49 protein-coding genes and 2 pseudogenes (2 of these 51 cut by a window edge) are annotated in these 56,789 nt (G+C 70.0%); 30 read left to right on the top strand and 21 right to left on the bottom strand.

Annotated features, from left to right (window positions below):
• The 3 genes in view from ACWFR4_RS31345 to ACWFR4_RS31355 are tightly spaced (at most 38 nt apart) and all read right to left on the bottom strand, a layout consistent with a single transcriptional unit that may run on beyond the window.
• Nucleotides 1-123, bottom strand: partial view of a YybH family protein gene (locus ACWFR4_RS31345; protein ID WP_453655562.1) — the start only. The gene continues 267 nt to the left of window position 1, outside the view; the window shows 123 of its 390 coding nt (coding positions 1-123); it begins with the start codon at nt 121-123; its stop codon lies off the left edge, out of view.
• A gap of 38 nt (nt 124-161) precedes the next feature.
• Nucleotides 162-806, bottom strand: coding sequence for a cyclase family protein (locus tag ACWFR4_RS31350; RefSeq protein WP_453655563.1), 645 nt, complete (start codon nt 804-806; stop codon nt 162-164).
• A gap of 5 nt (nt 807-811) precedes the next feature.
• Nucleotides 812-2,347 (bottom strand): purine-cytosine permease family protein, encoded by a 1,536-nt coding sequence (locus ACWFR4_RS31355; protein ID WP_453655564.1) that lies wholly within the window; start codon nt 2,345-2,347, stop codon nt 812-814.
• A 158-nt stretch (nt 2,348-2,505) separates the two neighbouring features.
• On the opposite strand from ACWFR4_RS31355, the gene ACWFR4_RS31360 reads away from it, so the two are divergent.
• From ACWFR4_RS31360 to ACWFR4_RS31390, 7 genes are all read left to right on the top strand, one after another.
• On the top strand, nt 2,506-3,990 hold the full coding sequence (locus tag ACWFR4_RS31360) for a PucR family transcriptional regulator (RefSeq protein WP_453655565.1): 1,485 nt from the start codon (nt 2,506-2,508) through the stop codon (nt 3,988-3,990).
• 459 nt (nt 3,991-4,449) lie between these two features.
• A complete protein-coding gene (locus ACWFR4_RS31365; protein ID WP_453655566.1) occupies nt 4,450-5,613 on the top strand; it encodes a substrate-binding domain-containing protein in 1,164 nt (387 codons plus the stop codon).
• 106 nt (nt 5,614-5,719) lie between these two features.
• Nucleotides 5,720-7,063 (top strand): ABC transporter substrate-binding protein, encoded by a 1,344-nt coding sequence (locus ACWFR4_RS31370; RefSeq protein ID WP_453655567.1) that lies wholly within the window; start codon nt 5,720-5,722, stop codon nt 7,061-7,063.
• Between the two features lie 31 nt (nt 7,064-7,094).
• The gene (locus tag ACWFR4_RS31375) at nt 7,095-8,078 is read left to right on the top strand and encodes a carbohydrate ABC transporter permease (protein ID WP_453655568.1); all 984 of its coding nucleotides are present in this window, start codon (nt 7,095-7,097) and stop codon (nt 8,076-8,078) included.
• The gene (locus ACWFR4_RS31380; protein ID WP_399976700.1) at nt 8,075-8,947 is read left to right on the top strand and encodes a carbohydrate ABC transporter permease; all 873 of its coding nucleotides are present in this window, start codon (nt 8,075-8,077) and stop codon (nt 8,945-8,947) included. Before ACWFR4_RS31375 ends, ACWFR4_RS31380 begins: the two co-directional genes overlap by 4 nt.
• 23 nt (nt 8,948-8,970) lie before the next feature.
• Nucleotides 8,971-9,951 (top strand): hydroxyacid dehydrogenase, encoded by a 981-nt coding sequence (locus ACWFR4_RS31385; protein ID WP_453655599.1) that lies wholly within the window; start codon nt 8,971-8,973, stop codon nt 9,949-9,951.
• Entirely contained in the window at nt 9,948-11,822 is a 1,875-nt protein-coding gene (locus ACWFR4_RS31390) for a DUF2264 domain-containing protein (protein ID WP_453469079.1), read from the top strand. The genes ACWFR4_RS31385 and ACWFR4_RS31390 overlap by 4 nt, the downstream gene beginning before the upstream one ends.
• A gap of 89 nt (nt 11,823-11,911) precedes the next feature.
• Here ACWFR4_RS31390 and ACWFR4_RS31395 read toward each other — a convergent pair whose 3' ends face one another.
• Entirely contained in the window at nt 11,912-12,958 is a 1,047-nt protein-coding gene (locus tag ACWFR4_RS31395; RefSeq protein ID WP_453655569.1) for a LacI family DNA-binding transcriptional regulator, read from the bottom strand.
• 181 nt (nt 12,959-13,139) lie between these two features.
• Between ACWFR4_RS31395 and ACWFR4_RS31400 the strand changes: the two genes are divergently transcribed.
• The 7 genes and pseudogenes from ACWFR4_RS31400 (at nt 13,140) to ACWFR4_RS31430 (ending at nt 19,406) form a co-directional block, all read left to right on the top strand.
• Nucleotides 13,140-14,288, top strand: a complete 1,149-nt coding sequence (locus ACWFR4_RS31400; protein ID WP_453469649.1) for a Gfo/Idh/MocA family protein — start codon at nt 13,140-13,142, stop codon at nt 14,286-14,288.
• Nucleotides 14,285-15,208: a DUF6807 domain-containing protein gene (locus tag ACWFR4_RS31405; protein ID WP_453655570.1), complete on the top strand. Its 924-nt coding sequence runs from the start codon at nt 14,285-14,287 to the stop codon at nt 15,206-15,208. The genes ACWFR4_RS31400 and ACWFR4_RS31405 overlap by 4 nt, the downstream gene beginning before the upstream one ends.
• A complete protein-coding gene (locus ACWFR4_RS31410) occupies nt 15,202-15,930 on the top strand; it encodes a cupin domain-containing protein (protein WP_453655571.1) in 729 nt (242 codons plus the stop codon). The genes ACWFR4_RS31405 and ACWFR4_RS31410 overlap by 7 nt, the downstream gene beginning before the upstream one ends.
• A 215-nt stretch (nt 15,931-16,145) precedes the next feature.
• Entirely contained in the window at nt 16,146-16,493 is a 348-nt protein-coding gene (locus ACWFR4_RS31415) for a hypothetical protein (RefSeq protein ID WP_453655572.1), read from the top strand.
• A pseudogene (locus ACWFR4_RS31420) lies at nt 16,490-17,041 on the top strand (carbohydrate ABC transporter permease); the annotation flags it as partial. The gene ACWFR4_RS31415 and the pseudogene ACWFR4_RS31420, both read left to right, overlap by 4 nt.
• 130 nt (nt 17,042-17,171) lie before the next feature.
• Nucleotides 17,172-17,525, top strand: a complete 354-nt coding sequence (locus ACWFR4_RS31425; RefSeq protein WP_453655603.1) for a hypothetical protein — start codon at nt 17,172-17,174, stop codon at nt 17,523-17,525.
• Nucleotides 17,526-17,579: 54 nt separating this feature from the next.
• Entirely contained in the window at nt 17,580-19,406 is a 1,827-nt protein-coding gene (locus ACWFR4_RS31430) for a sugar-binding domain-containing protein (RefSeq protein ID WP_453655573.1), read from the top strand.
• A gap of 93 nt (nt 19,407-19,499) precedes the next feature.
• Here ACWFR4_RS31430 and ACWFR4_RS31435 read toward each other — a convergent pair whose 3' ends face one another.
• A complete protein-coding gene (locus ACWFR4_RS31435) occupies nt 19,500-20,084 on the bottom strand; it encodes a helix-turn-helix domain-containing protein (protein WP_453468926.1) in 585 nt (194 codons plus the stop codon).
• 117 nt (nt 20,085-20,201) lie between these two features.
• On the opposite strand from ACWFR4_RS31435, the gene ACWFR4_RS31440 reads away from it, so the two are divergent.
• Together ACWFR4_RS31440 and ACWFR4_RS31445 are read left to right on the top strand one after the other, a co-directional pair.
• The gene (locus tag ACWFR4_RS31440; protein ID WP_453468927.1) at nt 20,202-21,038 is read left to right on the top strand and encodes an EamA family transporter; all 837 of its coding nucleotides are present in this window, start codon (nt 20,202-20,204) and stop codon (nt 21,036-21,038) included.
• 30 nt (nt 21,039-21,068) lie between these two features.
• Nucleotides 21,069-21,716, top strand: a complete 648-nt coding sequence (locus ACWFR4_RS31445; RefSeq protein WP_453655574.1) for an FMN-binding negative transcriptional regulator — start codon at nt 21,069-21,071, stop codon at nt 21,714-21,716.
• Nucleotides 21,717-21,944: 228 nt separating this feature from the next.
• Here the strand turns inward: ACWFR4_RS31445 and ACWFR4_RS31450 are convergent.
• Nucleotides 21,945-22,115, bottom strand: a pseudogene (locus ACWFR4_RS31450) (transposase); the annotation flags it as partial.
• Here ACWFR4_RS31450 and ACWFR4_RS31455 point away from each other — a divergent pair.
• Nucleotides 22,114-23,415, top strand: coding sequence for an RNA-guided endonuclease InsQ/TnpB family protein (locus tag ACWFR4_RS31455; RefSeq protein WP_453469197.1), 1,302 nt, complete (start codon nt 22,114-22,116; stop codon nt 23,413-23,415). The pseudogene ACWFR4_RS31450 and the gene ACWFR4_RS31455 sit on opposite strands and share 2 nt — an antisense overlap.
• Nucleotides 23,372-24,625 (top strand): amidohydrolase, encoded by a 1,254-nt coding sequence (locus ACWFR4_RS31460; RefSeq protein ID WP_453655575.1) that lies wholly within the window; start codon nt 23,372-23,374, stop codon nt 24,623-24,625. Before ACWFR4_RS31455 ends, ACWFR4_RS31460 begins: the two co-directional genes overlap by 44 nt.
• A 21-nt stretch (nt 24,626-24,646) precedes the next feature.
• Here the strand turns inward: ACWFR4_RS31460 and ACWFR4_RS31465 are convergent, their stop codons facing one another.
• From ACWFR4_RS31465 to ACWFR4_RS31480, 4 genes are all read right to left on the bottom strand, one after another.
• A complete protein-coding gene (locus ACWFR4_RS31465; RefSeq protein ID WP_453469195.1) occupies nt 24,647-25,222 on the bottom strand; it encodes a TetR/AcrR family transcriptional regulator in 576 nt (191 codons plus the stop codon).
• Nucleotides 25,219-26,649: an MFS transporter gene (locus ACWFR4_RS31470; protein ID WP_453655576.1), complete on the bottom strand. Its 1,431-nt coding sequence runs from the start codon at nt 26,647-26,649 to the stop codon at nt 25,219-25,221. Before ACWFR4_RS31470 ends, ACWFR4_RS31465 begins: the two co-directional genes overlap by 4 nt.
• Before the next feature lie 176 nt (nt 26,650-26,825).
• On the bottom strand, nt 26,826-27,812 hold the full coding sequence (locus ACWFR4_RS31475) for an alpha/beta hydrolase (RefSeq protein WP_453655577.1): 987 nt from the start codon (nt 27,810-27,812) through the stop codon (nt 26,826-26,828).
• Nucleotides 27,813-27,832: 20 nt separating this feature from the next.
• Nucleotides 27,833-29,449 carry a phosphodiester glycosidase family protein gene (locus tag ACWFR4_RS31480; RefSeq protein WP_453655578.1) on the bottom strand — a complete coding sequence of 539 codons (1,617 nt, stop codon included), beginning with the start codon at nt 29,447-29,449 and terminating at the stop codon, nt 27,833-27,835.
• Between the two features lie 358 nt (nt 29,450-29,807).
• Here ACWFR4_RS31480 and ACWFR4_RS31485 point away from each other — a divergent pair, with 358 nt between their 5' ends.
• The 3 genes from ACWFR4_RS31485 to ACWFR4_RS31495 all read left to right on the top strand — a co-directional run bounded on the left by ACWFR4_RS31485 (nt 29,808) and on the right by ACWFR4_RS31495 (nt 32,353).
• Nucleotides 29,808-30,656, top strand: coding sequence for an ABC transporter substrate-binding protein (locus ACWFR4_RS31485; protein ID WP_453655579.1), 849 nt, complete (start codon nt 29,808-29,810; stop codon nt 30,654-30,656).
• Between the two features lie 83 nt (nt 30,657-30,739).
• Complete coding sequence (locus ACWFR4_RS31490; RefSeq protein ID WP_453469654.1) at nt 30,740-31,504, top strand: amino acid ABC transporter permease; 765 nt, start codon at nt 30,740-30,742, stop codon at nt 31,502-31,504.
• 57 nt (nt 31,505-31,561) lie between these two features.
• Nucleotides 31,562-32,353, top strand: a complete 792-nt coding sequence (locus ACWFR4_RS31495) for an amino acid ABC transporter ATP-binding protein (RefSeq protein WP_453655580.1) — start codon at nt 31,562-31,564, stop codon at nt 32,351-32,353.
• A 178-nt stretch (nt 32,354-32,531) separates the two neighbouring features.
• Here ACWFR4_RS31495 and ACWFR4_RS31500 read toward each other — a convergent pair whose 3' ends face one another.
• Nucleotides 32,532-33,119, bottom strand: coding sequence for a TetR/AcrR family transcriptional regulator (locus ACWFR4_RS31500; protein ID WP_453469776.1), 588 nt, complete (start codon nt 33,117-33,119; stop codon nt 32,532-32,534).
• A 142-nt stretch (nt 33,120-33,261) separates the two neighbouring features.
• Between ACWFR4_RS31500 and ACWFR4_RS31505 the strand changes: the two genes are divergently transcribed.
• Together ACWFR4_RS31505 and ACWFR4_RS31510 are read left to right on the top strand one after the other, a co-directional pair.
• Complete coding sequence (locus tag ACWFR4_RS31505; protein WP_453655581.1) at nt 33,262-34,044, top strand: SDR family NAD(P)-dependent oxidoreductase; 783 nt, start codon at nt 33,262-33,264, stop codon at nt 34,042-34,044.
• A 346-nt stretch (nt 34,045-34,390) separates the two neighbouring features.
• Nucleotides 34,391-35,254, top strand: coding sequence for an LLM class flavin-dependent oxidoreductase (locus tag ACWFR4_RS31510; protein WP_453655582.1), 864 nt, complete (start codon nt 34,391-34,393; stop codon nt 35,252-35,254).
• 95 nt (nt 35,255-35,349) lie between these two features.
• Here ACWFR4_RS31510 and ACWFR4_RS31515 read toward each other — a convergent pair whose 3' ends face one another.
• Both ACWFR4_RS31515 and ACWFR4_RS31520 read right to left on the bottom strand, forming a co-directional pair.
• Nucleotides 35,350-35,709 (bottom strand): DoxX family protein, encoded by a 360-nt coding sequence (locus tag ACWFR4_RS31515; RefSeq protein ID WP_453469439.1) that lies wholly within the window; start codon nt 35,707-35,709, stop codon nt 35,350-35,352.
• Entirely contained in the window at nt 35,706-36,332 is a 627-nt protein-coding gene (locus ACWFR4_RS31520; RefSeq protein ID WP_453655583.1) for a TetR/AcrR family transcriptional regulator, read from the bottom strand. The genes ACWFR4_RS31515 and ACWFR4_RS31520 overlap by 4 nt, the downstream gene beginning before the upstream one ends.
• Before the next feature lie 269 nt (nt 36,333-36,601).
• Here ACWFR4_RS31520 and ACWFR4_RS31525 point away from each other — a divergent pair, with 269 nt between their 5' ends.
• The 4 genes from ACWFR4_RS31525 to ACWFR4_RS31540 all read left to right on the top strand — a co-directional run bounded on the left by ACWFR4_RS31525 (nt 36,602) and on the right by ACWFR4_RS31540 (nt 42,605).
• Nucleotides 36,602-39,754, top strand: a complete 3,153-nt coding sequence (locus ACWFR4_RS31525; protein WP_453655584.1) for a discoidin domain-containing protein — start codon at nt 36,602-36,604, stop codon at nt 39,752-39,754.
• 614 nt (nt 39,755-40,368) lie between these two features.
• Nucleotides 40,369-40,950: a TMEM165/GDT1 family protein gene (locus ACWFR4_RS31530; protein ID WP_453469047.1), complete on the top strand. Its 582-nt coding sequence runs from the start codon at nt 40,369-40,371 to the stop codon at nt 40,948-40,950.
• 133 nt (nt 40,951-41,083) lie between these two features.
• The gene (locus ACWFR4_RS31535; RefSeq protein WP_453469048.1) at nt 41,084-41,542 is read left to right on the top strand and encodes a MerR family transcriptional regulator; all 459 of its coding nucleotides are present in this window, start codon (nt 41,084-41,086) and stop codon (nt 41,540-41,542) included.
• Nucleotides 41,543-41,567: 25 nt separating this feature from the next.
• Complete coding sequence (locus ACWFR4_RS31540) at nt 41,568-42,605, top strand: SDR family oxidoreductase (RefSeq protein WP_453469049.1); 1,038 nt, start codon at nt 41,568-41,570, stop codon at nt 42,603-42,605.
• On the opposite strand, the gene ACWFR4_RS31545 is transcribed toward ACWFR4_RS31540, so the two are convergent.
• From ACWFR4_RS31545 to ACWFR4_RS31570, 6 genes are all read right to left on the bottom strand, one after another.
• Nucleotides 42,599-42,985 (bottom strand): hypothetical protein, encoded by a 387-nt coding sequence (locus ACWFR4_RS31545; RefSeq protein ID WP_453469050.1) that lies wholly within the window; start codon nt 42,983-42,985, stop codon nt 42,599-42,601. The two genes, ACWFR4_RS31540 and ACWFR4_RS31545, sit on opposite strands and share 7 nt — an antisense overlap.
• A gap of 15 nt (nt 42,986-43,000) precedes the next feature.
• Nucleotides 43,001-43,201, bottom strand: a complete 201-nt coding sequence (locus tag ACWFR4_RS31550; RefSeq protein ID WP_453469051.1) for a helix-turn-helix domain-containing protein — start codon at nt 43,199-43,201, stop codon at nt 43,001-43,003.
• Nucleotides 43,202-43,274: 73 nt separating this feature from the next.
• Nucleotides 43,275-43,688: a DUF3592 domain-containing protein gene (locus ACWFR4_RS31555; protein WP_453655585.1), complete on the bottom strand. Its 414-nt coding sequence runs from the start codon at nt 43,686-43,688 to the stop codon at nt 43,275-43,277.
• 859 nt (nt 43,689-44,547) lie between these two features.
• The gene (locus tag ACWFR4_RS31560; RefSeq protein WP_453655586.1) at nt 44,548-45,240 is read right to left on the bottom strand and encodes a DUF899 family protein; all 693 of its coding nucleotides are present in this window, start codon (nt 45,238-45,240) and stop codon (nt 44,548-44,550) included.
• 220 nt (nt 45,241-45,460) lie between these two features.
• A complete protein-coding gene (locus ACWFR4_RS31565; RefSeq protein ID WP_453655587.1) occupies nt 45,461-46,612 on the bottom strand; it encodes a hypothetical protein in 1,152 nt (383 codons plus the stop codon).
• Nucleotides 46,613-46,729: 117 nt separating this feature from the next.
• Nucleotides 46,730-48,613, bottom strand: a complete 1,884-nt coding sequence (locus ACWFR4_RS31570; RefSeq protein ID WP_453655588.1) for a SpoIIE family protein phosphatase — start codon at nt 48,611-48,613, stop codon at nt 46,730-46,732.
• Nucleotides 48,614-48,738: 125 nt separating this feature from the next.
• Here ACWFR4_RS31570 and ACWFR4_RS31575 point away from each other — a divergent pair, with 125 nt between their 5' ends.
• The 3 genes from ACWFR4_RS31575 (at nt 48,739) to ACWFR4_RS31585 (ending at nt 54,396) form a co-directional block, all read left to right on the top strand.
• The gene (locus ACWFR4_RS31575; protein WP_453655600.1) at nt 48,739-52,965 is read left to right on the top strand and encodes a HAMP domain-containing protein; all 4,227 of its coding nucleotides are present in this window, start codon (nt 48,739-48,741) and stop codon (nt 52,963-52,965) included.
• Nucleotides 52,962-53,600: a response regulator gene (locus tag ACWFR4_RS31580; RefSeq protein WP_453655589.1), complete on the top strand. Its 639-nt coding sequence runs from the start codon at nt 52,962-52,964 to the stop codon at nt 53,598-53,600. The genes ACWFR4_RS31575 and ACWFR4_RS31580 overlap by 4 nt, the downstream gene beginning before the upstream one ends.
• A gap of 355 nt (nt 53,601-53,955) precedes the next feature.
• On the top strand, nt 53,956-54,396 hold the full coding sequence (locus ACWFR4_RS31585) for a GNAT family N-acetyltransferase (protein WP_453469612.1): 441 nt from the start codon (nt 53,956-53,958) through the stop codon (nt 54,394-54,396).
• A 155-nt stretch (nt 54,397-54,551) separates the two neighbouring features.
• On the opposite strand, the gene ACWFR4_RS31590 is transcribed toward ACWFR4_RS31585, so the two are convergent.
• Entirely contained in the window at nt 54,552-55,211 is a 660-nt protein-coding gene (locus ACWFR4_RS31590; RefSeq protein ID WP_453469614.1) for a fasciclin domain-containing protein, read from the bottom strand.
• 77 nt (nt 55,212-55,288) lie between these two features.
• A protein-coding gene (locus ACWFR4_RS31595) for a molybdopterin-dependent oxidoreductase (RefSeq protein ID WP_453655590.1) crosses the window boundary here: on the bottom strand, nt 55,289-56,789 show its 3' portion. It continues 146 nt past the right edge of the window; 1,501 of the gene's 1,647 nt are visible here — the last part of the coding sequence; its start codon lies off the right edge, out of view — the gene reads right to left on this strand; its stop codon occupies nt 55,289-55,291.

A 56,789-nucleotide genomic window follows, 5' to 3' on the forward strand; every position in this document is an offset into this window, starting at 1 on the left:
TTCGGAAGTGGTGTGGAAGACGAACGTCGCGTCCGGCGTGAAAGCGTCGAAGTAGTCGTCGAGACGGCCTTCGCCGAACGCGGACACCAGGGCGTCGGCGGCCTTCAGGACCTCGTCGGTCATGGGTCGTGATCCTTTCTTCCGGCAGGAATGCGGGCGGTTCAGCCGATGCGGGCGACGGCGCGTACGGGTGCGCCGTCGGCGGCGGGCAGTTTCAGCGGCAGCAGCGAGACCTCGATGGGCTCGCCGGCCGACTGTGCGTCGACCAGGGGGCCGAGTCCGGTCAGGTTCTCGGCGATCACGGCGTGTGCCCCGCACAGGATCTGGTGGGCGGGGAACTCGTCTGCGGGCGTGGGATCCACACTCAGCGCGTCGATGCCGACCGTACGCACTCCCGCGGCGACCAGGAGTTCGGCCGCCTCACGGGTCAGGTAGGGGTGGGTGAGGTAGTCGTCGGTGCCCCAGTGTGCCGACCAGCCGGTGGCGACGAGGACGATCGCCCCGGCCCGGATCCGCCCCTCGAAGAGGTCCGGCCCGAGCGGTGAACGTGGCTGCGCGCCGCGGGCGTCGACGACGACGGCCTCTCCCACGAAACGGTCCAGCGGGAGCTGGTCGAGGGTGGGCAGCGAGTCGTCGATGTGGAACGGCGCGTCGACGTGCGTACCGGACTGGGACCCCATGTCCAGGTGCAGGACGTTCACGCCGTCCGCCGCGACGCTCAGGGCGGGGGTGAGGGTGACGCGCGGGTCGCCGGGGTAGACCGGCATTCCGGTCGCGAGCTCGACGGAGAGGTCCACGAGGCGCATGGCCGTCACGCCTTTCCCGCGGCGACGGGCGCGGGGACGTCGTCGGTGATCGGCGGGACGGGCGTGTTCGAGGCGCGGACCAGGCGCGGCCCCTGGGGCCCGTAGACCTCGCGCGGCTCGGGGAAGAACCACAGCAGGGCCAGGTAGAGGAAGGCGGCGACGCCGAGGCCCACCAGGAGCGAGAGGTCCACGCCGCCGGCCAGGTCGCCGAGCGGGCCGACGAACTGGCCGGGCAGGTTCACGAACATCAGGGCGAGGACCGCGGAGGTCAGCCACGCGCCCATGCCGCGCCAGTTCCAGCCGTGCGTGAACCAGTAACGGCCGCCCTTTTGGCGCCGGTTGAAGACCTGGAGCGAGTCGGGGTCGTACCAGCCGCGGCGGGTCAGCCAGCCGAGCATCATGATCACCATCCAGGGGGCGGTGCACGTGATGATCAGCGTCGCGAACGTCGAGATGGACTGGGACAGGTTGGCCGCGAAGCGCCCGGCGAAGATGAATCCGATCGACAGCACACCGACGAACAGCGTCGCCTGCACACGGCTGAACCGCGTGAACACACTGGAGAAGTCGAGACCGGTGCCGTAGAGCGAGGTGGTGCCGGTGGACATGCCGCCGATCAGCGCGAGCAGACACACGGGCAGGAAGTACCAGCCGGGCGCGATCGCGAGGAGCCCGCCGACGTAGTTCGACGCGCTCGGGTCCATGTACTTGGCCGCCTTCTCCGCGATGATCGAGGCGGTGGCGAGCCCGAAGAAGAAGGGCAGGATGGTCGCGATCTGCGAGGCGAACGCGGCCGTGACGACCCGGCGGCTCGAGGCCTGTGCCGGGATGTAGCGGGCCCAGTCCCCGAGGAAGGCGCCGAACGAGACCGGGTTGGACAGCACGATCAGGGCGGAGCCGATGAAGGCGGGCCAGAACCCGGCGGACGAGGCGGACGAGAACGCCCCCTGGTAGCCCGGGTCGAAGTCCCCGGCGAAGGCGAAGAAGCCGAGGACGAACAGCGTCGAAGCCGCCACGACGGCGATCTTGTTCACGAACAGCATGAACCGGAAGCCGTACACGCACACCGTCAGCACGAGCAGTGCGAACACCCCGTACGCCAGCGCGAACACGCCGTCGTTCTGCGGCACGCCCATCAGCCGGTGCGCGCCGCCGACCAGGGCGTCGCCGGAGGACCACACGGAGATCGAGAAGAACGCGACGGCGGTGAGCAACGAGAGGAACGAGCCGACGATCCGACCGTGCACACCCAGGTGGGCCGAGGACGACACGGCGTTGTTGGTGCCGTTGCGCGGGCCGAACACCGCGAGCGGCGCCAGGATCAGCGCGCCGGCCACGAGGCCGAGCACGGTCGCCGCGAGGCCCTGCCAGAACGAGAGGCCGAACAGGATGGGGAAGGCGCCCAGCACGCAGGTGGCGAAGGTGTTGGCACCACCGAACGCGACCCGGAACAGGTCCAGGGGCTTGGCGGAGCGGTCCGAGTCAGGGATGCGTTCGACGCCGTACTGCTCCACCTCCGTCAGAGCCGGGGAATCACTCATTCGTCCTCCTTGAGAGCGAGCAGGTCGATCAGGTCGTCGGCGGACGCGGCGGGCAGTTTCTCGCGCGACAGCGAAACATGTGCAGGTGGTCGGGTGAGTGTGCACGGCAAGGGATTGCCACGGCAATCGGTGCAGGCACGAAGAGATAGCCTCACTTTGTGGCTGAGCACAAAGAACACCGCACCGACGGGGTGGACCGCCAGCGGGTGACCGTCGCGGATCTGCTGTCCTACCCCGCGTTGCAGTTGCGCCTGGTCGCGGGCGCGGCGGGCCTGACCCGCTCGGTGTCGTGGGCCCATGTCAGCGAGCTGGACGACCCCACGCCCTGGCTCCTGGGCGCCGAAATGATCATGACGACGGGTCTCGCGATGCCCCGCTCGGCCGCCGGCCAGCGGGCCTACCTGGAACGGCTCGACGACGCCGGGGTGGCCGCCCTGGCCGTCTCCGCCCAGCTGCACATGCCTCCGCTGCGCCAGGCGTTCCGCGCCGCGGCCGAGGAGCGCGGCATGCCGGTCCTGGAAGTACCGCTCGCCGTCCCCTTCATCGCGGTCGCGCAGGAAGTCGCGGCCGCAGTCCAGGACGACGCCCGCCACCGGCTCGGCGCCCAGCTCCAGGTCTTCGGCGCCTTGCGCTGGCTCACCTCGGAGAACCTGGACACGGCCGAGCTCTTCAGCCGCCTGGAGAACCTCTCCGGATACGCCATCTACCTGTGCACCCGGCAGGGCCGGCCCCTGCTGCCCGGCGTGCCCGCACCGGACCCGTCCCTGCTGCCCCGCTCGGCGGACGCCCCGCCGACGATCCCCGGCGGATTCGCGCTTCCCGTACCCTCACCCGGCGGACCCGCCGGGTTCCTCATCGCCATGGCCCACGACGGCGCGCGCCCGGCGGGCCTCGCCGTCGTGCAGCACATCGCCACCGTGGCCGCGCTTCAACTCGCCATGGTCCGCACCGAACGCGAGACGTTGCGCCGCGAAGGGACCGAGATCCTGGCAGAGCTGTTGCAGGACGCGCTCGATCCGGCCGTCGCGAAGCGTCATCTGCTGCGTCACTCCATCAAGGGCGAGGCCGCCCTTGCGGTGGTCAGGGGCGTGACGCAGCAGGCCGTGCTGGAAGCCCTCCATGACGAGCCCTGCCTGCTCCTCAACCGGGGCGACGACCGCTACCTCTTCGGCTCACCCCGCCTCGGCGACACGATCGCCGCCCTCCCGGGGGTGACGGCCGGCATGAGCCGCCCCGTCCGGCCCGGCGCCTCGCTGCGGGTCGCCCAGCGTGAAGCCCTGTGGGCCGCATCCCACGCCGCGGCGTCCGGTCGCCCCCTCGTCCGCTACGCCGACGACGCCACCGGCCGCTGGCTGCCCGACGACCCCGCCGCGCTCACCGCACTCGTCGACCACGTGCTGGGCGACGCGCTGCGCTACGACAGCAGCCACGGCTCCCGGCTGCTCCCGTCGGTGCGTACGTGGATGGAACGCGACCGGCGCACTGACGAGGCCGCGACCGCGCTCCACATCCACCCCAACACGCTCTCCTACCGTCTCCGCCGCTTCAGCGAGCTGACGGGCCGGGATCTGTCCGCCACGGCGTCCTTCGCGGAGGTGTGGCTGGCGATCCGGGCGGCCGGACAGCTGGGGCTTCTGGACTGATCCACGCGCCAGTCGTGGACCTGCTGCGACTTGGCCACGCACTCGCTCCACACGCGCAGGCGGAACGTCCACACCCGCCACACCCTCACCCCATCCCCGGCCCTCGGACCGAAAGTTCGCAGCTTGCCGATGCCTTGCGACAAGGCCGTACGTACGACAGCCGCACGCCCGTACCCCGATCGTGCGATCACCACTCCAACCAGCCACTACCGCTACGCGCGTTCGTATCCCCCCGGCTCCGCCGGCAGTCATGCGGGCGCTCCGCGACCACGGACCAAAGGAGGCAGCACTCCGCGCCGCGACTCCTCCCCGGCGTGAACGCGGGGGCATCCTCGCAAGAAGGAGGTGACGTCTCAGCCGTCCAAGGGCTGACCTTCCCGGCCACCTGCTGGTTATGCTGCGGCCGAAGCGTTCATGGAAGCGCTCAAACGAACAGTGGGTGTCGAGGGGGCCATCAGCATGCGTGAGCCGGTCGATCTCAGGCGGCAGCGGATTCTCGCCGTGGTGCAGTCGCGCGGGGCGACGCGGGTGAGCGATCTCGCCGCGGAGCTCGCCGTGTCGGTGGTGACCCTGCGCCGCGATGTCGAAGAACTGGCCAGGGAGGGCAAGCTGCGCCGTGGTCACGGCGTCGCCCGCCCGGTGCTGCCCGAGACGGGACGGGCCGCCGCCCCCGTCGAACCGACGGCCGACGGCGGTCCGGTCGCGGTCGTCGTTCCCGAGCGTCACTCGTATCTGTACGAGGCGCTGCACGGCGCCCGGACCGCCTTCGAGGAAGCGGGAATCCGCATCGCACTGCACATCGCTCCGGCCGTCGCAGGAGCCGAACAGCCCATCGTGGAACAGGCGTTGGCGGCCGGCGCCCGCGGACTGCTCATCGCCCCGCGCTGGCGCAGCCGGGCCACGGAGGAGGCCGACTACGCCTGGCTCGCGCGCCTGCCGGTGCCCGCGGTCGTGATGGAGCGCAGGCCCCGGCGCGGCAGCGCGCTGCACGCCGTCGACACGGTCTGTACCGATCACTGGTACGGCATCCACCTCGCCGTCGAACACCTCACCGGGCTTGGCCACCGGCGCATCGTGCTCGCCGCGAGGGACGACAGCCCCACCGCCCGTGCCCTGCGGGCGGCGTTCGTCGAGATCGCCGCGGACCATCCGGACGTGGACAAGTGGGCGGTGGCGCTCAGCTCGCCCGGGGCGGCCCCCGACCCGGCGGCGGAGACGACGGAGAAGCCCATTGAACTCCCGTCGCTGTTGACCGAGTTGGGGGCTACGGCGGCCGTGCTGCACGGTGATGTGGACGCGCTCATGCTGGTGCAGTCGCTGCGCGACGGCGGGGTGCGGGTCCCGGAGGACTGCTCCGTGATCGCGTACGACGACGTGGTGGCGGGTCTCGGCAGCACCCCACTCTCGGCCGTCTCGCCACCGAAGGCCGAGGTGGGCCGGGCGGCGGCGGAGTTGCTCCTTCGGCGGCTCGGCGGACAGTCACCGGCCTCCGGGGGTGGGCCGGCGCGGCGCCTGGAGCTGTTGCCCACGTTGAAGGTGCGCGGTTCGACTCAGGCCCCGAACGCCACGGATTCACAGGCATTCGGCGCCACAGGAACCTCCGGCACAACTTCCGCTTCATAATGAGCGTTTGACCGTTTCATTTTCTTCTGATCGATCTATTGACCACGTCCGGTCAGCCGATCAGGATTCCCGTGACTCGAACACGCAGGAGCCGCGGGAGGCGCCCATGCCTGGTCGACAGAGCCGTCGATCGGTGCTCGCCGCGATCACCGCGCTGCCCCTGACAGGCGCCTTGAGCGCCTGCAGCGGGAACGACAGCGCGTCATCCGGGAGCAGCAGCAAGTCCGGTACCAAAGGCACGACCACCATCACGTTCTGGTCCGCGCTGCGCGGCAGCCAGGAAGTGGTGGACGCGTTCAACAAGACGCACGACACCATCCAGGTCGCTTTCGAACAGATACCGTCCGGTACCTCCGGCGGATATCTCAAGCTCAGCAACGCGGCTCGCGCGGGCAACGCGCCCGACGTCGCCACCATCGAGTACCCGCAGGTCCCGGGCTACGCGATCGACGGTGTGGCCCGCGACATCACGGACGTGATCAGCGACAAGCTCAAGGCCAAGCTGCTGCCGCAGGCGCTCGGCCTGACGACGTTCGAGGGGCGCACGTACAGCGTGCCCCTGGACGTCGAGCCGATGGTGCTGCACTACCGCAAGGACCTTTTCGACAAGTACGGCTTCGAGGTTCCCACCACGTGGGACGAGTACACCGATCTGGCACGCGCCGTCCGCCGCACCGGCGGCAAGCGCAGGGTGACCTTCTTCTCCACGGACATGGGCCAGTTCTCGGCCTGGTGCTGGGGAGCCGGGGCGCACTGGTTCGACACCTCGAAGGGCGCCTGGAACGTGTCGCTCGCCGACGCCCCCACGCGCCGCGTCTCCACGTACTGGCAGCGGCTCATCGACGAGGACCTCGTCTACGTCAATCCCCCCAACAGCCGCGAGGCCGACGCCCAGGTCGGCAACAGCCTCGTCCTGACCCGGCACAGCGGCGCCTGGGACGCGGGGGCGCAGATGAACGCCCGCCCCCAGCAGAAGGGACTGTGGCGGATCGCCCCGCAGCCCCAGTGGGACCCCTCGAAGCCGGCGCTCGGCACCCAGGGCGGCTCGACGTTCGCGATCACCAAGGACAGCAAGCACCCCGAGGCCGCCATGGAGTTCATCGAGTGGCAGGTCTCGCACCCCGACGCCCTCAAGGCCCGGCTCTCCAGCGGCGCGAGCAGCCAGTACCCGGCCGCGACCGAGCTGATCAAGGTGGGACGCGCGGCCTTCGACCGCTCGTACTACGGCGGGCAGGACATCTACGCGCTGTTCGAGCAGGAGGCCCAGAAGGTCAGCGACGGCTGGGTCTGGGGCCCCCGGATGACCGCGACCGGGCAGGTCATGTCGGATGCCTTCGCCCGGGCGGCGGCGGGCTCCGGGACGATCGAGTCCTCCATGCGCGCCGCACAGGACGGCACGATGCCCGACCTCAAGGCGCTCGGCCTCAAGACCACCCAGCACTCCACGTGAACGCCCGCATCCCGAAAGGCAGGTGAGTCCCATGACCGCGACAACCCAGGTCCCCGCTACGGCGGCGGCTCCCCCGCGGGAGGCGGACAGCTCCCGGCGCAAGGCGCAGCGTGCGGCCAAGCGCCGCCGGGGCGGCGCCGCGGGCGTCCTGATGGCCCCGTTCTTCGTGCTGCTCACGCTCGTCTTCCTGATCCCGGTCTGCACGGCCGTCTGGCTGAGCTTCTTCAGCGACGACCAGCCGGGCCTCGGCTTCGGCCCGGAGCGCACGGTCTTCGTCGGCCTGCGCTCGTACGCCGCCGTGCTCACGGACCCGTCGTTCCTGTCCGGCCTCGGCACTGTCGCGCTGTACTGCCTGATCTACATCCCGGTGATGACGATCGGCTCGCTGGCGCTGGCGCTGCTGCTCGACTCAGGTCTCGTACGGCTGCGTTCCTGGGCCCAGTTGGGCCTGTTCCTGCCGCACGCGGTGCCCGGCATCATTGCCGCGCTGATCTGGCTGTACCTCTACACCCCCGGCATCAGCCCGATCATCGACGTGCTCGGCAAGGCCGACATCACCGTCAACTTCCTGGGCCTGCACACCGCGATTCCGTCGATCGTGAACATCGCGGTGTGGAGCAACCTCGGCTACAACATGGTCGTCTTCTACGCGGCCCTGCAAGCGGTCCCCCGGGAGGTCCTGGAGGCGTCGGTGGTCGACGGGGCGGGTCCGGTGCGCACCGCGCTCCAGGTGAAGGCACCGCTGGTGCGCTCCTCGATCGTCATGGTCGCGATGTTCACACTGATCTGGGCGCTGCAGCTGTTCACAGAACCCATGCTGCTGCGCGCGGGCTCGCAGGTCGTCGATGCCCGGTTCTCGCCGAGCATGTACATCTACGACGCGGCGTTCAGCCGCAACAACTATTCGCTCGCGGCCGCCGCGTCGGTGATCCTCCTCATCATCACGATCGCCGTCTCCTACGGTGTCACCCGCTGGACCAACCGTGTCAACTCGGCCGAGGAGAGCGCCCGATGACCACTGCCGAGCTGAGCAGGTCCACCCTGCTGCGTCCCCGTCTGCTGGGCCGGACGACCGTCAACGTGGTCGTCGCGATCTCCGTCCTCTACACCATGCTGCCGGCGCTGTGGCTGGTGCTCGCCGCCGGCAAGTCCCGCGACGCGCTGTTCAGCAGCAACATCCTTTCCTTCAAGGACTTCTCGTTCGTCCAGAACGTCAAGGACCTGTTCGCGATGGACGGCGGCCTCTACAGCCGCTGGTACGGCAACAGCCTGCTGTACGCGGTGCTCGGCGCCGCGATCGGCGCGATGATCAGCGTCGCCTGTGGCTACGCCTTCGACAAGTACCACTTCCGGCACAAGGAGAAGCTGTTCGGCCTGGTGCTCGCGGCGGTCATGGTGCCGCAGACGGTGCTCGCGCTGCCGCTGTACCTGCTCGCGTCCGCGACCGGCGTCGTGAACACCTTCTGGTCGGTCTTCATACCGGTCCTGTTCAACCCCTTCGGTGTGTACCTGGGCCGCATCTTCGCCCAGGGCTACGTGCCGAACGAAGTCCTGGAGGCGGCCCGCGTCGACGGCGCCGGTGAGCTGACGACGTACGTCCGCGTCTCGCTGCGGATGCTCGGTCCCGGCCTGATCACGGTCTTCCTCTTCCAGCTCACCGCGATCTGGAACAACTTCTTCCTGCCGATGGTGATGCTGTCCAACCAGAAGCTCTATCCCGTCAGCCTGGGCCTGTTCCAGTGGAACAGCCAGGCGACCGTCTCGCCCGAGTACTACCCGGTGGTGATCATGGGTTCGCTCCTGGCGGTCCTTCCTCTCGTCCTCGCGTTCATCTTCCTCCAGCGGTTCTGGCGGTCCGGTCTGACGGCGGGGGCGGTCAAGTGAGCAAGCCCCGGGTGGCGTTGGCCATGTCCCCCCAGGCCGCGGCGGCCGTCTTCACGCCGCGGTCCGTGGCCGCGCTCGCGGAGGTGTGCGACCTGGCGCCGCTGCCTGTCCTGGACGACCTGACGACCGTACGGGCCATGCACGTCCTCGCCGACACCGAGGTCCTGGTCACCGGCTGGGGCTGTCCGCGGCTCGACGCGGACGTACTGGCAGCGGCGCCGCGCCTCAAGGCCGTGGTGCACGCGGCCGGTTCGGTGCGCGGACATGTCTCCGACGCCTGCTGGGACCGGGGCGTCGAGGTGTCGTCGGCGGCCGCGGCCAACGCGCTGCCCGTCGCGGAGTACACCCTCGCCATGATCCTGCTGCACGGAAAGAACGTCCTGGAACGGGCCCGCGACTTCCGGCGGACCCGAGAGCGCGACAACTGGCTGCTGACCACGCAGGAGGTGGGCAACTACCGTCGCACGGTGGGCCTGCTGTCCGCGTCGCTGATCGGCCGCCGGGTGATCGAGCTGCTGCGGCCCTTCGACTTCGAGGTGCTGCTGCACGACCCGTACATCACCGAGGCGGAGGCCGCCGAACTGGGCGTCGAGTGGGTGGAGCTGTCCGAACTCTTCGCGCGCAGCGACCTGTTGAGCGTGCACACGCCGCTGCTGCCGGCCACGCGTGGCCTCGTCAGTCGGGAGCTGCTCGGCTCCATGCGGCCGGGGGCCACCCTCATCAACACCTCGCGCGGCGCCGTCGTCGACCAGGACGCGCTCACCGACGTGGTGCGCGCGGGCCGCATCGGCGCGGTCCTCGACGTGACGGACCCCGAGGTCCTGCCCCCGACCCACCCGTTGTGGGACTGCCCGAACGCACTCATCACCCCCCACCTCGCGGGTTCCCAGGGCAACGAGTGGGAACGCCTCGCCGACACTGCCGTCGGCGAGGTGGCGCGGTGGGCCGCGGGCGACGGCTTCGCCCATCCCGTACGACGCGAAAGGCTGGCGTTCCTCGCATGACCATCCCGTTCGAACTGCCCGAAGAGAACCGTGAGTTGAGCCCGACCACCGGGTACACGCGCGCGCACTGGGAGGCCGTCGCCGACGGGCTGCTCGGCGCCGCGTGGCGCTGGGCGACCCCCGGGGGCGCCCTGCTCGACCTGCCGGGCCGCCCCTCCGGGTCCGGCGTCCGCTCGGACGGCCTCGAAGGCTTCGCCCGTACGTTCCTGGCGGCGGGCTTCCGGGTCGCGGGCGCCGGCGGAAAGGACCCGCACGGCTGGCTGGAGCGGTACGCGCAGGGCCTGACGGCGGGCACGCGGACGCCCGGCCGGGACGACGCCGAGTCATGGCCGCTGATCCTCGACCACCATGTGCAGGGCCAGCCGATGGTCGAGTCGGCGTCCGTGGCGCTCGGCCTGTCGCTGACCCGGCCATGGCTGTGGGACCGGCTCGACGGCGACGTGCAGGACCGGGCGGAGACCTGGCTGCGCGGCGCGATCGACCATACGCCCGCGCCCAACAACTGGTATCTGTTCCCGTTCACGGTGGCGTCGTTCCTGGAGTCGGTCGGCCGTGGCGACGAGGCCACAACGCGCGCCATGGAACGGGCTCTTGGGCTGATGGAGACGTGGTACCGGGGCGACGGCTGGTACGCGGACGGTGACGGGCGGGCCTTCGACCACTACAACGGGTGGGCGCTGCACCTGTATCCGCTGCTGCACGCGCACCTGTCCGGGGACACCGCGCTGGCTGCGCGATTCGGGCCGCGGCTGCGCGAACACCTCGAAGGGTTCTCGCTGCTCTTCGGCGCCGACGGGGCGCCGATCCACTTCGGGCGTTCGCTGACGTACCGGTTCGCGGCGTCGGCGGCGGTCGGCATCGGCGCCGTCACCGGCCACACCCCGCTGACGCCCGGCACGTCGCGCCGCCTCATCAGCGGGAGTCTGCGTTACTTCCTCGACCGGGGCGGGGTGACGGACGACGGGCTGCTGAGCCTGGGCTGGCACGGCCCGCACGACGCGACGCTGCAGACCTACTCGGGGCCGGCGTCCCCGTACTGGGCGTCGAAGGGGTTCGTGTCGCTGCTCGCGCCGGAGGACGACCCGCTGTGGACGGCGACGGAGGAGCCGGCGCCGAGCGAGGGCCCGGACCGGGTGCTCGCGCTGCCCGCGCCGGGGCTGCTCGTCCAGTCGACCCGGGCCGATGGGATCGTACGGCTCCACAACCACGGCAGCGACCATGTCCGCCCGCAGGAAGCGGAGTCGGCCGCGCAGGAAGACCCGCTCTACGGCCGTCAGGCGTACTCGACGCACACAGGCCCGACGTCCCGGACGAACGTCGCCGACAACCATCTGTCGGTCGTGATCGCCGGCGTCGCGAGCGTGCGGCGCCGGATCCGTCCGCTGGGCGCGGGGCAGGGTGACGGGTGGGGCTGGGCCGCTTCCTCGCACCTTCCGGTGTTCGCGTCGGGCGCGCCGATGGTGCCGGGGCTGCGGGTGGAGAGCCTGACCGTGGCCCGGGGCCGGTACGAGCTGCGGGTGCACCGGGTCGTGGCGGCGCCGCCCGGAGCGGGGGTCAGGCTCACCGGATGGGCCTCGGATGCGCTGAGCTCGCAGCTGCACGGCCTGTACGGATGGGGCGAGCGGGACGAGGTGCGGGCACCGCAGGGGACGGCGTACGAGCCGTGGGTGCGGGTGCCTCGGCTCTCGGGCACGGCCGAGGGAACGGCGGTGTTCGTGGCGCTGGCGTCGTTGAGCGCCGACGAGCCGAGTGCGTCACTCGCCGACGCGGTCTCCGAAGTGATCGTCGACGAGAGGGAGTTGCGGGTGCGGTGGGCCGACGGCCCGCAGACCGTCGTGGCCTTTGAGCCGGTGCGCGTCACCCATGGGTGACGCCCGTTCCTGAACCGGCGGTTTGTGCACCGTCTCCCATCCTGGCCTGGCCGCCTGCGGCCCGCACGTGCGGGCCGCAGGCGGTCCCTTCAGGGGGTGGTCGGCTGCTGTCGCTCACCGCTCGTGGACTCCCGCACCTCCAGCCAGTAGGGGGCCATGTGCACCTCGAAAGGCGGGGCCGCATCCGCGCGGATGCGGGTCGCCAGACACTTCACGGCCAGGGAGGCGATCGCGGTCTTGTCGGGAACCACCGATGTGAGGGAGGGCGTGCCGTAGCGGGCTTCCTCGGATCCGTCGACGCCCGCCAGGGCGATGTCCTCGGGGATGCTCAAGCCCGCTTCGAACGCGGCCCGTCGGGCTCCGATCGCCAGCAGGTCGCTGAAGCAGAAGACCGCGTCGGGCCGCACATCCGCCGGCAGGCCGATAAGGGTGCGCATCGCCAGGAGTCCGTTGCGACGGCCGAACTCCGTCACCTGCGGCGAGAGTCTCGGGTCGTATGTCAACCCCGCCTCATGCAGGGCTAGTTGGAAGCCTTCAAGGCGCTGGCGGCTGGTCGCGGACGCCGGTCGGTCGACGCCGATCGCGGCGATCCTGGTGCGGCCGAGACCGGCCAGGTGCGCGGTGGCCTCGCGCGCCGCGGCGACGTTGTCGATCAGGACGTGGTCGGCGACGACGCGATCGCGTTCGTAACTGCGCTCGCCGAGCAGCACCAGCGGGAACTCGCCGGCGACGGCCGCGAGTTCGTCGGGCGAGACGTGCAGCGGCGAAAGGATCACGCCGTCCAGCAACGACGCGCCGACACCGGTCGCCAGGCGCAGCTCCTCCTTGGCGTCCCCCAGCGTCTCCTCGATCAGGACGGTGAATCCCAGCGCCGCGGCCTCAGTCCTCACGTGGTGCGCGAGCTCCGCGAAGTAGGGCGTCGCGAGGTCCGGTACGGCCAGCGCGATCAGACCGCTGCGCCCGGTCCTAAGTCTTCGCGCCGACTGATTGGGCCGGTAGCCGAGTTCCGCCACTGCGCGCATCACCCGTGTCCGCGTCGTCTCCGACACCTTCGGGGCGCCACGTACAACGTTGGACACGGTCTTGATCGACACCCCCGCGCGCTCCGCCACGTCTTTGAGTGTCACTGCCCCCACTGATCAGCCCCCCGTACTCGAAGTCCCTCCAGATTATGCACCTGCGAGCACGACGCACCAGCGTTCCGACTGCCCGGAACTCTTTCCCGGCGAGGGGGTTGACCCTGCGGACACACGGCGGTTACAACGTTGGAACTACCTCACGGCAAGCGCTTGCCGTCCGCCTCTCGAGAGGGTCCCCATGTCTCCAGATCGTCCCCACCGTCCGCTGCGCGCGGCCGTCGTCGGCGCAGGGGGTATCGCGAGCTCCAGCCATCTCCCCGCCCTGCGGACGCTGGCCGCGGAAGGGGAGACGGACGTCGTGGCCGTGGTCGACGTGGACGACACCGCGGTCCGCGCGTTCGCCGACACGTTCCGGATCCCCTACGCGTCCACTGATCTCGACGCGATGCTCGCCGAAGTACGCCCGGACCTCGTGGTGTTGTGCACCCCGCCCGCCGTGCACCGCGAACAGTCCGTCGCTGCGCTGCGAGCCGGTGCCTGGGTGTGGTGCGAGAAGCCGCCGTGCCCATCGCTGGCCGACTACGACGCCGTGGAGGCGGAGGAGAAGGGCGGTGACGGGGACCCGTACGCGTCGATCGTCTTCCAGCACCGCTTCGGTTCCGGCGCCCGGCACGTGCGCCGCCTGCTGCGCAAGGGCGCGTTCGGGCGCCCGCTGGTCGCGCACTGCCAGACCACCTGGTATCGGGACACCGCCTACTACTCCGTGCCCTGGCGCGGCCGTTGGGCGACCGAGGGCGGCGGCCCGGCCATGGGGCACGGCATCCATCAGACGGATCTGCTGCTGGATCTGATGGGGCCGTGGACCGAGGTGCGCGGCATGGCGGCCCGCCTCGTGCACGACGTGGAGACCGAGGACGTGTCCACTGCCCAGATCCGGTTCGCCGACGGCGCCGTCGGAACGGTCGTCAACAGCGTCCTGAGCCCCGACGAGGTCAGCCGCATCCGTATCGACTGCGAGCTCGCGACCATCGAGCTGACGCACCTGTACGGCTACCGCAACGCCGACTGGCGCATCACGCCCGCTCCCGGCGTCCCCGAGGAGACCGTGGCCGGCTGGCACGACTTCGGCGAGGACGAGCCCAGTTCGCACCTCGCCCAACTGCGGGCGCTCGTCGCCGACATCAAGGCCGGACGGCGCCACGCCACCAGCGGCGCCGGCGGACGCCGGACGCTCGAGTTCATCACCGCTCTGTACAAGTCCGCGTTCACCGACACGCCCGTCCGCGCCGGTGACATCGGCCCCGGCGACCCCTACTACACCGCCCTGCACGGCGACGCCCCGGGCTGGGCACCGGCCGCGCCCCATCAGGAAGAGGACCCCGTATGACGCTCGCACTGACCCATGCCCACGGCGACCGCATCACCGTCGCCCACGCGGCCACCGGCACCGAGCTCTTCGCCTACGTGTACCGGCCCGAAGCCGCCTGGGAGGCCCCCAAGCCGTATCTGCACCCGATCCGCACCCTGTCCGGCGCGGTCGTCACCGACTACCGACCCAACGACCACCGGTGGCACAAGGGACTGCAGTTGACGGCCTCCCACCTGTCGGGCCAGAACCTCTGGGGCGGCAACACCTACGTGCACGGCGACGGCTACCTCGCCCTGCCCGAGAAGGTCGGCTCGATGGCCCACGTCTCCTTCGAGGAGGTCTCCGCCGCGGACGGCCGCGCCGTCATCGCCGAGCGTCTGACCTGGCACCCGCACAACAGGGAGCTGTGGGCAGACGAGGAACGCCGCATCGAGGTGCGCGACGTGGACGCGGACACCGGCAGCTGGTCGCTGACCTGGACCTCGGCCGTCACCAACCGGCGCGACGAGCCGCTGCGCTTCGGCAGCCCCACCACCCATGGCCGCCCGGCCGCCGGATACACCGGCCTGTTCTGGCGCGGACCGCGGGCCTTCCGCGACGGCCGGGTCTTCACCGCCGAGGCGGACGGCGGCGACCTGATGGGCAGTCAAGCCCCGTGGCTGGCGTACGTAGGCGAGCACGACGGGCGCGACGGCCACGCCACGGTCGTCTTCGAGCACGCCCCCGCCAACGACCACGCGGGCGACAAAGGGACCCACCCGGCGCACTGGTTCGTGCGCAGCGATCCGTTCGCCGCGGTCGCGCCGTCCTGGGCCTTCCACGAGGAGCTCGTCCTCGCCCCCGGCGACACCCTCACCCGTAGCTACCGCGTGACCGTCGCCGACGGCGCCTGGGACCGCGGGCAGGTCGCCGCGCACCTGCGGGGACACGCGTGGTGAGCGCGACGTACGACGGATTCCCGGCGGCGGTGGGTGTGTCCCGGCTGACCGTCTACGACTGGCCCACGGTCGACGGCCGGCCCGGCGGCGGCACCCCTCACCTGCACCTCACGTGCAGCGAGGGCTACGTCGTGACGGCCGGCCGGGGAACGGTGCGGCCGCTGACCACCTCCGGCTATGAGGAGACCCCTCTGGAGCCGGGCACGGTGGCCTGGTTCACGCCCGGCACGATCCATCGCCTCACCAATGGCGGCGGCCTGCAGATCACCGTCGTGATGCAGAACAGCGGCCTGCCCGAGGCGGGCGACGCGGTGCTCACCCTCCCCCAGGACCTCCTCGCCGACGCCGAGACCTACGCGACCGCGATCCGCATCCCCACCGACGCCCTCGAGGCCGAGCAGGTGCAGGTCGCCCGCGCCCGGCGCGATCTGGCGACCCGCCGTTTCCTGGAACTGCGCGAAGCCACCGAGGGCGGCGATCCGGAACCGCTGGCCGCGTTCCAGCGGGCCGCCGCCGAGCTGATCCGCCCGCGCCTTGACGCATGGGAGCGGCGCTGGAAGGACGGCGCCCACGCCGCGGCGGCGGCGACCGGGTCCCAACTCGCCTCCCTGCGCGCGAACGGCGCCGGACACCTTGACCGAGCCAGGGTGACAGCGACCGGGCCCACCGCCCGCGGACGCTTCGGCATGTGCGGCCGGCTGGACGTCTACCCCGGCATCTGACATCCGGCACCGGGGCCGCCCCTGTCCCTCCCTCGCCCCCCATCCACGCACCGTCCCCTGGAAGGCCTCCATGCCCGAGCCCCGAAGCGGCCGGCGCCCACTCCCCCGCCGGGCCGTCCTGGCCGCGGCCGCCGTCGGCCTCAGTACCGCGCCTGCGGAGCCGGTCGCAGAACCCCACGACGGACGGCCACCAGGGCGCGTACTTCAAGCCGAGCATGCTCATCGGCATCGGATCACACAGCGAACACCCCAAGGAGGCAGCCCAGTTGGTCGACTTCCTCCTCAACGACCAAAGGGTCGGCGACATCCTCGCCTTCTCCCGCTCCACCCCGCCGAACCGGAAGATCGCCGCCCGCATCGCCAAGACACTCAAGGGCCCCGAGCGGGAGATCTACGAGTACGCACAGACCATGGAGCAGTACGGCCTGGACGCCCCGCCCACCGCACCGCCACGCGGCGATGTCGCCGTCCAGACCGCGTTCATCCGCGAATTCCAGCGCGTGATGTACGGCCTGGCCACACGCGAACTCATCGACGAGGCCACCCGGGAGCTGAGGTCATGAGCACTGTGTCGACCAGGGCGCCCGCGCGCCCCACCCCCACCATGGACCGGAAGCCGCCGGCCCGTCAGCGCCGCCAGGTGTGTGAACGGCAGTGGCCCGCCTACGTGTTCCTCACGCCGTGGATGATCGGCGCGCTCCTCCTGACCCTCGTGCCGATGGCCGTCTCCCTGTACCTGTCCTTCACGGACTACACCCTGTTCGACCCGCCGCACTGGGTGGGCCTGCGCAACTACACCGAGATGCTCACCGACGACCCCCGCTACTGGCGGTCGGTCGGCACCACGATGCTGTACGTCGTCGTCGCCGTCCCGCTGAAGCTGGGCCTCGCCCTCGCTGTGGCGATACTGCTCAAGAACCTCAACCGCGGCCGGGCCTTCTACCGCTCCGCCTTCTACGCGCCCTCCCTGCTCGGGGCGAGCATGTCCATCGCCCTGGTATGGCGCGCACTGTTCAACGACGGCGGCACGGTGTCCGGGATTCTGGACTCGGTAGGCATTCACGCCGGCGGCTGGGTGGGCAATCCGGACCTCTCGGTGTTCGTGGTCCTGCCTCCCCGTCGTCACCGCACCCGCCGCGTTCGCCGCCGCCTCTGCCACCCTCCGTCAGTCCGCCGACCATGGCCTCCCGGTCAGGGCCGGCGCGTACGTCGGGCACCTGCGCGCACACCTGACCGCGCGGGTGCTGGCCGCCGGGTGCGTTCCTCCGCTGCTCGCGCTGGTTCTCCTGATCGACGCCGCGCTGCTGCGCAGTTCGCTGCCCGGAGCGGCCATCATGTCGCCCGTGCTGGCGCTGCTCACGCTGGGCGCCATGGTCGTGGGGCTGCGCGCGACGGCACTGGAGGCCCCGTACCGGCTGTCCGCGCGAGAGGGACTTCTCCGCAGCGTCGCCGATCCGCGCGGCACCCTCCTGCTCGCCGGCGCCGTGCTCCTGAGCGTGGTCCTGGCCTGGTCGATCCCCCTGCTGACGCCGCTGCTGCCCGGGCCGTTGGCGTTCGCCGCCACGGTCGTGGCGCTGCGATCCCCTGCGGGCTGATCCGCGGCAACGCTCTACCCCTGCACTCACGTACGACACCACCGGAGTTCTCGCATGCCGTACCCGCACCTGGACGCCGCCGGCCACCCGCGGCCGCAGCTCGTCCGCGACCCCGACTGGCGTGACCTGAGCGGTCCGTGGCAGTTCGCCTACGACGACGCGGACCGCGGTCGCTCCGGACGCTGGATGGACCCGGACACCACCGAGCCGTTCACCGCCACCATCATCGTGCCCTACCCGCCCGAGTCCGAGGCCTCGGGCATCGCAGACGCCTCCTTCCATCCCGTGCTCTGGTACCGGCGCACGATCGAGGTCACCCGTCCGGCTGCGGGTCGGCGCCTCCTGTTGCACTTCGGTGCGGTCGACCACCGGGCCGAGGTGTGGGTGAACGGACAGCTCGTTGGGCGTCACGAAGGCGGTCACACGGGTTTCTCGTGCGATCTCACCGACGCCGTGCTCCGGGACGGGGAGCAGAGCGTCGTCGTCCGGGCCGAGGACCAGCCCCTCGACGCCGCGCAGCCTCGCGGCAAGCAGGACTGGCGACGCGATCCGCACGTCATCTGGTACCACCGCACCTCAGGGATATGGCAGCCGGTGTGGCTGGAGGACGTCCCGGACGAGCACATCACGGTCCTGCACTGGACCCCCGACGTCGCCCGCGCCCGCGTCCGCTGCCGGATCCGGCTCAGCCAGTGGCCGCAACGTCCGACGGCCGTCACGGTGCGCCTCACTCAGGGCGATCGGGTGCTCGCCGAGCAGCGCACGCTGACCGGCGAACAGGAGACGGAGTTCGATGTCGCGGTACCGGCCCTTCGGCACGCTCAGGACCTCGACGACCTGCTCTGGAGCCCCGACCGGCCGCATCTCGTGGACGCGACGGTGACGCTGGACGACGCGGCCGACGGCACCCCCGTCGACCGCGTCACGTCCTACCTCGGCCTGCGCGACATCGGCTGGGACGACGGCGTCTTCCTGCTCAACCACAAGCCGTGTTTCCTGCGATTCGCACTCCAGCAGGGCTACTGGCCCGCATCCCATCTTGCGGCCCCGTCCGACGCGTTGCGCCGCGACGCCGAACTGGCCAAGTCCATCGGCCTCAACGGGCTGCGCATCCACCAGAAGATCGAGGATCCCCGCTTCCTCTACTGGGCCGACCGACTGGGGCTGATGCTCTGGGAGGAGATGCCGTCGGCGTACACGTTCGGCGCGCAGACCGTCGAGCGGGTGGTCGGCGAATGGACCGAGGCGATCTCCCGCGACCTCAGCCACCCGTCGATCGTCGCGTGGGTTCCGGTCAACGAGTCCTGGTCCGTCCCGAACCCGGCGCTCGTCCCCGCCCAGCGGCACTTCATGGACAGCCTCTACCACCTGACCAAAGCCCTCGACCCGTCACGCCCGTCCGTGTCCAACGACGGCTGGGAGATCTCCGCCGCCGACATCTGGGGTGTGCACGACTACACACAGAACGCGCAGGTACTGCGCGAGCGTTACGGGCACTCCTCGTTGCGGCAGGGTGAGATCGTCGAGCAGTGGCCGGGTGCCAAGCGGCTCCTTCTGGACGGCGTACGCCACCAGGGGCAGCCTGTCGTACTGAGTGAGTTCGGCGGGGCCACCTTCGAACCGGCCGAGGGCGCCGAGTGGTTCGGCTACGACACCGTGAGCACGAAGGAGGACTTCGCCGAGCGGCTGGCCGGGTTGGTGGAGGCCACAGTGAACTCCGGGCTCGCCGGGTTCTGCTTCACCCAGTTCACCGACACGGAGCAGGAGATCAACGGCCTGTTCTCGGCGGACCGTCAACCGAAGCTCTCCATCGGGGAGTTGCGCGAGATTCTCACCCGGACCCGCACCCTGGGCCGAGGCGCGTCGCAAGTCGGCCCTTGACATGCACCCTGCGGCGATTCACGAACTGACGCTGGTCGGACCGGCCGAGACCCGGGTCACCGTGACCACCGCCCATGGAGACCTCACCGGTCGTCAGACGGTGCCCGCGGGGCCGGGCGGCAGGTGGACAGTCATGATGAGGTGGCAGGTCTCCGTACCTGAACCGCGGTAGGTGTGGGGGGCGTTGCCGTCGAAGGTGGCCGTCTGTCCGGCCTCGACAGGGTGCTCGGTGCCATCGACCTCGAGGATCATCTCTCCGACGGTGACGCTGACCGTTTCGACGACTCCGGCCTGGTGGGGGTGGCTGGGGTATGCGTCACCGGGTGCCAGCTGCCAGCGCCAGACCTCGACGGGGGCGGGGCCCGAGGTCGTCAGCATGAGCCGGGCCGCGCTGCCCCGCTCCCCCGTCCACAGCGGCATCACGGCGCCGGCGGTCACGACGCGGACGCGCCCTTCGGCCGGTCCCTCCATCAGGGCGGACACCGAGACGCCGAGGGTGTCGGCGAGCCGGACCAGCGTGGCGAAGTTCGGGTTGCCCTGAGCCTTCTCCAGTCCGACCAAGGCCCCCTTGCTGACCTTGGCGCGTCGGCCGAGCTCGTCCAGGGACAGGCCCGCTCGGGTACGGGCCGCCCTGACGTTGTGCGCGAGCGTACGCAGGGCTTCCTCTGTCTCGGCCATCCGATCCTCATCCTCGCCGGTGGACCACTGCAATGCACCGTCCGGTCGGTTGGTTGACACGCGCGGTCGGTCCAATGTACGGTTCAGTCGTTCCACTGAAGACTAAGGGATGTACCCGTGATCGCTCTGCTGCTGGCTCTGGGCAGCTCACTCGCCTATGGCTGCGCCGACTTCCTCGGCGGCCTCGGTGCCCGAAAGGCGCACGTGCTGCGCACCGTGATGGTCGCCGCCCCGGCCAGCCTCGCGGTCGAGCTGCTGCTGTGGCCCGTGCTCGGCGCGTCGTTCAGCCCGGGCGCCGTGGGCTGGGGTGCCGCCTCCGGTGTCGCCTCGGCGGTGGCGTTCGCGCTGCTCTACAAGACCCTGGCCATCGGCCCGATGAACGTGCTGTCCCCGGTCACCGCGCTGATGTCCGCCGCGCTGCCTGTCGGCGTGGGTCTGATGCAGGGCGAGCGGCTGGGCGCGGCCGGGCTGCTGGGCCTGCCGCTCGCGCTCATCGCCGTCGTTCTGGTCAGTGCCGGGCACGGCGCGGGCTCGTCGCGTCCGTCGCGCACAGCGCTGCAACTGGCGTTCGGCGCGGGCGCCGCGATCGCCCTCCAGCTGGTCTTCCTGCACCAGGCACCGGCGGACAGCGGCGTGGCCCCGCTCATCGTCGGCAGGGCGGTCTCGACAGGGGTCACCCTGACCGCGGCCGGGGTCATGCGCCGCAGGCTCGGCCGCGAGAAGCCCGCCTACGCCATGTCGGCCGCGGCAGGCGTGCTGGACTCGGTGGCGAACCTGCTGTTCCTCATCGCCGTCCGCAGCGGAGACCTCACCGTCGTCGCCGTGATCACGGCCCTCTACCCGGTCGGCACGGTTCTGCTCGCCCGGAGTGTGCTCGCCGAACGCATCCATCGCGGCCAGCTCGTCGGCCTGGGCACCGCGGCCGTCGCCGTCAGCCTCCTCGCCCTCACCTGAACCGGCCCACCACCCCGCAAGGAGAAGAGCGTGTTCATCCAACCCTGGGACGCCGCACTGGACGAGGGCGAATGGCAGGCGTGGATCGCCGACGGCCACGACTTCGGCCAGCTCGGCGTCAACGGCCTTCCCGGCCGGGCCCCCGTGGTCGTCCCCACCCACTTCACCGGCGACGACAACCAGCTCCTGATCCACTTCGCCCGCCCCAACCCGGTCTGGAAGGCGATCGAGCACGACCCGAACGTCACGTTCACCGTCATCGGGGACTACGCCTTCATCCCCGGCCCCTGGCGCGCCAAGCCGGACACGACACCCACCGACGGCGTCCCCACCAGCTACTACGCGGCCGTCCAGTTCACCTGCCACGCCCACATCGTCGACGCCCCCGAGGCCAAGGCCGAGCTCCTTCGCCGCCAGCTCGCCCACTTCCAGCCGGACGGCGACCACGCCCCCGTCCTGGTGGACCAGCCTCCGTACGGCCGCATGCTGCCCGGCATCCGCGGCCTGCGCCTGGACGTCATCGATGTGGTCGCCAAGTTCAAGTACGACGACCACAAGCCCACCGAGCACCGCACCACGGTCGCGGACCGCCTCACCGCACGGGGCGAGGCACTCGACGTACCCACCGCCCGCCAGCAGCTCCGCCGTCTGGACCGCATGGGCGACTGGAAGCCCTGACAGGGCGGACTCGTTCCTCGGATCAGGGACTTGCGATGAGTTCGGTGAGCCGCAGGGGCCGCCACAGTCTGCGGCCGCCGACCCGCATCGCGTTCGACGTCGCGATCCAGGGGGCCGCTGCTGGCGGTCGTGTCGATGAGGGGACGGCGACCGTGACCCGCGACGCCTCGCCGCGCGCGTACGACTGCCGGATCACGGCAGCGCCGGATGCGTACCTCCTGGTCGTCGTTCGCTGTTGAACTCGTTCAGTTCGGACCCGAAGTCCTCGCACACCTTCCGCATGATCTCTTCGGTGCGGGTCAGCATTTCGTCGTTGAACACACCGCGCCGGTACTTCGTCACAAAGACCATGTGCACGTTAAGACTTGAAACGGACCAACGTACTACGATCATGGTCATGCAGCTTCGCTACGCCTACCGGGTGTACCCGAACGCCACCCAGCGCCGTGCGCTGGCCCAGGCGTTCGGCTGCGCCCGCGTGGTGTGGAACGACTGCCTACGCGACCGGAAGGAAGCACACGCCGCCGGTCTGCCGTATGTGACGTCGGCCGATCTGTCGCGGCTGCGGATCACGCAGGCCAAGCGCACCGAAGAACGGGCATGGCTGGCAGACGTATCGGCGGTCGTCCTGCAACAGTCCCTGCGCGACCTGGACACCGCTTACAAGAACTTCTTCGCCTCGCTCAGGGGAGAACGCAAAGGCCGCAAGGTCTCGCCGCCCCGCTTCAAGTCGAAGAAGGACACCCGCCAGGCGATCCGGCTGAACAACAACGCTTTCTCCCTCCAGGGTAACGGCACTGTGTATGTGGCCAAGATCGGCAACATCAAGGTGAAGTGGTCCCGGGCGCTGCCGACCGCACCGACCTCCCTGACGGTGGCCAAGGACTCTTCGGGCCGGTACTTCATGAGCTTCGTCGTGGACACCGAACCCGAGATCCTGCCCGAGCTGGACACCGAGACAGGTATCGACCTCGGCCTGTCCGCGTTCGCCGTCCTTTCCGACGGCCAAAAGATCAGCTCTCCGAAGTTCCTGCGGCGCGCCGAGAAGAAGCTCAAGCGGTTACAGAAGGAGGTATGCCGCAAGGCCAAAGCCCGTATCAAGGTCGCACGTCAGCACGCCAAGGTGGCGGACCGGCGCCGAGACTGGCACCACAAGGAATCCACACGCATCATCCGCGACAACCAAGCGGTGTACGTGGAAGACCTCGCGGTGTCGGGCCTCGCCCGTACCCGGCTCGCCAAGTCCGTGCACGATGCCGGATGGTCGGCGTTCGTCGACATGCTGGAGTACAAGGCCATCAAGCACGGCCGGTACTTCGCCAAGATCGCGCGCTTCGAGCCGACTTCTCAGGTCTGCTCTGCCTGCGGCGTCAAGGACGGCCCCAAGCCCTTGCATGTCCGTATGTGGATCTGCGGAAACTGCGGGACCGTCCACGACCGGGACATCAACGCCGCACGAAACATCCTGGCCGCTGGACGAGCGGACAGGCTAAACGCCTCGTGGAGCGCTGGTAAGACCAGGGCGAAAGTCCCGGCACAGCGCGTTGAAGCAGGAAGCCTCCGGAAGGGTCAGCCGACCCAGGCCGAAATCCCCGTCCTTAAGACGGGGAGTACGTCAAGGTACGCACATCGGTACTCAGAGAGGTCAGGTAGCCATGTCGAAGACGGTGACCGCACAACTGCCGGAGATCCGCGATGAACTCGCCGCCTTCTACAAGGATCTGCACCGAAATCCCGAGCTCTCGCTCCAGGAGACACACACCGCCGGTCTACTGGCTAAGCGCCTGCGCGAGGCGGGCTTCGACGAGGTGGCCGAAGGGATCGGCGTCACCGGCGTGGTCGGGGTACTGCGCAACGGCGAGGGGCCGGTGGTCATGCTCCGCGCGGACTTCGACGCGCTGCCGGTGGAGGAGAAGACCGGCCTTCCCTACGCCAGTCAGACGCGAGGCGTGGACCACGAGGGCCGTGACGTACCGGTGATGCATGCCTGCGGTCACGACATGCACGCGGCCTGCCTGACCGGCGCGGCCATGTTGCTCGCGCAGTCGCGTGACCAGTGGCGCGGCACACTGCTGGTGGTGTTCCAGCCTGCTGAGGAACTCGCGGTCGGCGCACGCGGGATGGTCGACGACGGGCTCTTCGAACGGTTCCCCAAGCCCGAGGTAGTGCTGGGCCAGCACGTCGGGCCGTTGCCCGCAGGGGTCATCGGCTACGGCACAGGACCGGTGATGGCTGCCGCGGACTCCCTCGACCTCACCCTGCACGGTCGCGGCGCCCACGGATCCCGGCCCGAGGCCTCCATCGACCCGGTGCTCATGGCGGCCAACGTGGTCACGCGGTTGCAGGGCATCGTCGCGCGGGAGGTGCCTCCGGCGGAGACCGCCGTGGTGACCGTGGGTCGCCTGCAGGCGGGCACGAAGGACAACATCATCCCCGACAAGGCCGAGTTGGGGATCAACGTCCGCACCTTCACCCCGGCGATCCGCGACAAGGTCCGCAACGCCATCGAGCGCATCGCCACTGCGGAGTCGCAGGCGAGTGGCGCGGCGGAGCCGCCGGAGTTCGCCTGGACCGGCGCCGCGCCGGCGCTGGTGAGCGATCCGGAGGCGACGCAGGCCACGGTCGCCGCGTTCGCGGAGCACTTCGGGCAGCAGCGGATCATGCCGATGCCTCAGGTGAACGCGAGCGAGGACGTGGGTGTGTTCGGTGAGGTGCTCGGGGTGCCGACCGTCTTCTGGTTCTGGGGCGGCCTGGACACCGAAACGGTTCTCGGCGCGCTCCAGGAAGGCCGGCTGGACGAGCTGCCGAGCAACCACTCCCCCCACTTCGCCCCGGTCGTCGAGCCCACCCTGAGCACGGGCGTGGAAGCACTCGTCGTAGCCGCAATGACCTGGCTCGCGGACGCGTGAACGCGGTGGTCCTGCCGGCGTTCACCGATCGCCGGCGGGCCCGTCTCCACCGAGCGTCTCCAGCAATACGTCGACGACCTCGTCCACCTCCGCGTCGGCCAGGTCCTCGAACGCCCCGGAATGGCGGGCGAGCAACACCCCGGCGACCGCCGCCACCAGCACGTCGGCCCGCAGCCCCGGCCGGTCCCTGCCCTCCCGGGCGAAGCGTGCGCGCAACGGATCCACGAGCCGGGACCGCAGTGCCGCGCGGGTGGCGTCCTGCGCGGCCCCATCGCTCAACGGCTGGACGGCGACCCTCAGCAGAGGGACAGGACCGCGGCGCTCCGCACGTTCGGCGACCTCGCGCAGGCGGGGCTCGGTGAGCAGGTCGTCCGGCACGGCGTCACCGTGTTCGGCGCGCAGCACCTCCACGTACAGCAGGGGCTTGCTGCCGAAGTAGCGTGCGATCAGGGCCGGGTCCACCCCGGCCCGCTCACCGATCTCGCGGATGGTGGTGCGGTCGTAGCCGCGCTCGGAGAAGAGTTCGGTCGCCGCCCGCAGCAGCGCCTCGCGGGTGCGGGCGGAGTTCCGGCGCGGGCCGGCGGCCGCGTCGCTCACCGGCGGCTCGGTTCGGGGCGCGCCCGCTCACCCGTGGCGACCGGAGCGACGTGCCCCGCCGCGATCACGGACGGCCGCAGCCGGGTGCCCGTGCGGGTGAGTACCACGGCGAGAATGCCGGTGATCACGAAGGCGGCGCAGCCGGCGAGGCCCGCGGTGCGATATCCGTCGTTGCTCGGCAGCGCCGCGCCGGGGTCGGTGGCGGCCTGCAGGATGACCGCGCTGAGCGCGCTGCCGGTCGAGTACCCGATGTACTTCATGACCTGATTGAAACTCATCGCGCTGCCCGTCTCCTGTGCGGGCACCCCGCCGACGATCAGGCCGGGTGTGACCGCGAAGGTGACGCCCACCCCGAGTCCGGCGAGCGCCATCATCGTGCCGATGCCCCACAGGCTGGAGCGGGCGAGCAGGAAGCAGACCAGACCCGCGAGGGAGAGCAGACAGCCCAGCGGCAGCATGCGGGCGGGCGTCGCCGCCGCGCCGAGCATCCGCACCAGGCGGCCGGTGACGAGGCTGGCCGCGGAGAACGGCACGAGCAGCAGACCGGTGACGACGATGGACGAGCCGAAGCCGTATCCGGCGGACTCGGGCGTCTGGACGTAGCGGGTGACCAGGGCGATCAACAGGTAGGTGCCGACACCGCCGACCATCGTGGTCAGGTTGGCGACGAGTACGCCGCGATCCTTGATGAGCCGTACCCGCACCAGCGGATGCGTGGAGTGCATCGAGTGCAGGACCCACCCGGCGAGCAGGACGACGGCCGCGACGGCGAGCGCGAGCAGCGGGGCGGATCCCCAGCCCCACCGCTCCCCCTCGGCCAGCGTCACCAGCAGGGCCGCCATGCCACCGGCGAGCAGCAGCGCGCCGGGGAAGTCCATCGGGATGGCGGGGCGCTTCGGCGCCGCGGGCACGACGATCACGGTGGCGGTGAGAGCGGCGGCTGCCGTGGCGACCGCGAACCAGAATCCGGCGTACATGCCGAGGTACTGGGCGAACAGGCCGGTGATCGGATAGCCGAGACCGATGCCCGCAGCGGTGGTCAGGGAGAGGGTCGCCACCGCCGACCGTGCCCGCTCCGGAGGCAGCGCGTCGCGGGCGGTGGCGATGGCGAGCGGGACGAGGCCCATGCCGACGCCCTGCAGCGCCCGGCCCACGAGGAGGCTGGTGAGCCCGAGGGGCAGGGCCGCTAGGAGACTGCCCGCCAGGACCACGGCGAGGCCGGTGAGGATCACGTTCTTGCGGTGCGGGCCGTCGCCGAGGCGCCCCATGACCGGTGTGGCGATGGCTCCCACCAGCATCGTCACCGTCAGCGCCCACTGTGCGGTGGAGACGGCGACGTGGTCCTCGGCCGCGATGGTCGGGATGAGCGGTGCGCCGAGGCTGCTGACCACGGCGACGAGCATGCCGAGCGAGACGAGGACGGGCACGAGAGCCCGTGGGTGGCGGAGTGCGGGTGCCGATATGGCAGAGGTACGCGCGGACGCCGGTATGGAGGGCTGCAAGGGAGGGGTACCGTTCTTGTCATCAGGCGATGTCATTGAATGATGACATAGTTCGGCACCCGCTCCGGCCGCCCCCACCTGAGGGGCGGCCGCGCGTCAGGTCAGTTCGTGACCCGCAACGCCCCCAACAGCATCGGCAGTGAGGCATGCAGCTCTCGTTGCCAGTACGGCCAGCTGTGGGTCCCCGGCCCGTAGAAGTTGGTCGTCACGTGCCGGGCACCCGCCTTTTCGAGCGCGTCCGCCAGGGCGTGGTTCTGCCGGTTGAAGTCCGCTTCGAGGGCGTTCGTGGCACCCGGCGGGTCCAGGGGGCCGGCCGTGCCGTCGCCGCACGACAGGTACACGGGGATCGGCTTGAGTCGCTCGGCCAGGTAGTACGGGTCATGGGCCGCCCACACATCCCGCTGCGCCACGGGGTCGCCCCAGACCCGGCGCGGGTCGTCGCCCTGGCCCGCGAAGAACCCCATGATGCGGTTCACCGACTCGTCGTTCAGCAAGGGGTGCACGGATCCGGAGTACGCCGCTGCCGCCTTGAACATGCCCGGGTGCCGGGCCGCGTACATCAGCGCGCCCTGCCCTCCCATGGACAGTCCGGCGACCACGCGACGCGGGCCCGCTCCCCAGTCGCGTTCGAGGAGTCGGCGCAGCTCCTTGGTGTGAAACGTCTCCCAGGCGGGGTCACCACCGTTCCCGTTGTTCCACCAGTCGCTGTACCAGCCGTTCCAGCCGGCCTCCGGCATGACCACGAGGACATCGCGCAGGCTGTCGATGCGGGCGACGTCGGTCTGGCTCGTCCACGACGTGTAGTCGCCGCAGCAGCCGTGCAGCAGCCAGAGGGTCGGCCAGTGCCGGCGGCGGTCGTCCGGGTTCCAGCCGTCGGGCGTGAGCAGTCGGACGTTGACGGTCCGGCCGCCGAGAGCCGGGGAGCGTACGGACAGATCCACCTGACGGTCGGCGACCTGGGTGACGGCGACGACCTCGGCACCGCGGGCATCGGCAGCCACTGACGGTGCGTTCGGTGTCAGGGTGAGCAGCAGGACGGCCAGGACGAGCAGGAGGCATCTGGCACGGCGGATCGTGGCGGCGGGCATGGCTGCTCCTGTCAGTGGGGTCATTTTCGGCCGGGGAGGATCAACAGGGCGTCTCCGACCGGGCGTTCGCCGGTCGCGTCGGACGGGGCGTTGATCACGCCTCCGCCGGCGACCATGGTGGTGGACCCGCCGCCGTCGAGGTTGATCGCGTCGCGCAGGCCCAGCGCCTTGGCGACCGCGGCGCTCTCCGGGATGCTGAGTCCGAGCGCGCCGGTGCTGCGTCCGTCGGCCGTGACGAGGACGGTTCGTCCCGCGGCGTCGACTCCGGCCAGCGTGCGCGGATTGCGTTTGTGCACCCAGCCGTAATAGAAGCTGGGGTTGCCGGGCTGGACCATGCCGTCGGCGGCCACGGTGACGTATGTACGCCTGTCCCGGACGAGCTCGGGGCCGCCGTTGAGGATGCTGGTGCTCGGGGACGGGGAGACGGTGCGGCCGTGAGAGTCCTTCAACGCGGCCTGCATCCGCAACTGGCGTCCACGCTGCGCCAGTTCGGCCAGCTGGGGGACGTAGCGTCCGGTTGCCTGCACGGAGCTGCCGCCTTCCGGCAGCGATCCGCCACGCGGCGAGCGCACCTCAAGTACCTCTCCGTGGCCGTCGAGCACGGCCTCGAGTCCTTCGCCGCTCGGAGTACGCCCGCCGAACTCGCGTGTGAAGGCGACGAGTTCGTCGTCGTCCGTGCAGGTCGCATCGTGCAGGGGCAGCGAGGTGGGCGTGTCGTCGGCCGTGCCACCGCAGTTCCTGATCAGGCCGGGGACGCGGTTGATCCCGTCCAGCGGGAGCGAGGTGCCCCGGCCGGACAGCTTGCCGTGCCAGGCGAGCCGGGCGATGCCGGTCCGCCTCCCGGAATGGTGAATCACGAGGGAGGGCCGCCCGCTCACGGGTTCACTCAGCAGCCGGCCGTCGTACACACCGACGCCGGCCGGATCCCCTGGAGCGCCGGCGTTCGGGTCGAGGACGAAGAACCCGGCGTTGACCCCTGCGGTCGCCCCGGCCGCGGCCACGAGTTGGCTGGTCGTCTCCCGGTTCTCGAGATCCGGCCCGTACGAGGCTCTCAGCGCGCCGCGGAAGCGGTGCGGGTCGATGGTGAGAACGTCGATCCGCCACGGCCCCCGGTCCGCGGGCTCCCCGTCCCACCCTTGGTACACGGCGGCCCCGGCGTATCCGGCCGTCCGCAGCCGGGTGCGCTCGGCCGTGGCCGCGGACTGCGAGCCGAACTCACCGACGCGGACGCGCCATCCGAGCGTGCCGCCCGCGAAGTCCGCCGCTGCCTGTGTGGTTACCTCCTCGGTCCGCGCCTCGAAGCCGTGTTCGCGCAGGTGGGCGACCAGGTCGTCGGCGCTCGCCCGGTCGTTGAGCGCCGACGGTGGCGCATCGGGGTCCGGTGAGCCGGCGCCGCCGGGGATGGAAACCTCGACCGTCCAGGCAAGCGCCGGGGCATCGGCGCCGCGCACGATTCGGGTGAGGGTGACACCGGGCTGGAGCTGCTGCGTCGTCCGCGTCTCGGTCAGGTCGGCGGGGCCGAGAGGCAATGCGCCGGCCGGCCTCGGGGTCGGCGCCGACGAGGCCGGAACCGCCAGGCCTCCCACGACGGCGAGGACGGACAACACCGCGCCCACGCCGAACAGTCTGCTGTTCACGTGCCCCCCACAGGACGAAGAACGGCTCTCCCGTAACGGTGCTTGTGGTCGAGACCACTCGTCAAGACATGTGCACGTCATCCCTGCATACGACCCGGCCGGAGACCGTGCACCCGGCCGATGACAGCCTCCTGGGCACGACCCGCGCCACTCAAGATCGAAAATGTGAAGGCTTCCGGAGTGGCTGGTGACAGCCCTGGACTTTCGTGTTCGCGCTGATGCAGGGTGTGCCCACCGCAGTCGGAGCTCCGTTCGGCCCGTCCCCCAATGGCCCGTGGTCACGGCTGCGCGGGCACCCGTCGGTGCCCGTCCCATTCCAGGTCAACTTCCCCCTGCCCGGGGAAAGTTGCATTTCACCATGCCCAAGGGAAGTCCAGTGAGCACTCACGGAAGACTCGTCCGCCGCTCCACCCCGCTCGTGCTCGCCGCCGCGCTCACCCTGTCGGCCACCGCCTGCAGCAAGGAACAGGCCACCACGACGGCCGGCGGCGTGAAGCTGGTCAAATCCGGCCAGTTGACGACGTGTACGCATCTCCCGTACGCCCCGTTCCAGTCGGAGAAGGGCAAGAAGATCGTCGGCTTCGACGTCGACCTGATCGATCTGGTCGCCGACGACCTCGGCCTGAAGCAGCAGATCGTGGACAAGCCCTTCGAGACGATCAAGACGGGTGCGGACCTCAACGCGGGGGTCTGCGACGTGGCTGCCGCGGGCATGACGATCACTCCCGAGCGCAAGCAGCACCTCGCCTTCTCGACCCCCTACTTCGACGCCAACCAGGCCCTGTTGGCCCGCAAGGGCGTTAAGGCGAAGTCGCTGGGCGACATCAAGAGCGGCAAGATCAAGCTGGGATCGCAGTCGGCCACCACCGGCGAGGACACCGCGCACGCCGCCGGCATCGACTCCAAGTCGTTCGAGAGCTCGGACGCCGAGCTGAACGGGCTGCGCACCGGCCAGGTGGACGTCGTCATTCAGGACTACCCGGTGGTCCAGACCTGGCTCAAGGACCCTGCCAACGCAGCGAAGTTCACCGTCAGCGGCACAGTCCAGACGGGTGAGCAGTACGGCTTCGCCGTGCGCAAGGGGGGCAACCCCAAGCTCCTCGCCGCCATCGACAAGGCCATCAAGAAGGCCAAGCAGGACGGCACGTACAAGAAGCTGTACGAGAAGTGGATCGGCCCGATGCCCGCGAAGGCCGTGTCCCAGTGACCTCCTCGCCCACTCCCGTCGTCGGGAAGGCCCCGACCCAGACGGCCCCGCGCCCCCGCCTCTCCCCGCGTCGGCGGCGCAGCATGTTCCGCGCTGCGCAGTACGTCGTCCTGGCCGGTGCGGTGATCGCCGTCGCCGTACTGGCCGACTGGCACCAGCTGCAGCAGCAGTTCCTCGAACTCTCCGTGGCCAAGCGGATGTTCCCGGACCTGCTGACGGTGGCGCTGACCAACACGGTGGCGTACACCCTGTCGGGATTCGGCGTGGGCCTCGTGCTCGGGCTGATCGTCGCCCTCATGCGGCTCTCCTCGGTCGCCCCTTATCGGTGGCTCGCCTCTCTCTACATCGAGGTGTTCCGCGGGCTGCCCGCCCTGCTCATCTTCATCTTCATCGGGGTCGGCGTCCCCCTGGCGTTCCCCGGCCTCGCCATCCCGGGTGGCGCGTACGGGCAGGTCGCCGTGGCCCTGGGGCTCGTCGCCGCCGCCTACATGGCGGAGACCATCAGGGCCGGCATCCAGGCCGTGCCCCGCGGTCAGATGGAGGCCGCGCGGACGCTGGGCATGTCCCACGCGAGGGCCATGTGGTCGATCGTCATTCCCCAGGCCTTCCGGATCATCGTTCCGCCACTCACCAACGAGCTGGTCCTTCTCTTCAAGGACTCGTCACTGGTGCTGTTCCTCGGCGTCTCCCTGCAAACACGTGAACTCACCAAATTCGGAAGGGACCTGGCCAGCGAGACCGCCAACACCACTCCCATCTTCGTGGCCGGTCTCTGCTACCTCCTGATCACCGTCCCACTGGGCTACGTGGTGCGCCGCCTGGAGGCGGGCCATGCGAAGGCACGGTGAACGATGAGCGCCGCCAGCGAGCCCTCCGGCAGCATGAGAGAACACAAGGGGACGGGCATGACGAATGCCACCACCGCCGACACACCCACACCGACCCGGGCGATCGAGATCCGCGCGCTCCACAAGTCCTTCGGTGACCTTCAGGTCCTGCGCGGCATCGACTTCACCGTCGACACAGGCGAAGTGGTGTGCGTCATCGGCCCTTCCGGGTCGGGCAAGTCGACGTTGCTGCGCTGCACCAACCTCCTCGAACAGCCCACCCAGGGCCACGTCCTCATCGCCGGAACCGACATCACCGACCCGGATGTGGACATCGACCGGCTGCGTCGCCGGATCGGCATGGTCTTCCAGCAGTTCAACCTCTTCGCGCACTTGAGCGTGCTGGACAACCTGACGATCGCCCAGCGCCGGGTGCTGGGCCGCGACAAAGCCGAAGCAGTCCAGGTGGCCCGACAGAACCTGGCCCGCGTCGGACTCGCGGACAAGGAGGACAGCTACCCGGCCCAGTTGTCGGGCGGCCAGCAGCAACGGGTGGCCATCGCCCGCGCCCTGTCGATGGGCCCCGAGCTGATGCTGTTCGACGAACCCACCAGCGCGCTCGACCCCGAACTGGTCGGCGACGTCCTGGCCGTCATGCGCGGCCTCGCGGACGACGGGATGACGATGATGGTCGTGACCCACGAGATGGGTTTCGCCCGCGAAGTGGCCGACCGTGTCGTCTTCATGGACGACGGCGTCATCGTCGAGCAGGGCACCCCTGACGAGGTCCTCAGCAACCCCCAGCACCCTCGCACCCGCGAGTTCCTGGCCCGGGTCCTGCGACCGGCGGACACCGTCACAGGGTCCTGACAGGATGTGACACTTCCCGACCCCGGACCGCCTTCCCGACCGACGACGGCCGGGAAGGCGGACGGCACACGCCCCTGACCGCCGCCCGGCGACGCGGTCACGATCCCCGACAACTCGAACGGGGAACCACCGCGCAGCCCCCGCGCCGGGGCGGGACAGCGCGGGGCAGGCATCCGGGTCAGTGCGTGGCCCGCTTGCCGATCCCGCACAGCAAGGTGTCGACGACGCGTGTGGCCAGGGCGTCCACGTCGGCGTCGGTGTCCGGCGCCTCGGCGGCGGCCTCATGGATGAGTGCGTAGTAGACGCGCCGCGCCCAGTCCAGATCCGTGTCGGGCGCGAGGAGGCCCGCATCGCGGGCGCGCGCGAACAGCCGCTCGCACCGGGCCAGTACCTCAGCGTGCACGCGCGCAGCCTCCGGGGCGTCGGCGGGGTCGCCGCCCATGGCGAAGCCCCATCCGATCTTCACGCGGAGCACGTTCGCGGTGACTTGATAGAGGGCGATCGCCGGCGGGGCGGTGTCCGGCCTTGCGGCTTCGACGGCCTCGTAGAACCTCTGCGTCGCCCAGGTGGCCAGGGCCGTGATCAGGGCGTCGCGCGAGGCGAACCGCCGGTGAACGGTGGTCCTCGCGACCCCGGCGGCCTCGGCGATCTGCTCCATCGTCGCTGCCGGGTTCACGGACAGCACCCGCTCGGCAGCTTCGAGGATCGCTCGTACGGTCCGCTCGGCGTCGGCGCGCAGCGGCTTGGCAGAGGCGGGCAGCGCCATGGGGTGCCGATCCTTCCGGGTCCGTGGGTGACTCCCACGAGGATACGACAGTGTGGCGATTCATAGATAACTTGCAACACTGATGATGCATGTTCTAATTTTGATGCATCAGGTGAGACGCAGTTATCTACGGAGGTACATCATGGACCTGCAGTTGAACGGCAAGGCTGCGCTGGTCACAGGGGCGAGCCGGGGCATCGGGCTGGCGGTCGTTCGAGCGTTGGTCGCCGAAGGCGTCCGCGTCGTCGCAGCCGCCCGCACCCCCACGCCGGAACTGAAGGCGACCGGTGCCACGCTCGTGACGGTGGACCTGTCCGATCCCGCGTCAGCCGAGCTCCTGATCACCGAGGCCGTGACCGAACTGGGCGGCATCGACATCCTGGTCAACAACGTCGGCGGCGGCGACGGAGGCCTCAGCGGCGGCTTCCTCGACATGACCGACGCGCAGTGGACGGAGGTGGTGGACCTCAACTTCTTCGCCACGGTCCGTGTCACCCGCGCCGCTCTGCCCGCCCTGCTGGCCACACGCGGCGCCATCGTCAACGTGTCCTCCATCGGAGCCCGCGTCCCGCACAGCGGACCGATCGCCTACACCACCGCCAAGGCCGCGCTCACCGCTTTCGGCAAGGCACTCGCGGAAGAGTTCGGCCCGCGCGGTGTCCGGGTGAACACGGTCTCCCCCGGGCCGGTCCGAACCGCCATGTGGGAAAGCCCCACCGGCTACGGAGCAGAACTCGCGGCATCCATGGGCATCCCGCACGCCGATCTCCTGGCCGGACTCCCCTCAGCGACGGGCATGCTCATCGACCGGCTCATCGAACCGGACGAGGTCGCCGCCCTCGTCACCTACCTCACCTCACCACTCGCCGCCGCAACCACAGGCACCGACCACCTCATCGACGGCGGATCCGTCAAAACCGCCTGACGAGCTCGCGCACGCGGCACGCCGGTTGAGGCCAGGACGGCGGCCCGAGCACCGGACCAGGACTCCGACCAGACGCGAAAGCCTCACACTGCGGCCCGAAGAGGCCGATGGTCAGAATTTCGCGACGCTCAAAGAACTGACCCTCATCGACCTGGTGCGCATGTCTCAATGACCAGAGGAACGTCTCACCGTCGACCACGAGACGCCGGGCTTTCTTGCTGTGGCGCCCCGCCAGGGCCGGCTCCGCGCTGTCGGCGCCCCACGTCCTACGCCCCTCTCAAGCATACTGAGCCGCCAGAATGCGAATCCGATTGCGCCTTCCCGGCCTGCTGCGCATCCTGCTGGGATGCGCTTCTCCATCAACATCCCGAATTTCGGCGACTTCGCCGACCCTCGTAACGTCGCCACCGTAGCGGCCGCCGCCGAACAGGCAGGCTGGGACGGGCTCTTCGTGTGGGATCACGTTCTGCACCGGCAGCACCAGGGGCGACCCTTCGGGGATCCCTGGATGCTGCTGACCGCCGCCGCGCTGACTACCTCGCGGATCCGATTGGGCACCCTACTGACACCGGTCCCCCGCTACCGGCCGCAGCAACTCGCCCGCCAGGTAGCCACCTTGGACCAGCTGAGCGGCGGCAGGGTGATCTTTGCCGCGGGGCTGGGCGGTCCGGTCGAGGACGAGTACCGCAGCTTCGGCGACACCGCCGAGCCGCGCGTCCTCGCCGAGCGACTGGACGAGGGACTGGAGCTGTTGGGATACATGTGGTCCGGCGAACCGGTGAACCACCACGGCCGCCACTACGAGGTCCGGGACGTGACGATGCTGCCCGCCACCGTGCAGCAGCCCCGCCCCCCGGTGTGGCTCGGCGGGTTCTGGCCGCGCCGTGCACCCATGCGGCGGGCAGCGCGGTGGGACGGCGCGGTGCCACTGTTCGAGACGGCCCGGCACGGGCATGTGCCGGATGCGGCGGAGGTGCGGGAACTGGTCGGCTACGTGCGCAATCACCGTACGGACGAGGAAGAACGCCCCTTCGAGTTCGTACTGGGCGGCGCCACACCCCTGGACGCGGCCCAAGCCAAGGACGTGATCGGTCCGCTGCACGATGCCGGCGCCACCTGGTGGGACGAGCGACAGATCCAGACGGGCCCCGACCTCGATCGCCTGCCCCCGGTGCTGCGTCGCATCGAGGCCGGGCCGCCGGTGCTCTAGAGAAGCGCTGTCCACAGCTGATCCGGCGTCGTCGCCTTCCAGCCGGCACACCGATGCCGGGCCCGCCCGCGATGCTCCGACCCCGCCCCCAGTCCTCAGACTGCGTACGAGAACACCAGCACTGCGACCGAGAGCCCCAGCATGCCGAGGCAGTTCACCCAGAACTCCTGCTTGAGGAACCGTGCGCGGTAGTGGGCGTACGACGCGGCCAGGAAGTAGGCGATGACCCCTGCGTTCGCGGCGAAGCCGATCCCGTCGTACTTCAGTCCGGCGATCAGTCCCGCCGTTGCCAGCAGTTTGATCGCAATCAGTGTCCACCACCAGTCACGGGGGAAGCCGACCCCGTCAAGGCAGCCCTGGATGAAGCCGGGCGGGCGGACGGAGATCAGCGCGTCGCCGAACAGGACAAGCGCCAACACTGCCGTGGGCCACCACATTTGGGGTGTCTCTGTCATTCTTCCTCTCCTGACTTGCTGATGACGAACGTGACGACGTCACGCAGTTGGGCAGTCGCGGCCTGCTCGTCGAGGGCGCCGTTCGCCGCGGTCATCAGAAGCCCCAGATAGGAGAAGTAGACGAGTCGCGCTCCTGCCCCGGCCTCGTCCGAACCGAGGCCGGATCGGGCGAGGACCTCCTGCACTTCTGCGATCAGCGTCAGGGCCAGGTCCTGGAAGATCTCCGACTCATGGCCGCCCCGCACGATGATCGCGGCGTACTCGCGCGAGAGCTCCCGGTTCCGAGCGAAATAGGTGACGAACGGCTCGAACAGCGCCATGGCTTCGTCGACGGCGTCAGCCAATACGCACGGCGGTTCGCCAGTGCGGTGATCGCTGCTGCGCGCCTTGTGTACGGCTTCGATCCAGCCGTCGAAGATCGACACGAGCAACGCGCCCTTGTCTCCGACCGCCATCACAGTCCCCGCGCTGACGCCCGCGTCGACGGCGATCTGGCGGATGGTCGTCGACTCGAACCCTTGCTCCCGGAAGAGCCGTTCGGCCGACGCGAGCACCTTTTGCCGGCTTGACTCACGCCGCTCCGCACGTGACTGAACAGGTTCACTGAACATGTTCAGCAACATACTCGAGGCCGTCGCCGATCCGCAACAGGCCTGCCGGCACCGGAGCATGACGACCGGTCCGACACCGGCATCCCCGTCCGCCGTTCACACTCCGGCTCAGGTCGCCGCGGTCGCCGTTCGCACTCCGGCTCCAGGCCGCCGCGGGCCGGCCGCATACCGCATCCCCCCTCGATCACCAGCGAGATCCCACCCATTGACGCTCCGCCCGACAGGCCGAAGAATGAGCGCCACCCCCACCTGACAACGTTGTCTTGTGAAAGGTCCCGCACATGTCGCACCACCCCAAGCAGGTCGACCGCCGGAGATTCCTGCAACTCCTCGGCTTGTCGGGCGCCCTGGCGGCCTTGCCCTCCATCGTCGGCGTGAACTCCGCCCCGGCACTGGGCAGTTCCGCCGGATCTGCCGGGTCCGCCTCGGCCCCGGACGAGATAGCCGCCACGTACCACCGCGTTCTGCTCCAGCACACCCACTGGTCCGAGACACAGTGGGACGAGGCACGGGGCTACTACACGGACAAGGACTTCGGTTTCGCCGTCGTCCTCGGCCATGCGGTGCTGCTCACCCACGGCACGTACGACAGTGGGCCCGCCGGCATCGACCGGGACGTCCTCAAGGCGCGCACGCTCGCCACCATCCGGCACTTCGCGGCGTCCAACCGACTCACGGGCGGGACCCAGTGGGGCCGCAAGCTGTTCTTCGACACCACGTTCCAGTCGTACTTCGTCCTTGCGGCGCGGCTGCTCTGGGACGACCTCGACAGCGCGACGCGTGCGAACGTCGACACCATCGTTCGTGAACAGGCCGCCTACACCGCGAAGTTGGGCACCGGTGACGACCCGGACTCGGGCGATTGGACGCCGAACGGCCTGCAGGGCGGCTACGTGGGCGACACGAAGCTGGAGGAGATGGGCCTGTACGCGCAGACCCTCGCACCCGCCCTCGCGTGGGCGCCCGACGATGCGCGCCGCCCGGAGTGGGAGTCCGCCTACGGCACCTGGTCGCGCAACGAGGCAGGGCTGCCACCTGCCGACCTGGCGAATCCAGCGCTCGTCGACGGCGTTGCCGTGTCCCGCAACACGGCCCGGAATCTGTACGACACGTTCATCGTCGAGAACCACGGCTCCTTCGGCCCGCATTACCAGGAGGAGTTGTGGCGTACCTCAGGCCGCAACGCGGCGCACTTCCTGGCCGCCGGGCAGCCGTTGCCGCAGGTGCTGACCGCACAGCCCAACGCGCTGCCGCTGTGGCACACGTTGCTGGGGGTGATGAGTGACGCCGGTGAGCCGTTGATGCCGATGGTGAACGACCGCGAGCACCTGTACGGCAGGGACGTGATCCCCCTCGCGTTCCTGGCCCAGGTGGCCGGTGACCGGGCGGCGGCACGGGCCGAACAGGCGCTGGCCGAGCGGTTGGAGGCGTACCAGAAGTATCCGCCTGAGTACCGTCTGGCGAAGTTCTCCGGTGAGCCGAAATATGAGCCGGAGGCCCGGGCCGAGGTGGCCATCAGTTATCTGCTGCATGTGTGGGCGGCTGCGAACGGCCACCGGGTCCGCCCGCTGTCCGAGGACGAGCTCTTCGCCCAGGCTTCGGGAGTGGCGGACTTCGGCACGGGACCGGGCCTTGTCTCGCACCAGACGCGGGCCGCGTGGGCGGGCGCTGTCAGCAAGTCCGGTTTTGTGAAGTTCGCCTGGCAGCCGGGCCACGACGACTGGCTGTTCAAGCTCAGCGGCGGTACGCCGATGTTCCTGCCTGCGACGACGGGCAAGGTCGGGCAGCGCACTGTCCGGCTGTACACGTCGCTGCGCGACGGCTTCGACGGCAGTGCCACCGTGTTGCGTCTGGACACCGGTTACGCGGGCTTCACGACGCTGCCGACGGGCGGGGTCGTCTATGCGACCTCCGGAACGGCCGCCGGGGAGGGGCATCTCGAGGTGCACAACCTCACCATGCCGGGGATGGCGGGCCTCGACGGCGCACGCACGTACCGCTTCGAGGAGGGAGAGGTCTCCCTGCGTGCGCAGGATGCAGGTACGCCGGCCACGGCAGCGGCGCGCGTCGACGAGGTGGGCTTCTCGCGCACCACTGTGCGGCACATCCGCATGCTCGGGGTGCGACCCGACCCGACATACGGATACTCGCTGTACGCGTTCGAGGTGCGCGACGGGGCGGACGGCTCCGACCTCGCGCGCGGCGGGACGGCCGCCACGTCCTCGTACGATCCGGGCAAGGGCCCGGAGCTGGCCTTCGACGGCGACCTGGCGACGCGATGGGCGGTCGCGAAGGCCGAACGCCCGCGCTCCGACAGCTGGTTGGCAGTGGACCTGGGTACCGCGCAAGAGGTCGACCGCGTCACGCTGCGCTGGGAAGCGGCGGCCGGGCGCGCCTATCTCGTCCAGGGTTCGACCGACGGCGAGTACTGGGAGGACCTGGCGGCCTGGCCGGTTCCCGAGGTGAGCAGCCGGGGCGGCTGGCTCGACGTCGACGGACGGGCCGGCCTTGTCGTGCGCGGCTCGGACCACCCGATCGCGGTGTACGGCGACACGATCCTGGCGGCCGACGGCCCCGCGGCGCCCGTGGTGGTCGAGGGGTATCCAGGCGTGTCGGCCAAGACGCTGCGCGCGCTCACACGGAAGGCCTCACCCACGGCTGGGAACAAGGCGATCCAGGTGGCGTTCACGGAGGAGCACCTGAGCCTGTTCAACCTGTCGGGCGAGGCGGTCACCACGACGGTGGACGTGCCGCAGTCCGGTGCAGGTCGCGTGGTGTTCCAGGGGGACCAGACGCTGACTGACAGCGGGACGTCCTACCAGGCCGAACTCCCGTCGGCCGAGGCCCTGTTGCTCCCACCCCGACTCACGGTCACTCCTGTGTCGGGCGTGGGCCGACTGCCCACTGGGCTGCGCGTGCAGGTCACGGACGGGGCCACTGTGCGGCTGTCCGGCGCCGCCTGCCGCGTCCGGGTGGAAGGACAGCATCGCAGCGAGGTCACTGTCGTGTCGCGGGGCCGTGAGACGACCGTCCGTCTGCAGGGCGCGACCGCCTTCCCCCTCGACGACTTCGCGCTCGGCCGCACCGTGTTCCCCACCAGTCCGCTGCCCGCGGGCATGTCGGACCCGGCTGCCGCGGTGGACGGCGATCCGGCGACTGCGTGGCGGCCCGGCTCCGACGGGCGCATGGTCGTCGATCTGGGTGCACGGCTGCCGGTGCGCTCGGTCGAGGTGGCCTGGACGGTGGCCGGTGCGCCCGCTCTCAAAGTGGAGGTCAGCGACGACGGTGTCGATTACCGAAGTGCGGGCCGGGTCGACGGGCGCGGGCGCAACCGGGAGCTCACCCTCGACACGTCTGCGCGATACGTCGCAGTGCAGGTCGACGGACGACTGCCCGCCGACGCCCGGATCGCACGGCTCTCCGTGCGACGCTGAGCCCGTAGGGCTCGCTTCGCGAGGGACCCCGGCCGCGCCGGTGGCCGGGGCCTCATCGTGCCGTGCGGCGCGAGGGCTTCGTTCTGCGCGATGCGGACCACGTCCTGTGTGACGCGGGCTTCGCTCCGTGCTGCGCGGGCCCCTCCGGCTCGGGCTCGACTCGCTGTGGCGCACGTGTCCCCATTGCCGCCTGCGGAACCTGGCTCAGGTGGCGTGCAGTTGCCTCAGTCGGCAGCCATCAGCCCCTCCCCCACGGGAGTGCCGATGACCATGACGCCCCAACTGCCGCCCGCCGACGCCGTGGTGAGTGCGCGCCGACTACGCATCCCTCCCGGTGCGCCACCTGGCCCACACGTGGTCAGGACACCACCTGTCAGCCTGGATCACAGCGAAGGGGAGCAGTCCCGAGAACCGTTGGTCGACACGCTGGGTGCTCCAGGCACCCCGGCCACCGGGCTCCCGCACACTGTGCGGGGGCGGACGAGACCTTCGGCCAAGGCATGATCCGGCCCCACTGAAGTGTGGGCCGTTCCATCGTGCCGGGCCGAGTGGTTCTCCCGTCGCCCCATGGGTGCCGATGAGCTGACGGCCCGGCCCCAGCAGAAAGCAAGGCAATGACCTTCGACCCCCTGGCGTTCCTCACCGCCTTCGGGCTGATCTTCCTCGCGGAACTCCCCGACAAGACCATGTTCGCCTCGCTGGCCATGGGCACCCGGATGCGGCCGCTGTATGTGTGGTTCGGCACCTCCACCGCCTTCATCGTGCATGTCGCGATCGCCATCGGCGCAGGCAGCCTGCTCAGCCTGCTTCCGGGCATGGCCGTCAAGCTGGTCTCCGCCTCCCTGTTCGCCTTCGGCGCCGTGGTCCTGCTGCGTGGCGGGGACGATGACGACGAGGAAGGCGCCGCCAAGACCGTCACCGGTTTCTGGCCCGTCTACACCACCGCCTTCATGGCCGTCTTCATCAGCGAATGGGGCGACCTCACCCAGATCACCACCGCCAACCTGGCCGCCACCAACCCCTGGCTGCCCACCGCCCTCGGCTCGGCACTCGCGCTGATGTCGGTCTCCGCCCTCGCCCTCCTGGTCGGCCGCTTCATCTCCAAGCGCGTCCCCCTCAAGACCGTGCAGCGCATCGGTGCCGCGTGCATGGCCGGACTCGCCATCTGGACCCTGATCGAGGCCTTCACCGCCTGAAGCCGCGGCGTGAGCGCCTGGCGGACTCAACGCCGGGCGCTCAGCCCTTCTCTCTACGCCCGATCGACCCACCCGGCGACGGTTCAGGGGCGCGCCTTGACTTCAAGCGCTTCAAGTATCGGAGGGTTGATGCATGGCGATGACGTACAGGTCCGGCGCGGTCGACGACGCCACACCGCTCACGATCCAGCAGGTGTCGAGGCGTACCGGGCTCTCCGAGCCGACTCTGCGCTACTACGAGAAGATCGGCCTGATCGGCGCCGTGGGGCGCGACGAGAGCAGCGGTCACCGGCGCTACAGCCCGGCTGCAGTGGAGACCATCGAGGCGCTGAGCTGCCTGCGGTCGACGGGGATGAGCGTGCGGGACATGCGCGCCTACCTCGCGCACCTCGACACCGGTGACGCGCCGCGCCTGCGCGAGCTGTTCCAGGACAACGCCGAACGCGTTGCCCAGGAGATCGAGCGCATGCGGATCCGGCTGCGCTATCTGCAGCTCAAGGCCGAGCTGTGGGCCGCGCGCGAACGTGGTGACACCGCGGCTGAGCAGCGCGCCGTCACCGAGATCACTCCCGTCGTCGCCGACCTACGTTGATGAGAAGGAAAGGCAGGCGTACGCCATGAACAACGATCTCGTTCTGGTGACAGGCGGCAGTGGCCACGTGGGGTCGCATGTGATCAAGCGATTGCTCGACGAGGGCTTCCGGGTCCGCACGACCGTCCGCTCGCCGGGCCGGGCCGACGAGGTGCGGGCCATGGTGGGCCCGCGTTCCGGGCGACTGGAGTTCGCGCAGGCGGATCTGAACGATGACGCGGGCTGGGCCGACGCCGTGGACGGATGCACGTATGTCGTGCACGTCGCGTCGCCGTTCCCGCCCGCGCAGCCGGACGATCCCGACGAGCTCATCGTCCCCGCCCGTGACGGTGCCCTCCGTGTCCTGCGGGCGGCGCGGGACGCGGGCGTGAAGCGCACCGTGCTGACGTCGTCGTTCGCCGCGGTGGGCTACAGCCGCAAGCCCGGCGACGCATACGACGAGACGGACTGGACCGACCCCGCTGACGACAACACCCCCTACGTCCGGTCCAAGGCGATCGCGGAACGGGCGGCATGGGACTTCGTCGAGACCGAGGGCGGCGGACTGGAGCTCACAGTGATCAACCCGAGCGGAATCTTCGGCCCGCTCCTCGGCCCTCATCTGTCCGCGTCCACCGGGCTGGTCAAGGCGATGCTGGACGGCTCGATGCCCGTCGTACCGCCGGTGTACTTCGGAGTGGTCGACGTGCGTGACGTGGCGGACCTGCACGTCCGGGCGCTGACCCACCCGGCCGCCGCCGGCGAACGGTTCCTCGCCTCCAACGGCCCCGCCATCAGCTTCCTCCAGCTGGCCCGGATCCTCCGCGAGCACCTCGGCGGGGCGGCGGCGCTCGCCCCGACCCGTGAACTGACCCCCGACGAAGTGCGCGAGGCCGCCGTCAGCAACCCCGCACTGCGGGACGCCGTCCGGCAGTTGGGCCGCATCCCCGTGCTCCGCACCGAGAAGGCCCGCACCGTGCTCGGCTGGGCACCGCGGGATACGGCGACCACCGTCACCGACACTGCCAAGAGCCTCATTCAGCTCAGGCTCTGCGAAGGTGAAACGACCCGGCCGGGTCAGTAGACGGTCGGCCGGGTCGCGGCGGCTCGGTTCCGGGTCGGGCGGGACCGGTCGTCGAGCTCCCGCACGCCTACGCCGAACTCCTTGGCCAGGCGTGAGCGGGTCAGGACGTAGCCGACCGTGAGGGACTGGAGTGTGGCGTGCAGGGCGACGAGGTCGACGTCATCGTCGATCAGGCCCTCCTGGCGATCCCGCCGGAACAGCTCCTGGGTGCGTTCCAGATCGGGCATCAGCCTCAACTGCGTATCGCCGTCGAGGAGTAGAAGCATCGCGAGCCGGAACGCCGAGGCGTATCGGATGCTGCCCTTCAGCACGTGCTGGGCCCGTTCGGCGATGGGTGTGGGGCTGTCCTGGAGGCGGATGGCGGCGATGCGCTCCCGCATGTTGCGGCGCAACGCCTAGCGCAACAGGTCCCGGCGGGAGCCGAAGTAGTGGTACACCAACCCGCGGTTGACCCCGGCGTGATCGGCCACCTCCCGGAGGTTCAACCCGCCGAGCACGCCGTCCCGTTCGAGCAGTTCGCGTGCAGCGCGTTCGAGTGTCCGGGCGGTGAGTTCGCTGTCCATCGACGGGCCGGAGGCCTTCTCGTTCTTGCCCATGACCTCACCCTACGACGCGGCGTCAGTGCGACCTCCTCATCGTAGGGTGCCCATCGACCGCCGCACCGGGCCGTCAGCCGACCGAAGGAACCGCGGTCCCGGATCCGCTTCGGGTGAGGCGGGAGCGCCGCCGCGTCGCGATCGCAATGGCCGTCCCGATACCCGCGATCAGCAGTCCGATCCCACAGAAGATCAGCGGAATCAGCCACAGAGAGACAAACCCGTCGATCTTCGCATCCCCCGGGTCATCGGCGCGGTACAGGACGTCAACCCGCTCGCCCGTGTCGTACGCCGGTGGATTGGAACCCATTGAGCTCCGGAATGTCGTCAGCTCTCCGCCGGCCGGCGTGAACTCGACCACCGGGTGCGCCGTGGGCCCGCTGCTCTGCCGTGACTTGCTGGACGAGCTGACATTGCCGCCCTCCCACTCCAGGTACACCACGGTTCCCTTGGCGCGCTCCGCATCCGTCACGAACGAGATCGACACCCCTCCCACGATCGCCCCGATGGCGAAGAACAGCGTCCCGAAGGCGATGACCCCGAACGTGATCCACCAGCCGGCACTCCGCCGCCCACGTACCTGAACCTGCACAACGTCCCTCTCACTTGTCCGGAGTGAGAGGACGCTATCCCAGGTGCAAAGACCGCCGCGCACCCGCCCCCACGCTGGTCAGGCAGGGGGCAGCAATCCGCCCGCCCCTCGACGCCGACGCCCTGTGCCTCCCGCGGCGTGACCGCCGGCGCGAGTCCGAGCGCCGCCGCCGAGCCGCTCCGGACGAAGATCGCCTGACGGGCGGAGGAACTGCCCGGCGAATCCCTGCGCATGACGATCGGTGATGTCGTCGCCGCACCCAAGGACCCCAAGTCCGTCCGGAGCAGCGGCTGTCGCGCACCCGCCGGCCAGACCTAGTGCGACAACGTCAGAATCATCAGGGTGCACGGCTGGTGGTGCATCACCACCGTCTCCTCCGTCGGGCAGGACGGCGAGATCGTGCTCGGCGGCGCCACGCCCCGCGCGACGATCCACTCCGCAGGCTTTCGCACACATGGCTCGGGCCATCACGCTCGGATCCGGCGGGACCACGAGATCCGGCGGGACAGCTGGTCCGGCCGGCGCGCCTGCGGCGAGCGCGGCCACACCCCTTGGACAACCGCCCAACACCAGACCCACGGAACCGTCTCAGGACCCTGCCCGCGCGGACGGGTCGGCACGTACAACCACCGGCTCGAGGTCGAGGTCGCCGGCATCCAGGCGGACGGCTCCCCGGCCGCGAGCGCCGGCCTCCGCGCGGACTGCGGTACGGGCATCAGCTGGGCGCACGCAGGGACACCACGGACGGGCGAGGTCAGTTGTTCCCGCCGTACGCCGCCGCGATCTCCTCCGACTGCGCCCACCGGCTGCCCGTCGGCTGCTGCGGCCAGCCCTCCGGCGAGTCCTGCCACTCCTCCTGGCGGCCGTACGGCAGCAGGTCGGCCAGGCCGAACAGATGGCTCAACTGCTCGACGCCGCGGCCGTCGGTGTGCCAGGTCCGGTACACCTTGTCGCCGTCGCGCAGGAACACGTTGACCGCGAATCCGGCGTTCGGCGGGGCGCCGACGTCGCTGCCGAACGAGCTGTTCGCCGTCGAGTACCACGTCATCTCGTTGCCGACCTTGCGCTTGTAGGCGAGCGCCTCGTCGATCGGGCCCTGGGTGACGATCACGAACCGGGCGTCGAACTTCTCCAGGCCCATGAGTCGGGTGAACTGGGTCGTGAAGCCGGTGCAGCCGCTGCACTGCCACTCCGCGTCCTCGAACCACATGTGGTTGTAGACGATCAGCTGCGGGTGGTCGCCGAAGATCTCCGCGAGGCGGACGGGGCCGTCCTCGCCCTCCAGTACGTAGTCGGGCATCTCGACCATCGGCAGCTGCCGGCGCTGGGCGGCGATGGCGTCGAGCTCCCGGGTGGCGGCCTTCTCCCGGACGCGCAGCGCCGCCAGCTCCTTCTGCCAGGTGGCCGCGTCGACGACGGACGGCAGGGCGTTTTCGGTGGTGGGCATGGTGCCTCCGGACGGATCTGGTGCCTGTCTGGGAGTACCGACTCCCGGGGCGACCGGAAGTCATCGGTCGCCCCCCAGCAAGATCGCACCGGCGACGGCTACCGGCATCTCCAAGGCATGATCAGCTTCGAGGCCCGAATGGTCGGCTTCGAGGCCCGCATGATCAGCCCACCGGCCGGACCACTGCCCTGCCGTTGCCCCCCAGGGACGTCGGCACCCCTTACTTGTTCGGGCCCCGGAAGCGGCCGAACGCCTTCGTGAGGGCGGTCAGCGGCGAGCCGTCCAGTCTGACCGAGCCCGGGTCGGCCGGCCGGGGCACACCCGCGCCACCGGTCGTCTCCGCCAGCGCGGCCTGCGCCGCCTCGGCCGCCTCCCGGTACAGGTCACAGGACTTCGTCATGGCCTCCAGCGCCTCGGCATACCTGGCGACCATGCCCTGGGCGTGGACCAGCTCCTCGTCCGGGGTGAGTAGGTGCCAGCCCTGGCGCAGCCGCGTCAGGGCCCGCTCGGCGTCGGCGGGCAGCGGCCTCGGCAGCGCGGCGAACTCCTTGATCCTTTCGAGGAGCTCGGTCGGTTCGGAACCGTCCAGGAAGACGCTGCGTACCGTGAGGCGTTCCGCCTCGTAGCCCGGGACGGGCGGCACCGTGGGCAGGACGACGGCGCCGCCGCGCGGCATCCGCACGCTCAGCTCCCGCTTCATCGCGAAGTCGGCGATCTGCGCCTGGTCCGGCGTGCCCCGGTGCTCGACCACCCGGTGCCGCAGGCTGGGCGGCAGGAACGCCGAGACCGGCTTCTGCCCCATCGCGTCCGGCGTCATCGCCTCGTGCACCACGACATGGATGAACCAGCTGTTCCGGGTGCAGTCCCGCAGCCGGTGGCGCAGCTCGTCGTCGTCCTTCGGCAGATAGTTCGCCGCCCGCAGGCGCACGCCGGGAACCGTGTCGTGGTCCCAGTCGACCCGGTCGATGTCGGGCCAGAACATGGTGGCGGGCGAGGGCCAGTGCGCGTCCCACGCCCGCTCCGCCTCGGCGGCGAGGACCCAGGTGACGCCCTCGCCCTCCTTGCGGCGGACCTCGGGGTCGTACGTCGTCAGCTGTGCGCGCACGGTGACGCCGTCGGCGACGCGCCAACGGGCCTCGAAGACGCGGCGGGCCGTCGGACCGGGGGCGGCGGATTCGTCCCGCGGGTGCAGGACGGTGGAGCGGGCCGCCTCGACGGGGTCGAGGTCCAGGAAGTCGTCGAGCACCCCGGCCGCCTTGAGGGCGATCAGGTTGCGCCGGACGTCCTGCTCGGGCTCGGGCCCGAGATGGCGCCCGCGCCCCAGCCACGCGGTGTCGGGGGTGATGGTCGAGGAGCTGCTGTTCTTGGCCATGGAATCGTTCTGTGGGTGATCGGGGGCTCGACCAGTATGGTCCCTACACCCGTCGATGGAAGGGGAACCCCGTCCCCGACTTGCATCAATCGCGGTGGAACGGCCTGAACCCCGACGTCAGGCGCGGGGCGGCGGCTTCGGAGCGCTGCGCGTGGGCGCGTCGACCGCCGGCGCCTGGAGCACCAGTACCGACAGGTCGTCCTCGACCGGGCCCGTCCCGAAGTCGTGTGCCGCTCGCCGCACATGCTCCGCGAGCGCCTTGGCACCGAGGCCCATGCCCTGACGGAGCACGTCCGCGAGACCGTCGTTGTCGTCCAACTGCCAGTTGCCACGGCGTCGTTCGGTGACACCGTCGGTCACACACAGCAGCGTTTCGCCGGGCCCGAGATCGAAGGTGCTGGCGCGGAATTCGGCACCCTCGTCGATGCCGAGCAGCATCCGGGGTTCGCAGGCCGGCTCCACCCGGCCGTCGGTGAACAGATGGAGGGGCAGGGGGTGGCCGGCGCTGGCGACCCGGCAGCGGGCTCCCGCCACACCCGGTTCGACGGCCAGCTCCCCGTACAGCAGGCTGAGGAAGCGGGTGGCCGCCTGCTCGCCGTCGGCCGTGAGCGCTTCGGCGCTGTCCTCCGCCATGGCGGTGTTCAACCGGTCGAGCACCGATTCGACGCCGTGACCTTCGCGCGCCAGGAGCCGCACCAGGTGCCGGGCGAGGCCGGTGACGGACATCGCCTCCGGGTCCTTGCCCTGCACGTCCCCGAGCAGGAAGCACCAGCGGCCCTCGCCCTTCGGGAAGATGTCGTAGAAGTCGCCGCCGACGGTCTGGCCCTCGCCGTGCGGCTCGTAGACGATCGCGCTGTCGATTCCCGCGATGCTGGCCAGGGTCGTCGGCAGCTGCCTGCGCTGGAGGGCGACACTGATGGACGTCTGTCTCGCGTACTGACGGGCGGTGTAAACGGCCTGCGCGACGCGCCGGGCCACGTCGTCCACCATCCGCACCACCGCGTCGGTCATCTGCAGCTGCCCGGTCCGGCCCAGCAGAAGTATCCCCACGTCGGTGTCACGGACCGTGAGCGGAAAGGCGAACGCCGACCCGCCGGCACGGTCGGCCCCGCCGCTCTCCGGCCAGGGCCAGGGCGTGCCCCCTGCGCCGATTCCGGCGGACGGCGGCATCCGCTCCAGCTCGTCGCGCAGCGGCACGATGCGCCGCTCGTCGACGTGCCATACCCGGGAGAGCTGCAGGCCCCTCCCCTGGGTGCGCAGCCAGATGCCGCACCAGTCCGCGAGCCGGGGCACGAGCAGCTGGGCCGCGAGCGCGGCGACCATGCCCTGGTCCAGCTGCCCGGCCAGGAGCTCGCTGGTCTCGGCGAGGAACGACGGGCCGCTGCGGTCGACCCACTCGGCGGCGTACCTATGGCTGCGCTCCTGCTCTTCCGGCGGCCTCACGTCACCGGGTGCGGCCTGCACGGTCCCGGGTGCGCCGGTCTCGCCGGTACGGGGCGGTGTGGCCTCTTTCGAGGGTCCCGGCTCCACCGACGAGGACTCCAGCCGGAACCACACCCGCTTCTCCGACCGGCGGTAGGTCACGCCCCAGGCCTGGGAGAGTGCGCTCACCAACTGGAGGCCGTAGCCAGGCTCACCGTGCCGGGCGTCCGCCGCGCCGCGTACGCCCCTGGAGGGGTGGCGGTCCGCGACCTCCACGACGACGGCCACTGCGGCATTCGGGTGCCGCTCCAGGCGACAGACGACGTCGATGTCGGTGCCGGCGTACACGACGGCGTTGGTGACCAGCTCGCTGACCAGCAGAACGGCGTTGTCGACGAGCCCCTGCGGGACCGTTCCAGGAGCGGGGATCGGGTCCTGGCCGGGAGGCGTCGCGGTGGACGGCATCCGGCCCGTGAGCACCTCACGCACGAATCTTCGCGCCTGTGCGGACGCGAGCTGGTTCGCCGGCAACTCCTTGCTGCACACGAAATCTGCCGAGTGTGCGGGCAACGGGATCACGACGCCCCCTGTGTGCGCCAACAGCGGCGGGAGAAGTATTTTCGCGCCCCTTATAATATGACAAACATTGCTAAACAGGCCGCTGGTGTGCGTGCCGAACTCCGGGCGGAGGGTGGTTCATGACCATGGACACGGCTCGGCCCGACGCGGCCGGCCCCACCACGACGGACTCCGGACCATGGGTCCGTACGAGTGAGCTGCGCCCGCTTCTCGCCGCGATGAAGGCTCTCTGCGACGGCGATTTCACGGCGCGTGCGGACGGTTCACGGGAAGAGGGCGCGGCCGCCCCGCAGGACCCGGTGGTGGCGGAGATGGGCTCGGTCCTCAACCAGATCATCGCCCGGAACGGCCATCTCGCCACGGAGCTCCAGCGCGTCCGGCACGAGATCATCCGGCGGGGCCGGCTGGACGAGCGCATCTCGGCGAGTCCGGGCTCGGGCACCTGGACGACGAACGTGGAGGCCGCCAACACGGCGATCGAGGCGCTGGTGGGGCCCGTGGCCAAGGCCACCCGGGTCCTCGACGCCGTCGCGGACGGTGATCTGACCCAGCACGTCGATCTGCACGACGGAAGCCGCCAGCTCCGCGGTGACCTGCGCCGCCTGGGCATCGGCGTGAACCGCATGGTGGACCAGCTCTCGCTGTTCACCGGAGAGGTGACCCGGGTCGCCCGCGAGGTCGGCACCGAGGGGCGTCTCGGGGGCCGTGCGAAGGCGCAGGGGCTGTCCGGAGACTGGCTCCACGTGACCGAGGCGGTCAACACGATGGCGTCACGGCTGACGGCACAGGTGCGGGACATCGCGGTGGTGACGACCGCCGTGGCCCGCGGCGACCTGACGCAGCAGGTGACCGTCGAGGCCACGGGCGAGCTGCTGGAGCTGAAGCTCACCGTCAACACGATGGTGGACCAGCTGCGGGCGTTCGCCGACGAGGTCACCAGGGTCGCCCGCGAGGTGGGCACCGAAGGCCAGCTCGGCGGCCGCGCCCAGGTCAGGGGCGCATCCGGGGTCTGGAAGGACCTCACCGACAACGTGAACTTCATGGCGTCGAACCTGACCTCCCAGGTCCGCAACATCGCTCAGGTCACCACCGCCGTCGCCAACGGAGACCTGAGCCAGAAGATCACCGTGGACGCGCGGGGTGAGATCCTTCAGCTGAAGTCGACGATCAACACGATGGTCGACCAGCTCTCCGCCTTCGCCGACGAGGTCACACGTGTGGCCCGCGAGGTCGGCACCGAGGGCCAGCTCGGCGGACGTGCGCAGGTCAGGGGCGTATCCGGGGTCTGGAAGGACCTCACGGAGAGCGTCAACTTCATGGCCGACAACCTGACCTCCCAGGTGCGCAACATCGCACAGGTCGCCACCGCCGTCGCCGAGGGTGACCTCGGGAAGACGATCACCGTGGAGGCCAAGGGAGAGATCCTTGAGCTGAAGTCGACGATCAACACGATGGTCGACCAGCTCTCCGCCTTCGCCGACGAGGTCACACGTGTGGCCCGCGAGGTCGGCACCGAGGGCAACCTGGGCGGTCAGGCCCAGGTCAGGGGCGCGTCCGGGGTCTGGAAGGACCTCACTGACAACGTCAACTTCATGGCGCTCAACCTGACGTCGCAGGTCCGCAACATCGCCCTGGTCACGACCGCCGTCGCCAATGGAGACCTGTCGAAGAAGATCGATGTCGATGCCCGCGGCGAGATCCTGGAGCTGAAGGACACCGTCAACACGATGGTCCAGCAGCTGAGGGCGTTCGCGGACGAGGTGACCCGTGTGGCCCGCGAGGTCGGCACCGAGGGACGGCTCGGCGGCCGCGCCCAGGTCCACGGCGCCTCCGGGGTCTGGGAGAGCCTCACGGACAACGTCAACTTCATGGCCGACAACCTGACTTCCCAGGTCCGCAACATCGCCCAGGTCGCCACCGCCGTCGCGCGCGGTGACCTGTCGAAGAAGATCGACGTCGACGCCCGCGGCGAGATCCTGGAACTCAAGACCACGATCAACACGATGGTCGACACGCTGTCGGCGTTCGCCTCCGAGGTCACGCGTGTGGCCCGTGAGGTGGGCTCCGAGGGGCAGTTGGGCGGCCAGGCCCGTGTGGAAGGCGTCTACGGGACGTGGAAGCGCCTGACCACCAGCGTGAACGAGCTGGCCCTGAACCTCACCACCCAGGTGCGCGCGATCGCCGAGGTCGCCAGCGCGGTCACGCAGGGCGACATGTCCGGCTCCATCTCCGTGGAGGCCCAGGGCGAGGTCGCCACCCTGAAGGACAACATCAACCTCATGGTGGCGAACCTCCGTGAGACGACCCGCGCCAAGGACTGGCTGGAGTCCAACCTGGCCCGTATCGCCGGGCTCATGCAGGGCCACCGCGACCTGGTCGAGGTCGCCGACCTGATCCTTCGCGAGCTGACCCCCCTGGTGAACGCCCAGTACGGTGCGTTCTTCCTGGCCGAGGCCGGTGCGGAACCGGGCGAGGACCTCGAACTCCTGGCCGGTTACGGCACCGGTCAAGAGGAAAGCCGCCGGCCGCGTCCCCGGCTCAGCCTGGGCGCGCCCGGCTGGGGCCTGATCACCCAGGCCGCCGCGGAGAAACGGCGGATCCTCGTCGACGCGGTCCCCACCGACTACATCACCATCAGCTCCGGCCTCGGTGCCGCGCCGCCGGCCAGCGTCGTCATCCTGCCGATCCTCTTCGAGGACAGGGTGCTCGGAGTCATCGAACTCGCCTCGTTCAGCCGCTTCAGCGAGGTCCACCTCGCCTTCGTCGACCAGTTCGTGAACACCATCGGCGTCTCCATCAACACCATCATCGCCAACTCCCGCACCGAGTCGCTCCTCTCGGAGTCCCAGCGCCTCACCGCCGAACTACGCCAGCGCTCTGACGAGTTGCAGATCACCAACGCCAAGCTGGAGGAGAAGGCGGCGCTCCTCGCCACGTCCTCCCAGTACAAGTCCGAGTTCCTGGCGAACATGTCCCACGAGTTGCGCACGCCCCTCAACTCGCTCCTCGTGCTGTCCCGGCTTCTCGCCGACAATCCCTCCGACCGGCTCTCCGCGGAGGAGGTGCAGTTCGCCGTCACCATCCACCAGGCGGGCTCCGACCTGCTGCAACTGATCAACGACATCCTCGACCTGTCGAAGATCGAAGCGGGCCGGATGGATGTGCACCCCAAGACGCTGCCGCTGAAGAAGCTGCTCGACTACGTTCGGGCCACGTTCCAGCCACTCTCCGGGGACCGCGGCCTGTCGTTCGACATAACGGTCGGCGAGGACGTCCCCCGCGAGCTCTACTCCGACGAGCAGCGCCTCCAGCAGATCCTCCGCAACCTCCTGTCGAACGCGGTGAAGTTCACCTCGTCCGGCGGGGTGGAACTGCTCGTGGAGCGCGCGACGCCCGCGGACTTCGAGGAGGAGACCCTGCGCGACGCGGACGAAATCATCGCCCTCTCCGTCAAGGACACCGGAATCGGCATCCAGCCGGAGATGCTCAACGGAATCTTCGAGGCGTTCCAGCAGTCCGACGGCGCCACCAACCGCAAGTACGGCGGCACCGGTCTCGGCCTCTCCATCAGCCGTGACATGGCTGCCCTACTCGGCGGCAGGATCACGGCCGAGAGCGAGCCGGGCGTCGGTTCCACCTTCACCCTCTACGTCCCTGTGCACTACACATCCCCCGCGCTGGAACCTCTCCCCACAGACAGCTCGGTACCGGCCGTCACCGGACCGAACTCACCGGCCCTACCTCCCAAGGCCCGCGCGGGAACCCCCGCGGAACTCGACGTGTTCACCGACCCGGTGTCCGTGCCCCGCACGGGAACCCGTACCGCCGACGACCTCGCCGACATCATGGACGAACACACGAGTTGGCCGGAGACGACCCGGCTCAAGGAGTGGCTGACCGGCGGCGCCGCCGGGGTGCTGGCCGACCGCCGCATCCTGATCGTCGACGACGACATCCGGAACGTCTTCGCGCTCACCCATGTACTGGGCCGCGTCGGAATCACCGTCAAATACGCCGAGAACGGCCGCGAGGGCCTCGAAGTCCTCGACCGGACACCCGATGTCTCCCTGGTCCTGATGGACATCATGATGCCCGAGATGGATGGTTACGAAATGATCGCGGCGATGCGGCGCACACCCCGTTTCGCGAACCTGCCGGTCATCGCGCTCACCGCCAAGGCCATGCCCGGCGACCGCGAAAAGGCCATCGAGAGCGGCGCGAACGACTACATCCCCAAGCCGGTTGACGTCGACCGACTGCTGTCGGTGATCTGCCGGCTCCTCGACCCGCAGACCCCCTCGCAACCGCCACCGGCCACGTCCGGCGACGACACACCGGGGCGGGAGCCATGACAACACCGCAGGGAGCGGCAGCGGACGCCTCCAGCATCCTCATCGTGGACGACATGGAGGAGAACCTGGTCGCCCTCGAAGCCGTGCTCGGCTCGCTCGCCCGGGTGGTCCGCGCACACTCGGGCGAGGCAGCGCTCAAGGCGATGCTGCGGCAGGACTTCGCAGTCGCGCTCATCGACGTGCTGATGCCGGGCATGAACGGCTTCGAGACCGCCGCCAACATCAAGGGCCTCGACCAGACCAAGGACATCCCGATCATTCTGCTGACCGGGGCGGCGGTCGACCCGAACTACGCGTATCGCGGCTACACGGTCGGCGCAGCGGACTTCCTGATCAAACCGTTCGACCCCTGGCTGTTGCGGACCAAGGTCAACGTCTTCCTCGAACTGCATCGCAAGAACCGCCAACTTGCCGATCAGGCCGATCAGTTGACGCGTCTTCTGGCGGTCGACGTGCCCACGAAGCCCGCCGAGGAGCAGCACCGCCTCGCCGACGTGGAACGTCAACTGGCCCAGGTGCAACACCTGCTGCGCGAAAGGGAGGATACGGGCGAGCAAGATGCGGCGAGTCTCGCCGACCGGATCGCCGTACTCGAAACGGCTGTTGAACGCCTCCTGGAAGGCCGAGAGCAGTAGATACAGGCCGGCGTGCACTGCCGGCCGGCGGCGAACCGCCCGGCAGGGCCCCGTGTCGGCCATCGGCGACCCGGTCGAAGGTCTCGGACGTCGACCCGGCGGCCGCCACGGTGATGAACGCGGTGACGATCAGCTTGCTGCTGCTCATGATGCTGCCTTCCCATGCGTGGAGTGATCAGCAGCGGTCGGCGGATACGAGGTAGCCGCAATAACGAGCCGGGACGGGCCAACGAGGGTCGCCGAGGAATTCGGGCTCCAGGCAGGTAATGCATGCCACACCCGCAACAAGGCGGTCGGCCTTTCACCCGAGCGGCCGCCGGGCTCGTCAAACGGCGCCTGTGACACACTCCGCCGCATGACACATGATCAGACCGGTGACACGCTGAGCGTCGGGCAGCGCGACTCCGAGCTCAACGACCGCTTGTCCCAGGGTCTGGACGAGGTCAACTTCCCTGCCACGGGAACCACTGCCGCAGATCAGAGTTCGCTGTCGGTGAAGGTGGTCGACGACGCCGGTGAGCTGCTCGGGGGCCTTTCCGGCTGGACGTGGGGCGGGCTGCTCGGCATCGAGATGCTCTGGATCCGTGAAAAGAGCCGTAAGGACGGGTGGGGATCAAAGATCCTCCTGGCCGCGGAGGAAGAAGCGCGTCGGCGAGGCTGCGACCGCGCCTGCGTATCGTCCTTCACCTTCCAGGCACCGGAGTTCTACCAGCGCCACGGATATGTCGAGACCGGCCGGACCCTGGGAATCCCGGGCGGCGCCGAGGATGTCCACATGTTCAAGAAACTGGAATAGGCCGCACCGAACTGGAGGTCTCGGCGACGTGCATGATCAGCCGACGGCAACCGGATCGTTCTGTCCAGTTATGGCGATGAAGGGAACGCGGCGGCGAGGGGCCGACCTCCAACGGTCGACCGTCGACGGTCAGCTCCTCGCCGCCGCCCGCGTCACTACTTCGGCATCAGCACCGTGTCGATGATGTAGACGTTCGCGTTGGCCGTCTTGACGTTGCCGCAGACCACGCCGGCGGAGTCGTCGACCTTGTAGGACTCGCCGGAGCCCGCGGTCGTCAGCTTGGACTTCTCCAGCGTCGCGTACGAGCCGTTCTCCAGGTCCTTGGGCGCGAGCTTCTGCCCCACGACGTGGTACGTGAGGATCTTGGTGAGCGTCGCCTTGTCGTTCAGGACCTTGTCCAGGTCGGCCTTCGGGATCTTCGCGAAGGCGTCGTTGGTCGGCGCGAACACGGTGATGTTCTGGGCGTTGTTCAGGGTGTCGACCAGGCCTGCCTTCTTGACCGCGGTCACGAGGGTGGACAGGGCGGGGTTGTTGGACGCGGCGGTCGCGACCGGGTCCTTGGCCATGCCGTCGAAGGAGCCGGCGCCGTCCTTGGGCACGGAGGCACAGGCCGGGCCGAACGGCTCGTCCGCGTTGTTCATGTCGCCCGAACCGCTGTCGTTGGCCCTGCCGGACGCCGGGTCGGACGCGGCGGACGACTTCGTGTCCGACGCCGCCTTGTCCTTGCCGTCGTCGCTCGAGCAGGCGGTCAGCGCCAGCGGCAGCATCGCCGCCACGGCGAGAACGAGGGCTCCACGACGGGTTCGGCGAGTAATGGCGTTCATTTTCTGCTCCTTGAAAGGGGTGATGAGGGTGCTGAGTCCAGGTCGTGCGGTCGAGGTCGAGGCGGCGGTCAGTCCACGGTGACCACCACCGAATGCCAGCCACTGGCCCCGTCGGGGATGGTGCGGGTCCGCTTCTCCGTCTGGGTCTGGCCCGTGCGGTCGGCGGCACGGACGGTCAGGGTGTGACCGCCGGAAGTGGCCCTCCAGGGGAAGGACCACTGACGCCAGGTGTCCGTGGTGTCCTCGGCGGCCAGATCCGCCCGCCGCCAGGGCCCGTCGTCGACGCGGACCTCGACCTTGTCGATCCCGCGGTGCTGGGCCCAGGTCACTCCGGCGACCATGACCGTGCCGGCCGCGGGGCGTGCGAACGGCTTGGGGGTGTCGATCCGGGACTGTGTCTTGATCGGCGCCCTGCGCGCCCAGTGCCGCTTCACCCAGTACGGGTCGTAGTCGTCGAAGGTGGTGAGTTCGATGTCCTGGACCCATTTACAGGCGGACACGAACCCGTACAGGCCGGGAACCACCATGCGCACCGGGAAACCGTGGGCGAAGGGCAGTGGCTCGCCGTTCATCCCGAGGGCGAGCATCGCGTCGCGGCCGTCCATGACGTCCTCGACCGGGCTGCCGATGGTCATTCCGTCGACGGAGCGCGCGACCAGCTGGTCGGCGGGCCCGCCCTTCGACGGCGGCTCGACGCCGCACTGGCGCAGGAGGTCGGCCAGGTGCACGCCGATCCACCGCGCATTGCCGACATACGGGCCGCCGACCTCGTTCGAGACGCAGGCGAGCGTGATGTTCCGTTCGATCAGCGGCATGCGCAGCAGCTCCGCGAACGACACGGTCGTCTCGCGGGTGACGCCCTTGCCGTGGATCCGCAGCCGCCATGAGTTCGCGTCGACCTTGGGCACCACCAGCGCGGTGTCGACCCGGTAGAAGTTCTGACCGGGCGTCATGAACGGGCTGACGTCATTGATCCGCAGCGCGGCCCCCTTGGGCACGGGTGCGGCGGCCGAGGCCGGGGGCGGCAGCGTGATCCGGCGGCGGGAGGCGACGGCGTTCTCGCCCTGCGAACCATTCAGGGTGCGGCCCAGCAGGCCGATCCCCGTCGATGCGGCTGCGGCCGCCGTTGCCGCGACGACGAATCCCCGCCGGTCCCAGCCCGCCTCGTCCTCGCACCGAGCGGGCTCCGCCTCCACAGGAGCCGTCACACCTTGGCCGACTGGAGCCGCACTCCTACGTGGCTGCAGGCGCCCGGAGAGCCAGTACAGAAGCACCGCTCCCACCACTGCTCCAACCACCGACGGCAGGGCGTCGGCGACGCTCGTGGAGTCGGGCCGACCGGTCGCGGCGAAGGCGCCGACCACGCCGAACAGGAGGACACCCGCCGAGCCGAGCCGCCGGCGCCGCGCCGCCACCACGCCGAGAGCAAGTGCGAGAAGGGTGAGGACGCCGAGGATGCCAAGTTGCAGGACCAGCTTGTCGTTCGTGCCGAAGTGGCGGATCGCCCAGTCCTTCACCCCGGCGGGCGTGCGGTCGATCGCCGCGCCGCCCACCGCGACGACGGGACTC

This window comes from Streptomyces sp. NPDC055140 (assembly GCF_053607285.1).

Excerpts from the sequence above, each read along its gene's own strand:
- ACWFR4_RS31535 (WP_453469048.1), top strand. The coding sequence starts at position 41,084 with ATGGCGATGACGTACAGGTCCGGCGCGGTCGACGACGCCACACCGCTC.
- ACWFR4_RS31580 (WP_453655589.1), top strand. The coding sequence starts at position 52,962 with ATGACAACACCGCAGGGAGCGGCAGCGGACGCCTCCAGCATCCTCATC.
- ACWFR4_RS31350 (WP_453655563.1), bottom strand. The coding sequence starts at position 806 with ATGCGCCTCGTGGACCTCTCCGTCGAGCTCGCGACCGGAATGCCGGTC.
- ACWFR4_RS31565 (WP_453655587.1), bottom strand. The coding sequence starts at position 46,612 with ATGGCCAAGAACAGCAGCTCCTCGACCATCACCCCCGACACCGCGTGG.
- ACWFR4_RS31365 (WP_453655566.1), top strand. The coding sequence starts at position 4,450 with ATGCGTGAGCCGGTCGATCTCAGGCGGCAGCGGATTCTCGCCGTGGTG.
- ACWFR4_RS31475 (WP_453655577.1), bottom strand. The coding sequence starts at position 27,812 with ATGCCCGCCGCCACGATCCGCCGTGCCAGATGCCTCCTGCTCGTCCTG.
- ACWFR4_RS31415 (WP_453655572.1), top strand. The coding sequence starts at position 16,146 with ATGCTCATCGGCATCGGATCACACAGCGAACACCCCAAGGAGGCAGCC.
- ACWFR4_RS31585 (WP_453469612.1), top strand. The coding sequence starts at position 53,956 with ATGACACATGATCAGACCGGTGACACGCTGAGCGTCGGGCAGCGCGAC.
- ACWFR4_RS31370 (WP_453655567.1), top strand. The coding sequence starts at position 5,720 with ATGCCTGGTCGACAGAGCCGTCGATCGGTGCTCGCCGCGATCACCGCG.
- ACWFR4_RS31385 (WP_453655599.1), top strand. The coding sequence starts at position 8,971 with ATGTCCCCCCAGGCCGCGGCGGCCGTCTTCACGCCGCGGTCCGTGGCC.
- ACWFR4_RS31545 (WP_453469050.1), bottom strand. The coding sequence starts at position 42,985 with ATGCGGGAGCGCATCGCCGCCATCCGCCTCCAGGACAGCCCCACACCC.
- ACWFR4_RS31400 (WP_453469649.1), top strand. The coding sequence starts at position 13,140 with ATGTCTCCAGATCGTCCCCACCGTCCGCTGCGCGCGGCCGTCGTCGGC.
- ACWFR4_RS31530 (WP_453469047.1), top strand. The coding sequence starts at position 40,369 with ATGACCTTCGACCCCCTGGCGTTCCTCACCGCCTTCGGGCTGATCTTC.
- ACWFR4_RS31575 (WP_453655600.1), top strand. The coding sequence starts at position 48,739 with ATGGACACGGCTCGGCCCGACGCGGCCGGCCCCACCACGACGGACTCC.
- ACWFR4_RS31500 (WP_453469776.1), bottom strand. The coding sequence starts at position 33,119 with ATGGCGCTGCCCGCCTCTGCCAAGCCGCTGCGCGCCGACGCCGAGCGG.
- ACWFR4_RS31560 (WP_453655586.1), bottom strand. The coding sequence starts at position 45,240 with ATGCCCACCACCGAAAACGCCCTGCCGTCCGTCGTCGACGCGGCCACC.
- ACWFR4_RS31505 (WP_453655581.1), top strand. The coding sequence starts at position 33,262 with ATGGACCTGCAGTTGAACGGCAAGGCTGCGCTGGTCACAGGGGCGAGC.
- ACWFR4_RS31455 (WP_453469197.1), top strand. The coding sequence starts at position 22,114 with ATGCAGCTTCGCTACGCCTACCGGGTGTACCCGAACGCCACCCAGCGC.
- ACWFR4_RS31375 (WP_453655568.1), top strand. The coding sequence starts at position 7,095 with ATGACCGCGACAACCCAGGTCCCCGCTACGGCGGCGGCTCCCCCGCGG.
- ACWFR4_RS31405 (WP_453655570.1), top strand. The coding sequence starts at position 14,285 with ATGACGCTCGCACTGACCCATGCCCACGGCGACCGCATCACCGTCGCC.
- ACWFR4_RS31485 (WP_453655579.1), top strand. The coding sequence starts at position 29,808 with ATGCCCAAGGGAAGTCCAGTGAGCACTCACGGAAGACTCGTCCGCCGC.
- ACWFR4_RS31490 (WP_453469654.1), top strand. The coding sequence starts at position 30,740 with ATGTTCCGCGCTGCGCAGTACGTCGTCCTGGCCGGTGCGGTGATCGCC.
- ACWFR4_RS31430 (WP_453655573.1), top strand. The coding sequence starts at position 17,580 with ATGCCGTACCCGCACCTGGACGCCGCCGGCCACCCGCGGCCGCAGCTC.
- ACWFR4_RS31550 (WP_453469051.1), bottom strand. The coding sequence starts at position 43,201 with ATGGGCAAGAACGAGAAGGCCTCCGGCCCGTCGATGGACAGCGAACTC.
- ACWFR4_RS31495 (WP_453655580.1), top strand. The coding sequence starts at position 31,562 with ATGACGAATGCCACCACCGCCGACACACCCACACCGACCCGGGCGATC.
- ACWFR4_RS31510 (WP_453655582.1), top strand. The coding sequence starts at position 34,391 with ATGCGCTTCTCCATCAACATCCCGAATTTCGGCGACTTCGCCGACCCT.
- ACWFR4_RS31460 (WP_453655575.1), top strand. The coding sequence starts at position 23,372 with ATGTCGAAGACGGTGACCGCACAACTGCCGGAGATCCGCGATGAACTC.
- ACWFR4_RS31525 (WP_453655584.1), top strand. The coding sequence starts at position 36,602 with ATGTCGCACCACCCCAAGCAGGTCGACCGCCGGAGATTCCTGCAACTC.
- ACWFR4_RS31540 (WP_453469049.1), top strand. The coding sequence starts at position 41,568 with ATGAACAACGATCTCGTTCTGGTGACAGGCGGCAGTGGCCACGTGGGG.
- ACWFR4_RS31390 (WP_453469079.1), top strand. The coding sequence starts at position 9,948 with ATGACCATCCCGTTCGAACTGCCCGAAGAGAACCGTGAGTTGAGCCCG.
- ACWFR4_RS31380 (WP_399976700.1), top strand. The coding sequence starts at position 8,075 with ATGACCACTGCCGAGCTGAGCAGGTCCACCCTGCTGCGTCCCCGTCTG.
- ACWFR4_RS31355 (WP_453655564.1), bottom strand. The coding sequence starts at position 2,347 with ATGAGTGATTCCCCGGCTCTGACGGAGGTGGAGCAGTACGGCGTCGAA.
- ACWFR4_RS31515 (WP_453469439.1), bottom strand. The coding sequence starts at position 35,709 with ATGACAGAGACACCCCAAATGTGGTGGCCCACGGCAGTGTTGGCGCTT.
- ACWFR4_RS31520 (WP_453655583.1), bottom strand. The coding sequence starts at position 36,332 with ATGTTGCTGAACATGTTCAGTGAACCTGTTCAGTCACGTGCGGAGCGG.
- ACWFR4_RS31435 (WP_453468926.1), bottom strand. The coding sequence starts at position 20,084 with ATGGCCGAGACAGAGGAAGCCCTGCGTACGCTCGCGCACAACGTCAGG.